The sequence below is a fragment of the Clostridium sp. HCP1S3_C6 genome (assembly GCF_052066735.1).
In the GTDB taxonomy this organism is placed as follows: domain Bacteria; phylum Bacillota; class Clostridia; order Clostridiales; family Clostridiaceae; genus Clostridium.
Genome location: NZ_JBQHRN010000011.1, coordinates 1 through 57,671 on the forward strand (window position 1 = coordinate 1; position 57,671 = coordinate 57,671).

The 57,671-nt window shown below is 27.7% G+C and carries 50 protein-coding genes, 3 pseudogenes and 1 other annotated feature (1 of these 54 running past the window's edge); of the genes and pseudogenes, 49 read left to right on the top strand and 4 right to left on the bottom strand.

The window, feature by feature from the left end:
* Window positions 1-507: 507 nt before the first annotated feature.
* A complete protein-coding gene (dapB, locus tag ACTNAO_RS05665) occupies window positions 508-1,263 on the bottom strand; it encodes a 4-hydroxy-tetrahydrodipicolinate reductase (RefSeq protein WP_441027257.1) in 756 nt (251 codons plus the stop codon).
* Window positions 1,264-1,276: 13 nt separating this feature from the next.
* Complete coding sequence (gene dapA / locus ACTNAO_RS05670) at window positions 1,277-2,164, bottom strand: 4-hydroxy-tetrahydrodipicolinate synthase (protein WP_441027259.1); 888 nt, start codon at window positions 2,162-2,164, stop codon at window positions 1,277-1,279.
* Between the two features lie 146 nt (window positions 2,165-2,310).
* Between dapA and ACTNAO_RS05675 the strand changes: the two genes are divergently transcribed.
* The 9 genes and pseudogenes from ACTNAO_RS05675 to ACTNAO_RS05715 all read left to right on the top strand — a co-directional run.
* On the top strand, window positions 2,311-2,526 hold the full coding sequence (locus ACTNAO_RS05675) for a small, acid-soluble spore protein, alpha/beta type (RefSeq protein ID WP_441027373.1): 216 nt from the start codon (window positions 2,311-2,313) through the stop codon (window positions 2,524-2,526).
* Window positions 2,527-2,589: 63 nt separating this feature from the next.
* The gene (locus ACTNAO_RS05680) at window positions 2,590-3,333 is read left to right on the top strand and encodes a class I SAM-dependent DNA methyltransferase (RefSeq protein WP_441027261.1); all 744 of its coding nucleotides are present in this window, start codon (window positions 2,590-2,592) and stop codon (window positions 3,331-3,333) included.
* Window positions 3,334-3,351: 18 nt separating this feature from the next.
* The gene (hslO, locus tag ACTNAO_RS05685; RefSeq protein WP_441027263.1) at window positions 3,352-4,248 is read left to right on the top strand and encodes an Hsp33 family molecular chaperone HslO; all 897 of its coding nucleotides are present in this window, start codon (window positions 3,352-3,354) and stop codon (window positions 4,246-4,248) included.
* A 361-nt stretch (window positions 4,249-4,609) separates the two neighbouring features.
* Window positions 4,610-5,500 carry a hypothetical protein gene (locus ACTNAO_RS05690; RefSeq protein ID WP_441027265.1) on the top strand — a complete coding sequence of 297 codons (891 nt, stop codon included), beginning with the start codon at window positions 4,610-4,612 and terminating at the stop codon, window positions 5,498-5,500.
* Between the two features lie 138 nt (window positions 5,501-5,638).
* Window positions 5,639-6,466 carry a hypothetical protein gene (locus tag ACTNAO_RS05695; protein WP_441027266.1) on the top strand — a complete coding sequence of 276 codons (828 nt, stop codon included), beginning with the start codon at window positions 5,639-5,641 and terminating at the stop codon, window positions 6,464-6,466.
* A gap of 14 nt (window positions 6,467-6,480) precedes the next feature.
* Window positions 6,481-7,053, top strand: a complete 573-nt coding sequence (locus tag ACTNAO_RS05700) for a hypothetical protein (protein ID WP_441027268.1) — start codon at window positions 6,481-6,483, stop codon at window positions 7,051-7,053.
* 11 nt (window positions 7,054-7,064) lie between these two features.
* Entirely contained in the window at window positions 7,065-9,674 is a 2,610-nt protein-coding gene (locus ACTNAO_RS05705) for a hypothetical protein (protein ID WP_441027270.1), read from the top strand.
* Window positions 9,675-9,763: 89 nt separating this feature from the next.
* Window positions 9,764-10,531, top strand: a complete 768-nt coding sequence (locus ACTNAO_RS05710) for a signal peptidase I (protein WP_441027272.1) — start codon at window positions 9,764-9,766, stop codon at window positions 10,529-10,531.
* 32 nt (window positions 10,532-10,563) lie between these two features.
* A pseudogene (locus tag ACTNAO_RS05715) lies at window positions 10,564-10,713 on the top strand (Rpn family recombination-promoting nuclease/putative transposase); the annotation flags it as partial.
* A gap of 386 nt (window positions 10,714-11,099) precedes the next feature.
* On the opposite strand, the gene ACTNAO_RS05720 reads toward ACTNAO_RS05715, so the two are convergent.
* Window positions 11,100-11,804, bottom strand: a complete 705-nt coding sequence (locus ACTNAO_RS05720) for a DUF6873 family GME fold protein (RefSeq protein ID WP_441027273.1) — start codon at window positions 11,802-11,804, stop codon at window positions 11,100-11,102.
* A 205-nt stretch (window positions 11,805-12,009) separates the two neighbouring features.
* Between ACTNAO_RS05720 and ytxC the strand changes: the two genes are divergently transcribed.
* The 20 genes and pseudogenes from ytxC to ACTNAO_RS05820 all read left to right on the top strand — a co-directional run bounded on the left by ytxC (window position 12,010) and on the right by ACTNAO_RS05820 (window position 37,681).
* Entirely contained in the window at window positions 12,010-12,864 is an 855-nt protein-coding gene (gene ytxC / locus ACTNAO_RS05725; protein WP_441027275.1) for a putative sporulation protein YtxC, read from the top strand.
* A gap of 255 nt (window positions 12,865-13,119) precedes the next feature.
* Window positions 13,120-13,641, top strand: a complete 522-nt coding sequence (infC, locus tag ACTNAO_RS05730; protein WP_441027277.1) for a translation initiation factor IF-3 — start codon at window positions 13,120-13,122, stop codon at window positions 13,639-13,641.
* Between the two features lie 21 nt (window positions 13,642-13,662).
* Window positions 13,663-13,860, top strand: coding sequence for a 50S ribosomal protein L35 (gene rpmI, locus ACTNAO_RS05735; protein ID WP_441027278.1), 198 nt, complete (start codon window positions 13,663-13,665; stop codon window positions 13,858-13,860).
* Between the two features lie 26 nt (window positions 13,861-13,886).
* Window positions 13,887-14,246: a 50S ribosomal protein L20 gene (gene rplT, locus ACTNAO_RS05740; protein ID WP_441027280.1), complete on the top strand. Its 360-nt coding sequence runs from the start codon at window positions 13,887-13,889 to the stop codon at window positions 14,244-14,246.
* Between the two features lie 157 nt (window positions 14,247-14,403).
* Window positions 14,404-15,765, top strand: coding sequence for a TrkH family potassium uptake protein (locus ACTNAO_RS05745; RefSeq protein WP_441027282.1), 1,362 nt, complete (start codon window positions 14,404-14,406; stop codon window positions 15,763-15,765).
* Between the two features lie 11 nt (window positions 15,766-15,776).
* Entirely contained in the window at window positions 15,777-16,448 is a 672-nt protein-coding gene (locus ACTNAO_RS05750; protein ID WP_441027284.1) for a potassium channel family protein, read from the top strand.
* 15 nt (window positions 16,449-16,463) lie between these two features.
* On the top strand, window positions 16,464-17,258 hold the full coding sequence (locus ACTNAO_RS05755; protein ID WP_441027286.1) for a TrmH family RNA methyltransferase: 795 nt from the start codon (window positions 16,464-16,466) through the stop codon (window positions 17,256-17,258).
* 535 nt (window positions 17,259-17,793) lie between these two features.
* Window positions 17,794-18,010 (top strand) — a binding site (T-box leader).
* 554 nt (window positions 18,011-18,564) lie between these two features.
* Window positions 18,565-19,584 carry a phenylalanine--tRNA ligase subunit alpha gene (gene pheS, locus ACTNAO_RS05760; RefSeq protein WP_441027288.1) on the top strand — a complete coding sequence of 340 codons (1,020 nt, stop codon included), beginning with the start codon at window positions 18,565-18,567 and terminating at the stop codon, window positions 19,582-19,584.
* Between the two features lie 28 nt (window positions 19,585-19,612).
* Window positions 19,613-21,988, top strand: coding sequence for a phenylalanine--tRNA ligase subunit beta (pheT, locus tag ACTNAO_RS05765; RefSeq protein ID WP_441027290.1), 2,376 nt, complete (start codon window positions 19,613-19,615; stop codon window positions 21,986-21,988).
* A 372-nt stretch (window positions 21,989-22,360) separates the two neighbouring features.
* Window positions 22,361-23,812 carry a cell division protein ZapA gene (gene zapA / locus ACTNAO_RS05770; RefSeq protein WP_441027292.1) on the top strand — a complete coding sequence of 484 codons (1,452 nt, stop codon included), beginning with the start codon at window positions 22,361-22,363 and terminating at the stop codon, window positions 23,810-23,812.
* 98 nt (window positions 23,813-23,910) lie between these two features.
* A complete protein-coding gene (locus tag ACTNAO_RS05775) occupies window positions 23,911-26,301 on the top strand; it encodes a DUF3656 domain-containing U32 family peptidase (protein ID WP_441027294.1) in 2,391 nt (796 codons plus the stop codon).
* A 27-nt stretch (window positions 26,302-26,328) separates the two neighbouring features.
* Window positions 26,329-28,686, top strand: coding sequence for an endonuclease MutS2 (locus ACTNAO_RS05780; protein ID WP_441027296.1), 2,358 nt, complete (start codon window positions 26,329-26,331; stop codon window positions 28,684-28,686).
* Between the two features lie 43 nt (window positions 28,687-28,729).
* Window positions 28,730-29,146 (top strand): annotated as a pseudogene (locus ACTNAO_RS05785) (DUF523 domain-containing protein); the annotation flags it as partial.
* Between the two features lie 132 nt (window positions 29,147-29,278).
* Entirely contained in the window at window positions 29,279-31,003 is a 1,725-nt protein-coding gene (locus ACTNAO_RS05790) for a phospho-sugar mutase (RefSeq protein WP_441027298.1), read from the top strand.
* Between the two features lie 155 nt (window positions 31,004-31,158).
* Window positions 31,159-32,253, top strand: a complete 1,095-nt coding sequence (locus ACTNAO_RS05795) for a tetratricopeptide repeat protein (RefSeq protein ID WP_441027300.1) — start codon at window positions 31,159-31,161, stop codon at window positions 32,251-32,253.
* Between the two features lie 40 nt (window positions 32,254-32,293).
* Window positions 32,294-33,007: a WecB/TagA/CpsF family glycosyltransferase gene (locus ACTNAO_RS05800; protein WP_441027302.1), complete on the top strand. Its 714-nt coding sequence runs from the start codon at window positions 32,294-32,296 to the stop codon at window positions 33,005-33,007.
* Window positions 33,008-33,033: 26 nt separating this feature from the next.
* Window positions 33,034-34,551: a murein biosynthesis integral membrane protein MurJ gene (gene murJ / locus ACTNAO_RS05805; protein ID WP_441027304.1), complete on the top strand. Its 1,518-nt coding sequence runs from the start codon at window positions 33,034-33,036 to the stop codon at window positions 34,549-34,551.
* 22 nt (window positions 34,552-34,573) lie between these two features.
* The gene (locus tag ACTNAO_RS05810) at window positions 34,574-35,848 is read left to right on the top strand and encodes a glycosyltransferase (RefSeq protein ID WP_441027306.1); all 1,275 of its coding nucleotides are present in this window, start codon (window positions 34,574-34,576) and stop codon (window positions 35,846-35,848) included.
* A gap of 5 nt (window positions 35,849-35,853) precedes the next feature.
* A complete protein-coding gene (locus tag ACTNAO_RS05815; RefSeq protein WP_441027308.1) occupies window positions 35,854-37,005 on the top strand; it encodes a glycosyltransferase in 1,152 nt (383 codons plus the stop codon).
* A gap of 19 nt (window positions 37,006-37,024) precedes the next feature.
* Entirely contained in the window at window positions 37,025-37,681 is a 657-nt protein-coding gene (locus tag ACTNAO_RS05820; protein ID WP_441027310.1) for a cyclodeaminase/cyclohydrolase family protein, read from the top strand.
* 34 nt (window positions 37,682-37,715) lie between these two features.
* Here ACTNAO_RS05820 and pdaA read toward each other — a convergent pair whose 3' ends face one another.
* Entirely contained in the window at window positions 37,716-38,486 is a 771-nt protein-coding gene (pdaA, locus tag ACTNAO_RS05825; RefSeq protein ID WP_441027312.1) for a delta-lactam-biosynthetic de-N-acetylase, read from the bottom strand.
* Between the two features lie 243 nt (window positions 38,487-38,729).
* Between pdaA and ychF the strand changes: the two genes are divergently transcribed.
* The 20 genes and pseudogenes from ychF to ACTNAO_RS05925 form a co-directional block, all read left to right on the top strand.
* A complete protein-coding gene (gene ychF / locus ACTNAO_RS05830) occupies window positions 38,730-39,827 on the top strand; it encodes a redox-regulated ATPase YchF (RefSeq protein ID WP_441027314.1) in 1,098 nt (365 codons plus the stop codon).
* 464 nt (window positions 39,828-40,291) lie between these two features.
* Window positions 40,292-40,651 (top strand): annotated as a pseudogene (mraZ, locus tag ACTNAO_RS05835) (division/cell wall cluster transcriptional repressor MraZ); the annotation flags it as partial.
* A gap of 11 nt (window positions 40,652-40,662) precedes the next feature.
* Window positions 40,663-41,598 carry a 16S rRNA (cytosine(1402)-N(4))-methyltransferase RsmH gene (gene rsmH, locus ACTNAO_RS05840; RefSeq protein WP_441027316.1) on the top strand — a complete coding sequence of 312 codons (936 nt, stop codon included), beginning with the start codon at window positions 40,663-40,665 and terminating at the stop codon, window positions 41,596-41,598.
* A gap of 28 nt (window positions 41,599-41,626) precedes the next feature.
* Window positions 41,627-42,133, top strand: coding sequence for a hypothetical protein (locus ACTNAO_RS05845; RefSeq protein ID WP_441027318.1), 507 nt, complete (start codon window positions 41,627-41,629; stop codon window positions 42,131-42,133).
* Between the two features lie 99 nt (window positions 42,134-42,232).
* A complete protein-coding gene (locus ACTNAO_RS05850) occupies window positions 42,233-44,452 on the top strand; it encodes a stage V sporulation protein D (protein ID WP_441027319.1) in 2,220 nt (739 codons plus the stop codon).
* Between the two features lie 39 nt (window positions 44,453-44,491).
* A complete protein-coding gene (locus ACTNAO_RS05855; RefSeq protein ID WP_441027321.1) occupies window positions 44,492-45,952 on the top strand; it encodes a UDP-N-acetylmuramoyl-L-alanyl-D-glutamate--2,6-diaminopimelate ligase in 1,461 nt (486 codons plus the stop codon).
* A gap of 15 nt (window positions 45,953-45,967) precedes the next feature.
* On the top strand, window positions 45,968-47,326 hold the full coding sequence (locus ACTNAO_RS05860; RefSeq protein WP_441027323.1) for a UDP-N-acetylmuramoyl-tripeptide--D-alanyl-D-alanine ligase: 1,359 nt from the start codon (window positions 45,968-45,970) through the stop codon (window positions 47,324-47,326).
* A gap of 20 nt (window positions 47,327-47,346) precedes the next feature.
* Complete coding sequence (mraY, locus tag ACTNAO_RS05865; RefSeq protein WP_441027325.1) at window positions 47,347-48,321, top strand: phospho-N-acetylmuramoyl-pentapeptide-transferase; 975 nt, start codon at window positions 47,347-47,349, stop codon at window positions 48,319-48,321.
* A 33-nt stretch (window positions 48,322-48,354) separates the two neighbouring features.
* Window positions 48,355-49,497, top strand: a complete 1,143-nt coding sequence (gene ftsW, locus ACTNAO_RS05870; RefSeq protein ID WP_441027327.1) for a putative lipid II flippase FtsW — start codon at window positions 48,355-48,357, stop codon at window positions 49,495-49,497.
* A gap of 821 nt (window positions 49,498-50,318) precedes the next feature.
* A complete protein-coding gene (locus ACTNAO_RS05875; RefSeq protein ID WP_441027329.1) occupies window positions 50,319-51,065 on the top strand; it encodes a cell division protein FtsQ/DivIB in 747 nt (248 codons plus the stop codon).
* A gap of 11 nt (window positions 51,066-51,076) precedes the next feature.
* Window positions 51,077-51,796, top strand: a complete 720-nt coding sequence (locus ACTNAO_RS05880) for a DUF881 domain-containing protein (protein WP_441027331.1) — start codon at window positions 51,077-51,079, stop codon at window positions 51,794-51,796.
* A 1-nt stretch (window position 51,797) separates the two neighbouring features.
* Window positions 51,798-52,184 carry a small basic family protein gene (locus ACTNAO_RS05885; protein ID WP_441027333.1) on the top strand — a complete coding sequence of 129 codons (387 nt, stop codon included), beginning with the start codon at window positions 51,798-51,800 and terminating at the stop codon, window positions 52,182-52,184.
* Entirely contained in the window at window positions 52,165-52,905 is a 741-nt protein-coding gene (locus ACTNAO_RS05890; RefSeq protein WP_441046089.1) for a DUF881 domain-containing protein, read from the top strand. Before ACTNAO_RS05885 ends, ACTNAO_RS05890 begins: the two co-directional genes overlap by 20 nt.
* 82 nt (window positions 52,906-52,987) lie before the next feature.
* The gene (locus tag ACTNAO_RS05895; RefSeq protein ID WP_441027335.1) at window positions 52,988-53,650 is read left to right on the top strand and encodes a YggS family pyridoxal phosphate-dependent enzyme; all 663 of its coding nucleotides are present in this window, start codon (window positions 52,988-52,990) and stop codon (window positions 53,648-53,650) included.
* An 18-nt stretch (window positions 53,651-53,668) separates the two neighbouring features.
* Complete coding sequence (locus tag ACTNAO_RS05900) at window positions 53,669-54,142, top strand: cell division protein SepF (RefSeq protein WP_441027336.1); 474 nt, start codon at window positions 53,669-53,671, stop codon at window positions 54,140-54,142.
* A gap of 8 nt (window positions 54,143-54,150) precedes the next feature.
* On the top strand, window positions 54,151-54,921 hold the full coding sequence (locus ACTNAO_RS05905; protein WP_441027337.1) for an RNA-binding protein: 771 nt from the start codon (window positions 54,151-54,153) through the stop codon (window positions 54,919-54,921).
* Window positions 54,922-54,932: 11 nt separating this feature from the next.
* A complete protein-coding gene (locus ACTNAO_RS05910) occupies window positions 54,933-55,667 on the top strand; it encodes a DivIVA domain-containing protein (RefSeq protein WP_441027338.1) in 735 nt (244 codons plus the stop codon).
* 118 nt (window positions 55,668-55,785) lie between these two features.
* Window positions 55,786-56,700: an RluA family pseudouridine synthase gene (locus ACTNAO_RS05915; RefSeq protein ID WP_441027339.1), complete on the top strand. Its 915-nt coding sequence runs from the start codon at window positions 55,786-55,788 to the stop codon at window positions 56,698-56,700.
* Window positions 56,701-56,709: 9 nt separating this feature from the next.
* Window positions 56,710-57,246, top strand: a complete 537-nt coding sequence (gene pyrR / locus ACTNAO_RS05920; RefSeq protein ID WP_441027340.1) for a bifunctional pyr operon transcriptional regulator/uracil phosphoribosyltransferase PyrR — start codon at window positions 56,710-56,712, stop codon at window positions 57,244-57,246.
* A 65-nt stretch (window positions 57,247-57,311) separates the two neighbouring features.
* A protein-coding gene (locus ACTNAO_RS05925) for a THUMP domain-containing class I SAM-dependent RNA methyltransferase (protein ID WP_441027341.1) crosses the window boundary here: on the top strand, window positions 57,312-57,671 show its start. Its footprint extends 810 nt past the window's final position; 360 of the gene's 1,170 nt are visible here — the first part of the coding sequence; the start codon lies at window positions 57,312-57,314; the stop codon falls past the right edge of the window.

A 57,671-nucleotide genomic window follows, 5' to 3' on the forward strand; every position in this document is an offset into this window, starting at 1 on the left:
CGCTTTGCTTAAAGCCAATCTCCATAGGAGATAATTAAGAATTATTGTATTTAGGCCTAAAGCATTAGCATAATTGTATTCTTGCATAAGTTTTGGTGTAAGCCTTGAAATTTTAATTAGGCTAAAAATTTAACTGTGAAATTAAGAATTAATAATTAAGTGGCTTTTGCGCTTTGCTTAAAGCCAATCTCCATAGGAGATAATTAAGAATTATTGTATTTAGGCCTAAAGCATTAGCATAATTGTATTCTTGTATAAGTTTTGGTGTAAGCCTTGAAATATGGAGCTTGTCCACACATATATATAATTAAAATTTTTACGACGAAGGAGTAAAAATATCCTCAATTCTTAATTCTTAATTATTAATTATTAATTATTAATTATTAATTATTAATTATTAATTATTAATTATTAATTAATCAAAGTTGTAAGTGATAAAGAATAGAAAGCTTAATGAAGCAAATATTTGAGACTAAATAAAAAAAGCTGCCAAGCAGCTTTTTTTATTTAAAAACCTAATACATTGTCCATGTTGTAAAGACCAGGATTTTTTACTGTAGCCATATATTCACATGCTTTTAAAGCACCCACTGCAAATACTTCTCTAGAAATTGCTTTATGAGTAAATTCAATAACTTCGCCAGTTCCTGCAAAGATTACATCGTGATCACCTACTATTGAACCACCTCTTACTGCATGAATTCCAATTTCATTTTGTTCTCTTTTTGAGCTTCCTTCTCTTCCAAATACATATTTTGTTTCATCCTTTAAAGAATCTTTAATAGTATCAGCAAGTAAAAGAGCAGTACCACTTGGAGCATCTACCTTTTGATTATGATGTTTTTCTACTATTTCTATATCGTAGTTTCCATAAAGCATTGGAGCTACTTTTTTTAGTAAGTTATTAATTAAGTTTATACCAAGAGACATATTTGCTGATTTAAATAGTGGAAGAGTTTTGCTCTTTTCATTTATTAAATCAAGTTGTTCTTTAGTATATCCAGTTGAACATAATACAAGAGGTTTTTTAGTTTTTTCAGTAAGAGCTAATAAATCATCTAAAGCATCTGCACGAGAAAAGTCTAATATTACATCATAATCAATATTTACATCATTTGTACATTTAAATACTTTAAATGAGTCAGTGCCTTCTGCAAATTTATCTATTCCAGCAATTATTTCAAGATCTTTAAATTGCTTAGAAGCATCCATAACCATGTGACCCATTTTTCCGCCACAACCATTTAAAATTACTTTTACCATTTTTTTATCTCCTTTATTCTTCATCTATTAAATTGTATTTTTGTAATGTCTTTATTAATTTATCTTTGTTTACTTTGTTCATACCATAAAGTGGTAATCTTAAATTTCCTACTTTCATTCCCATTAAATTCATTGCAGTTTTTATAGGAATAGGGCTTGTTTCCATAAATAAATCATTAGCAAGATTTAAATAATCAAGTTGCAAATTTAAAGCATTTTTTGTATCACCATCTAAATAACTTTTAACCATTTTGTGGGTTACATTTGGTACAATATTTGCAAGAACAGAAATAACTCCTTTTCCACCTAGTGATAAAAGTGGTACAATTTGATCATCATTTCCAGAATAGAAATCTAAACTATCACCACATAAGGCTTTCATTTTAGCAACTTGACTAATATTACCACTGGCTTCTTTAATAGCTTTAACATTAGAAAGCTTAGAAAGTTCTAGGAGAAGTTCAGGTTTTATATTATATCCTGTTCTACCTGGTACATTGTATACCATAATAGGAATATTAACAGCATTGTTTATTGCTTCAAAATGCTTGATTAAACCTTGATCGTTTGTTTTATTATAAAAAGGTGTAATAACAAGAAGAGCATCTACACCTACACTTTCGCAATATTTGCTCATTTCAATTGCAGCTGTTGTATTATTTGAACCAGAACCTGCAATTACAGGGATTCTTTTGTTTATTACATCAACAGTAAACTTTATTGTTTGTTTTTTTTCTTTATCTGTCATAGAAACTGCTTCGCCAGTAGTTCCGCATATAAGTATAGCATCTGTACCTTCCTTAACATGCCATTCAAGTAATTCTTTTAATTTGTCAAAATCCACGCCATTTTCCGTGAAAGGAGTAATTAAGGCTACGCCAGACCCTTCAAATATAGACATATTTTTCCTCCAATCTTAAATGTTTTATTAATAATATATAATTAATGATAGATAAAAGTAACATAAATATCAAGTAAAATAGAAAAATAATTCTAAATTAGTGAATATATATTTCTTTTTATGAAAAGCTATATATAATAATATGAATAAGGAATGTGATATATGTGAATAAATCAATTAAACAAAAAAGCAAAAAGAAGTTAACTAAAGAAGAATTAGAAAGGGAAAAAATGAAATTTGAAATTGCAGAGGAGCTAGGTCTTATGGATAAAGTTAAGGATTTAGGCTGGGGAGGGCTTACAGCATCAGAAACTGGCAGGATAGGTGGCATTATGAATAAAAGAAGAAAGAAAAAAGATTAATATACATCTAATAAAAAATACGCTATAATTAGAATGAATTTTTATTATGGAGGCATTTTTTAAATGGCATATGAAGAATTTTCTAGGATTTATGATAAATTAATAAAGGAAGATATAAATTATAAAGAAATAACAAAAAGGATTTTATCTATAGCATCAGATAATTCTATTAATATGGATGATTATCTTGATTTAGCTTGTGGTACAGGTAATGTTTCATGCCTTTTATCAGATAAATTTAAAAATACATACCTTGTAGATATGTCTTATGATATGCTTTCAGAGGCTAATAATAAATTTTTAGAAAAAGGCTTAAAGGCATCAGTTGTGTGCCAAGATATGACAGAACTTAACTTAATGCAAAAATTTGATCTTATTACATGTGTACTTGATTCTACAAATTATCTTTTGTATGATGATGAATTAGAAGATTATTTTAAAGGTATATATAATCATTTAAAGGATAATGGAATATTTATTTTTGACATTAATTCTTATTATAAAATTTCTAATATTTTAGGAAATAATATTTATATACACAATGAGGATGATATATTTTATTCCTGGGAAAATGAATTTGAAGATGATATAGTATCTATGTACTTAACCTTTTTTGTAAGAAATAATGAAACAGGTCTTTATGAAAAATTTGAAGAAGAACATGAAGAAAGAGGTTACAAGGAAAGTTTTATAGAACAAGTTCTTAATAAATGCAATTTAAAAGTTATTAATAAGTTTAATGGCTATACAAATGAAGCTGTTAATAATAAAAGTGAAAGAATATTATATGTAGTTAAAAAAATATAAAATAGTGAGGTAATGAAAATGAAGGATAAAATTGTTAGAGGTACAGCCAAAGGTGGCATGGTAAGAGTAATAGGTGGTATAACTACTAATCTTGTAAATGAAGGAACAAAACTTCATGAATGTTTACCTACAGCATCAGCTGCACTTGGAAGAATGCTTACAGCAGGAGCATTATGTGGTTCAATGTTAAAATCAAAAAGTGAAGTAGTAACATTAAAAATAAATGGTGGAGGACCTGTTAATGGCATTACAGTAACAGCTCATAGTGATTGTACAGTTAAGGGTTTTATAGGAAATCCTAATGTTAATCTTCCTCTTAATAGTAAGGGAAAGCTAGATGTAGGTGGAGCAGTGGGAACTAATGGGCTTCTTTACGTTATAAAGGATTTAGGTTTAAAAGAACCTTATGTAGGTCAGGTTCCAATACATTCAGGTGAAATTGCAGAAGATTTAACATATTATTTTACAATATCAGAACAAACACCATCTGCTGTTTCTCTTGGAGTTTTAGTGGACAAGGATTTATCAATAAAAGCAGCTGGTGGTTTTGTTATACAAATGATGCCAGATGCAGATCCTATGCTTGCAGATATATTAATGTATAGACTTCAAGAAATACCTTCTATTACAACAATGATAAGTAAGGAAGGAAAAACAATAGAAGAAATACTAGAATATATATTTGAAGATATGGACTTAAAATTATTAGATGAAATAGAACCAACATATAAATGTGACTGCTCAAGGGAAAGAATAGAAAAGGCATTAATAAGTATAGGTAAAAAGGACTTAACTGAAATATATAATGACGGAAAAGAAGAAGAAATAGTATGTCAGTTTTGCAATAAGAAATATAAATTTTCTAATGAAGATATAGGTAATATATTAAAGCAGGTTGATAATAAAGAAAAATAATTGTAAATTTTTTGTTAAAGAGGGTTTTCTAAAAATTGGAAAGCCTTTTTGAATTTTTATATTTAATTAATAAATATTATTTATAAATATTAATTTCTTAAGAAATCAGGTAATGTCAAAAAAGATTAAAAAATGATATTATTGCAAAAAAAGAAATAACTTGTTTTTAAGGCGACAAATTTTAATTAATAGTTAACAAATTCAGCATAGTATAATGTTGAAAAAAGTAATAAAAAATGTTAATATTTAGTCAGACAAAGGAAGATTATGTATACATAAATTAGGATATATGGGATAATTTTTGATCATATTTTTCATAAAAAATTTTTTATGAAATGAAAGGTTTAATGGGGTGATTAATATGAAGAAGAAAAACAGAATTTTAATAGCAGGGCTTATGGCAATAGCTGTTACAGGGGCAAGTACATTAGCTTATTTTACAAAATCAAGAGAGATTACTGCTAATACTGGGGACAAGAATCCACTAGAACTAAAAATTACAAATGGTAATGTTGAAGTTACAGGAGTAATTGGTGATGGTGGAGAAACACCTAACTGGAGCTATGATGTAGCAAGGGATAGTACTGAAGGCTATAAGGATAAGTTGGGGCAAGTAGGAAATATAGTTGCAGGAATAACTACTACTGCTAATAGGGCAACTGATATTACAAGTTATGAAAATAAACATAGATCTCCAGATATAGAAGGACTTGATGCTAGTGGGAAAGAAGACAATGTTAATAATTTATCAAGATGGAAAATAGGAACTAAAGTTACAGGAGCAATATCTAAAGCAAGACCAGGTGATGCTTTTGTGTTAGGACAAGCTGGAAAAGGAGGAACAGGTAAAGAGGGACTTGTCATTACTAATAGTTCTAATTTAACAGTAAAAATTAAGCTTGAAGTTAATGATGATGCTGTTACAAAAGATCCTGTAAATGGTGATTATGTAGAAGTAATTAAAAGTCTTCAAGATGCAGGATGGAAATTATATATAAATGATAGAGAAATAGAAGATGCGAAAAAAACAAATATAGAAACTGCATTAGGAGAAAGTAGTTTTGTACTAAGTCCAAATGAAAAAAACACAATTAAAATTAGGTTAGAATTTCCATTGACACAAGGCGATACTTATCAAAATGCTGTGACAGGAGGAGATTCTATAAGTAATTTTGACATAAGGAATTTATTCAAAATTAAAGCAACTCAAGAAAATAATCCTGGTTGGACAACAAAAGATGGAACAAACTAATATTTAGAAAACTATATAATTTCTCTTCCTTCTAAGTAAATTCAATTATTAAATTGAAGCAAATAAGGAGGAGGAGAAATTTTTTTAAATAAGAAGTAGTACAATAATTCTAGTTCTTAAAATTTAGGCGGTGACACTATGAAAAGATTTTTTAAGATAGTTTTTACTGCTTTATTTATAATTTTTATATTTACATATGGTGACAATAAAGTAGTTAATGCAGAAGATGAAAATTCAATATTTAGCTTTAATGTAGATGGTTATTGGAAGCCTTCAGATGAAAAGTCCCATGACTTTTATATAAAAAATAACTTTGGAAAAAAGTGCTATCTTGAAAGTCTTTCCTTTAACAATACTTTAATTGAAGATATTGAAACAAATAAAAAATATACATTAGAAGAAGCTAAAAAATGTGGAATAATAGAAGCTTATAATATAATTTTGTCATTAAATGATGATAAATATGGTAATACTGTATTATATAATGGTAAACTTAAGGATATGGATAAGTATACTGTAAGTTTTCCTCATGGACTTTATATGGATAAAGATTCTGAAATTAAATTTAATATTTTAATTACTATGGATAGTAAGGCAGGTAATGAATATCAAAATAAACATTATATATTTTCTATAGTTCCTAAATATTACGAGGTTAAGTATTCAGTAGATGGTGATACCGAAAATAAAGAACATACAAATGAAAGAAATGGTTATTATGATGAAGATGGAAATTATGTAATAAATGGTTATTATGATGAAGATGGACACTGGCATAATGGATATTATTATGATAAAGATGGTGTTAGACATGAAATGAATCCTTTTTCAGATGGTTTAAATAGAGTAAATAAATACTTTAAAACAGGACAAGGCATTATTTCTATTATGGGATATGAAATATTATTTATTACTTGTTGTTTTTTTGTAATGTATAGAATAAGACAAAGGCAGAATGTTTTATAAAGAGAGGTGATTATATGAAAAAGATTTTAAAGTATTTAAAAGTTGTTTTTTGTATAATCATTATTTCTTTTACAGCTGTTGGAACTTATTCTTATTTTACTTTTGGGGAACTTTATTATGGAAAATTTTTAGACGAGGTAGGTAAGGTTATTGAGGGTAGAGGAAGTGGCAAAATATTAACGGATGAATATATTTATTATAAAAATGAAAAAATTGATTCACAGGCTGTAAATTTGCCAGAACGAGAAATAAAAATAACAATAGAACATATTGATGGAAATGCTGAACCTAAAAGCAATTTTAAACCAACAAAAATTTTATACCAAATTAATAATAGTGGTTGGGATGATAATAATGTTATTGAGAATCCAATAATGAGTAATACTAGTTATATTTTTGTACTTAATGATTTTAAAGGTGGTAGTTTTCAATTTAAGATTGTTGCACAAAAAAGTGATGGTACAAATGTAATGACAAATGCCTTTAGACTTGAAGATAATGAGGCAACACTTTCATATTATGGAACTAACGATTATTTAGGTTGTGAAAATTTTAAACTTACAAATGTTTCTATAGTAGATAATTAAGGAGGTGTCGTATGTATAAATGTAGGCATGCAAAGAAAAAATTTTTTAGTAAAATTGGACATTATAGAAGGTTCTTTGTTGTAATTTTGTCAATGCTTGTATTATGTATAACAGTTGCTCCTACATATGCCTATTTTACAACATCTGTAAAGGATATTGAAACTGGCAGTGGATTAAGCACTTTGGACATTGAAAATGGAAAAGCTAATATACATGCAAATTTTGATGATGCAAATTGGACTGATTCAGATGGTAATATAATAAGTGAAAAAATTAATCCAGATGATAATACTGTAATTAAATATGGTCCTGTTTGGCTTGAAACTGGAGATACTAATATTACAACTAAAGTTGATTTACTTAGTGAATATGAACTTACAAATGAAATTGATAATGATTGGAATAACGGGAGTAACCCTTGTGAACCTTTTGAAGTTATTGTTGGTGATATTGACAATTTTGGTTGTGGTGTTTTGCCAGATGCATATGATGATAAAACAACTACAACAAATCATTCAATGGATATTTTTCCTGATAAGTATGATGCTAAAGGAACTGATAGACGTATGGTTGGAAGTAGATTTTATTATGAATATAAGGCAAACAGTGTGATAAAGGCTAATAAATGGTATAGTGATGATGGTGATGATGTGACTAATAAATGGAAATATAATCTTGCAGCATTTTATGGATATAAAAATTCTAATGTTAATTTGATATATGATGGTTACACTGATCGTGCTATTCGTGGAATGGATGGTGGAGGTGAAAACCCTACTAAGGATTGCATAATAGATGGAAAGAATTGGAGGTATCTTCAATCAGCGGAACCTATAACATTTAAATATAATAAGATACACAATGATGAAGAAATTGAAAATGTTACTTTTCAAGTTTTTACAGATGATATTCAAAGTAGTGTAGCTAGTAAAGGTGTAACGACTCCTTTTTCGAAAAAAACTGGAAATTTTAATGTATATTTAATAGGAAAAGATTCTAATGGATTTGAATTTAAGGAGGAAATAGATGATTTTGCAAAAGTAATAAATGATTATGCTCAAAGTGGTCCTATTGGTAATATGAGAACTTTAAAACTTCCAAGTAAGTATTTTAATAGAATAAAAGAAGCAAGTGGTCTTAATAATGGACTTAAGCTTTTAATAGATAATGAAGGAAGTAAGAAAAAAGAAGCAAGTGGTCTTAATAATGGACTTAAGCTTTTAATAGATAATGAAGAAGATGGAAGTAAGATAAAAGGAGATTCTTATGCTATTGATTTTGCGAAAATGACGGTAAATGCTGCAGCGTCAAGTACAAGTAAAATAACAATATATGGACAAATTAAAGATGATAATGATAATGATCATCATGGTATTGCTAATGCAATGGTATATGCAGAGGATGGCTCTAAAGCACAAGCAGATAATGATGGTAACTATAAATTGACAACAACTGCTGGTCTTATAAGATTAAAGGCAGTAGCTGATGGTTATGTAGATACTGTTAAAAATTTTGATGTTTTTTATTCGGATTCTGTTAACATTATTAACAAAGATATAGAAATGAGTTCGTTGTCAGGTAAAAATAAAGATAAATATAAAGTTACAATAAGTGTAAAGCAGTGTGACTTAGAGGGTAATGAATTATCTACCATTGGTTATGTGGAATCTAAAGATGTTAAGGGGAATGATTTTAAATTGTTGAAGGATGGTACTGTTATACAACAGCCAATAAAATTATCGCTTCAACCAAATTGTAAATATAAATTAGAATATGAACTTAAACTAAATAAAAAAGATAATATAGATAAAAATAATGATTTTACTGTGGGGTTTCATTTGAATAATATAAAAATAAAAGGAACTCAAGAAAACAATAATGGATGGTTCAGCAACGGAACGGGTTATGATTATGAAAATGGAATTACTTATAAAAACACAAATGATAGTAATAATAGTGGTAGCAATAGTAGTAATGCATCTAAAGCTACTGATACAAAAATTTATTTTGAAATGCCCCAAAATAATGATGGAAGTTTGTGGTGGCAACCAGTAACACCTAAAATTTCTTATACAAATGAAAATGATACTCCCAAAGTTATTAATACAAGTGATATATCAGACATATCAAGTGAAAAAAATGGTAAATGGTATTGCGGCATCACAAGTGACAAATTGGTAAATGCTAAAATTAGGGTTGATGAAGAAGAGAAAGAATTAGAAGAATATATAATTACTGTAAAAGTGCCGCAAAACTGGAAAGATAAAAATAATGGTAGTCTTAAGGTACATACTTGGATTGATGGTGGAGAAGTTATATCAAGTGGTTATAATAATGTTGGAGAAATCATAGGACGTGGAATATGCACTTGGAATGATGATAATTCATTTAATATGAAAATAGATCCTAAGTATAAAGATAAGAATATAAAAATTCTCATTTATATTGATGATGCTAATAAATTTACTAGTAATCTTAAATTTGAAAAGGGGGCTAAGAGTATAGATATATCAGATTATCCTAATTATGCTAAAAATGCAAATGGTGAACTTCCAGGAGCAATTACATCTGGTGATTTATATTGTTTTAACACTCGAAGAATATTTATTTGTACTAACTAAAATGCAAATGTGTTTATATTTACATAATGAATTGAAATTATTATAGATAAAAATTTAATTATAACTAAAAAGACAATGGAGGCGCATTAATGACAAAATCAGAGGTAAAAAAGGCTTTAAAAATTATAAAAAATGTTATAGGAACTATTTTACTTGTTATAGTAGTTTATGCTGTAATAGGTAATTTAGCAGCATTAAATAATACTTTATATAATGTAGTTCATTTTAGAAATTATGTAGTTTTAACAGGAAGTATGGAACCTAGTATTTCACCAGGTGATTATGTTACTATATTAAAGGTTAATAAGGACAAGCTAAAAGAAGGAGACGTAATTACATACACAAGAGAAAATGCAGCTGTAACTCATAAAATTGTATCAATAGATGGTGATACTGTTATAACACAAGGTACTGCTAATAATATTGCAGATGATCCTATAACTAAAGAAGATATTATTGGTAAATGTGTATTTAAGATTCCTAAGGTAGGATATATAATGAAATTTATGTCATCATTATCTGGACTTATTCTTATATTTGGATTTACTGGTATAGCAATATTCTGGGAATTGACAGATCCTGAAAGAGAAAAAAATAAAGAAAAAGTTTTAGCTAAGGAAAATGCCCAATTAGAAAATAGTATTAGAGAAAATACAAAAGAATATACAAAGGAAGATGCCTTAAGAGATATTATATTTGATAATTTAAAGGAATTTGGCAGACTTAGCAAAGAAGATGAAGATGTTATTTTAAATGAAAAAAGTATTGATACTTTAAAAAATTGGTGCAAGGTTTCAGGAACTGTAGATTCTATTGAATCATTTTTTGATAAAATAAGTGGTGTCTTAGAAAAATAAAATATAGAGATATTTTCTAAGTTAATTTAAATGATTTAAAACTTATAAATAAGTCTTTTGTTACTACTGATTATAAGGACACTGAATGTGATTTAATATATGAAGCTAAGATTAATTCTAATAAAATTGTATTTTACATTTTATTAGAATTTCAATCTACCATAGATTATAGAATGCCTTAAGATTATTATTTTATATGTGTGAAGTACTTAGAGAATATACTAAAAATAAACTGTTTGTAATGCACAGTTTATTTTTTTATAAAAAAGAAAAACAAAGTGGGGGAACCACCTTGCTTTTCTTTGAAAATAAAAAATGTTAAAAAAGGAGTTGAGAAGAAGTTTCTTCAAAGAGAAGAAACCTGAGAGTATATTAAATCCCTCACTTCATTATCGAATGACTTCGACAATACTTTATACTTTTTTTAAAAAAATAAAAAAAAATTATTTAGAAATAATCTTGTTAAATTATTTGTGAAAAAAATAAAATTTATTGAAAAAGTTTATCCTAATGTTGCTATATGAATAAGTAACAATTTAAGTATTTTGAGAATAATATATAGGGAAAATTAAACAACAAAAAGACTACCTCTATCTATAAGTTTGCCTGGTTTTAAGGATAAAACAGTAATATTATGCTTTTTTAAAAAATCCATAAGAATATTTCCATACTTATATTCATTAATATCGCCAAATGTACCTAAAGTATTTTCATTAAGCATTCCACCTATTCCACCTATAAATCCATAATTCATAGAAGGAAGGATTATATCACCATAGGGTATATAAAGAACATCTACATTATCTAGTTTTAAAAATGCATTATAAATACCTTTATCATTTGTTACAAATACATTTTCTTTTAATGGTAAGATGGAGCATTTTGTATATCCTTGCGAAACATTTACAATTTTTTTGTATTGTACATTTTTTAGCAAATTTTCATCAGTGTACTTGGTGTAATGAACAAAATATTCTTTTGTAATAAGTGCATTTAAAATTATATCCTTAGGATATGTATCATTTAAAGAATTTTTTGAAAGTACATATTTTATATTGTTTTTTTTTAATATATTTAAAAAATCTAAGGAAATATCTCTTTGTACAATAACTTTTCTTTCCACTTTGTTCAAAACATTAAATTGTATATCAACATGGCCATCTATAGCTTTATAAACTAAATTTGTTCTTGGCAATTTTATTGGTGATAATCCAAAATTCTTTAAAGTGTTTATTTCAATATCTGTAGTTCTGTAATCAACAAAACAGTTCATTAAAAAAACTTCCTTTCAAAATATGCTTAATAATTACTAATTTAATATTAGAATAAAAAAAATTTAGTAAAAGGTCAAATAAATTATAAAAAGTAGTATTTTTATTTTATTTTTTGGCAAAATAATCGTAGATAAAAAAGTAAAGCTTATAAAAGTTAAATCTTTTAAAAAAACAAAAAAGTAATGCTAAGAAGGGAGTAGAAAGATGTTGGTATTAAAAATGATATATTCAAAGGATATTGATTTATCAGTGGACTTACAAGAACTTAAGGCATTGCTAAAGCATAAAAATATAAATATAGGTTTTGTTGAAAGTGAAGATGGTAGTAATTGTTCCATAAAAATAATATATGATGAAAAATCAAATGATTATTTAGAAAAAGAAAATATAATTAAAATGTATATTAGTAATGTTTTGTATAAATTAGTATTAAAACAATATAAAGAAAAAGAATTATACCAAATCCTAAGTGAAGATTTTTTTTTCTTAAAGCAAGATGAAATACTAAAGGTAGAAGAAGCTGTTTTAAATACATTAAATTTACAAAAATTCATATGTGAAGATTTATTTGTCTTTTGTTCTAATAAGGTAAATGATATTTTAGAAAAAATAAGAGAATGTATAGATGAAAATAATGAAATAAATATAAATGGATTTTTAACTTTTCGTACTAAGCAATACAGGGAAGACATAGAAGATATAGTAGAAAAGGTAGTAGAAAAGTACATGGTAGACAAAGAATACAAAGAATTTATTAAGCTTCTTAAATACTTTGTAGATATACAGGAAAGCAAAATAGATAAAGTTTTTTTATATGTTCAACCTCAAGGTGGTTACATTTTAAAGGATGAATTGGGAAAAGACATGTTAAATGTTTTTCTAAATGAATTAAATGATTGTAAAATAGGTGTTGATGCTAATTTAGAAGATGTAATTATAAGTGGACTTATTACAAGTGTTCCTAAAAAAATAATGATTTATGGAAAGGAAGCTTGTAGTAACAAAGAATTTATTGAAACAATAATAAAAGTATTTGGCAATAGGGTTATTATATGTTAAGAATATATATTTATAAGTTCATATATTCATATAAATTTATAAATAAAAGTGTTGACAGTGATGTTTTATTGTGATAATATATGTTTTGTTAAGAAGAAACAGCCGTTTCTCACCATACAACGCATTTTCATGTAGTTAGTTTGGTTTTTTGATTAGTAAATTATGAGACGGCTTATGCCGTCTTTTTTTATGTATTAAATTTTGAGATTTTGCATTTATAAATGCATTATCATAAAGTTCCTTTTATTTTCGGAGGTGAAAATTATTAATAAAAATTATATAGTAAATGAGGATATAAGAGACAAAGAAGTAAGAGTAATTGCAAATGATGGTTCTCAGTTAGGAATTATGCCAACTAAAAAGGCACAAGGGATAGCAGACGATGCAGAATTAGACTTAGTTATGATATCCCCAGGAGCTAAACCACCAGTATGCAAGATTATGGATTTAGGTAAGTTCATATATGAGCAATCTAAAAAAGAAAAGGAAGCAAGGAAAAATCAAAAGGTTGTAAGCATAAAAGAAATTAGAGTAAGTCTTACAATTGAAGAACATGATATTTCAATTAAAGCTAAAAATGCAAGAAAGTTCTTATTAGACGGGGACAAAGTTAAAATTACTGTTAGATTTAGAGGAAGAGAAATGGAACTTGGCCACTTAGGTCAAAAGATTCTAGACAACTTTGCAAACAAGTTAGAGGATGTTTCAGTAATTGAAAAGCCTGCTAAACGTGAAGGTAGAAATATGACAGTCGTTTTAGGCCCTAAGAAAGCGTAATCTGAGAGGAGGATATTTATCATGCCAAAAATGAAAACTAATAGAAGTGCAGCAAAAAGATTTAGAAAAACAGGTAGTGGAAAGTTAAAGAGAGCTAAAGCTTTCAGAAAACACATTTTAACAAAGAAGAGCCAAAAGAGAAAGAGAAATCTTAGAAAGAATGGTTATGTTGCAACAAATCAAGAAAAGACTATGAAAAAATTATTAGCATGTCTATAATTTTGAGCAATTAGGAGGTTTATACAATGGCAAGAGTAAAGAGAGCTACTAACGCTCGTAAGAATCATAAAAAAGTTTTAAAACTTGCAAAAGGATATTACGGTGGAAAAAGTAAGTTATTTAAAACTGCTAATGAATCAGTTATCAGAGCATTAAGAAATGCTTATGTTGGAAGAAGATTAAAGAAAAGAGATTATAGAAGATTATGGATAGCTAGAATTAATGCAGCTACAAGAATGAACGATCTTTCTTATTCAAAATTCATGAATGGAATTAAGTTAGCTGGAATAGACATAAACAGAAAGATGTTATCTGAAATAGCTATTAATGATCCAAAAGCATTTACTGAATTAGTAGAAGTTGCTAAAAAGCAATTAAATGCATAATTAATAAAAAGTGGCCCTAGGTCACTTTTTTTATACATAAAATTAAATATAGTAATTATGTTAAGTTTAAGTTAAAAAAATGTGTGCTTATTTTTAATTATCATTTTATATGATATTATAAAAGTTAAGAATATTTAAGAATGCTTGGAGTGGTAATATGAACAATATAGTAACAAAGAAAAGAATGAGGCTTAGCAGTGTTCAAATCTTAACATTAGGTTTTTTAATAGTAATATTAATTGGAGGTATTTTATTATCATTACCTATTTCATCTGTAAAGGGTGAATTTACTAATCTGCTTGATTGTTTATTTACTGCAACATCAGCTGTTGGGGTAAATGGACTTGTAGTTATAGATACTGGAACACATTGGAGTTTTTTTGGTCAAATAATTATATTATTACTTATAGAAATTGGTGGCTTGGGATTTATGTCCTTTGCAACATTTATTGTAAGCTTTTTTGGAAAAAGAATTACACTAAGAGACAGACTTGTAATGCAGGAGTCAATGAATACTTTTGATATTCAGGGTATAGTTAAAATGGTAAGGTATGTAATAGGCTTTACATTTTTAATAGAAGGTCTTGGAGCAGCTGTTTTATCAGTAAGATTTATACCTATGTATGGATTAGGAAAAGGTATATATTATAGTATTTTTCATTCTATATCAGCTTTTTGTAATGCCGGTTTTGACTTATTTGGAGGTTATTCAAGTCTTACATCATTTTCTCATGATCCATTAGTTATAATTACAATTACAATGATTTTTATAATTGGTGGTATAGGTTTTACAGTATGGATAGAACTTTATAATTACAGCTATAATAAAAAGAAATATAGAAAATTATCTATTAATACAAAACTTGTAGTGTTAGTTACTATAATTTTATTAGTAATTGGTACATTATTCATATTAGTAGGTGAATATAATAATCCTAAAACTATTGGAGGTTATTCCTTATTTGATAAAATTACGAATGCATTTTTATCAAGTGCATCTCCAAGAACAGCAGGTTTTAACAGTGTATCTATTGATGATATGACAAATGGTAGTAAATTGTCAACTGTTCTATTAATGTACATAGGAGGGTCACCTGGATCCACAGCAGGGGGTATAAAGACTACAACTTTTGGTATAATAATTCTTACAGTAATTAGTGTTATAAAAGGTAGGGAAGATGTGGAGGTATTTGAAAGAAAAATACCTAAAGATCTTGTTTATAAGGCATTTTCATTATCAATTATTGGTTTAGCATTAGTATTTATAGTAAGCACAATATTATCTTATACACAACCTTCAGAAAAATATATTGATGTTCTTTATGAAGCAGCATCAGCTTTTGGAACTGTTGGATTAACAACTGGGGTGACACAAAGATTAGGGACAATAAGCAAAATTGTTATTATGATTACAATGTATTTAGGAAGAGTTGGACCAATTACAGTTGTTTTAGCCTTTATAAATAACAAAAAGAAGAGAGTATATAAATATCCTGAAACTAAAATACTTATTGGATAGGAGGAATTTTTATGACAGAAAAACAATTTGTAATAATAGGACTTGGAAGATTTGGTTCATCTATAGCAGAAACATTATTTTCTCTTGGAAATGATGTACTTGTTATAGATAAAAATGAAGAATGTGTTCAAGATATTTCAGATAAGGTAACTCATGCAGTTCAAATGGATGCTACTGATGAAAATGCATTAAAAAGCCTTGGCATAAGAAATTTTGATGTGGCAATAGTAACTATAGGTGATGATATACAATCTAGCATAATGGCTACACTTCTATTAAAAGAACTTGGTGTAAAATATATAGTTGCTAAAGCTAAAAATGACCTTCATGAAAAAGTGCTAAAAAAGATTGGTGCAGATAAAGTAATTTTACCTGAAAAAGAAATGGGTATTAGAATTGCCCATAATCTTGTATCTTCAAATATATTAGAATATATTGATTTATCACCGGACTACAGTATAATTGAAATTGAAGCAATTGATGAATGGTGTGATAAGTCATTAAAAGAATTAAATTTACGTTCAAAATATGGAATAAATATTATAGGATTAAAAGGCAATAATGGGATTAATATATCACCTGGGGCTGATGAAATAATAAATAAAGGTGACATAATGGTTGCTATAGGCTCTGCAGATGATTTGAAGAAAGTTGAAGAAGAAATAGTAAAATCTAACAGATAAAAGGTTGTGTAAAATTTGGTTTTTATTGAAAGTAAGAATAATGCACTCTTTAAAGAGACTAAAAAACTTAAGGATAGGAAAGGTAGAAACAAGGCTTCTAAGTATATAATTGAAGGATTTCGCTTAGTTGAAGAAGCTTTAAAAGCACGTGTAGATATAGAATATATTTTTATAGAATCTGATGAAATGGAAAAATTTAATAATTGTTTATTAAAATTTCATAGGGATTATGTAAATTCTATAAAAATATATGAAATTTCAAAAAATTTAAATAAAGAGTTATCGTCTACAGAAAATCCACAAGGGGTAACAGCTGTTATAAACATGAATACATCAAAATTTAATTATAATGGCAGTTTTTATATTTTATGTGATAAGGTTCAGGATCCAGGGAATCTTGGAACAATAATAAGAACAAGCCATGCAGCAGGTGTTGATGGCATAATATTAACTAAAGGCACAGTTGATGTGTATAATGATAAAACCTTACGTTCAACTATGGGATCAATTTTTTATATTCCTATAATTTATGATGATGATAATTTTTCTATAATTAAATCTTTTAAGGAAAAAAATTATGATATAGTTGCTACATCTTTGCAGGCAGAAAATGATTTTTTTAATGAAAATTTAAAAGGGAATACAATAATTGTAGTTGGCAATGAAGGTAATGGAGTAACTAGTGATATTTATAATTTAAGTAATAAAAAGGTTAAAATTCCAATGCCAGGAGGGGCAGAATCTCTTAATGTATCTGTTGCTACTTCAATAATAATCTATGAAAAATTAAGACAAAGCAGAGGGAATTAATAATTAAGTGGCTTTTTGCATTTTTGCCACGAAGGAGCAAAAATATCCTGAATTCTTAATTAAGCCGAGCGTATCGGCGAAGGCTGACTTAATTCTTAATTCCTTAATTAAATCACAAATGTAGCTACCAAATTAATAATTAATAATTAAGTGGCTTTTTGCGCTACGCTTAAAAGCCAATCTCCAAAGGAGAGAATTAATAATTATTAGTTAGGCCCAAAGCATTAGTATAACTAAGTTCTATATAGATTTTGTTGTAAGCCATGAAACTATAGCTTGTCCATCCATACACTATATAATTAAAATTTTTGCCACGAAGGAGCAAAAATATCCTGAATTCTTAATTCTTAATCCTTAATTATTAATTCTTAATTATTAATTCTTAATTATTAATTCTTAATTATTAATTCTTAATTATTAATTATTAATCCTTAATTAACCAAATAATTGAGGCCACATTAAATAGGTAATTTTAAGATTGCAGTTGAAAATGTGTAGCAAAATATGTATAATAAGAAGGTAATTAATTTAATAAATAAAAGCTTTGAATGAGAAAGTAAATTTATTGAAATATTAAGGGAGGAAAAGTCAAAGACTGTAAGCTTTTCTATAGGAAAATAAATTGAAGTTCCCTCAGGAGCTCTGAGCTTGAAATTAATAGTAGGGCTTGGCGTGTAAATCGTTATATTTTTAGAGATGAGATTATACTTTAATCTTGAATTAGGGTGGTACCGCGTATTTTCGTCCCTTCGTGCTTTTTGTGCGAAGGGCTTTTTAATTCCTAATTCCTTAATTAGGTTACAAATGCAGATGTGAAATTAATAATTATTGTGTTTAGGTCCAAAGCATTGTCATAATTGAGTTTTTGCATAAAATTAGGCGTGAACCATGAAATTGTAGCTTGTCCATCCATACAACATAATTAAAATTTTTACGACGAAGGAGTAAAAATATCCTCAATTCTTAATTCTTAATTATTAATTATTAATTATTAATTATTAATTAACTGAAGTTGTAAGTGATAAAGAATAGAAAGCTTAATGAAGCAAATATTTGAGGCCACATTAAAAAAGAAGGAGTAAAAATATCCTCAATTCTTAATCCTTAATTATTAATTCTTAATCCTTAATTATTAATTATTAATTATTAATTCTTAATCCTTAATTATTAATTATTAATTATTAATTATTAATTATTAATTATTAATTATTAATTATTAATTAACTAAAGTTGTAAGTGATAAGGAACAGAAAGTGAAATTAAGAAAATAATTTAGACCACATTAAAAAATAAAGGAGAGATATAAATGAATCAAAAAGTTTCAGAAATAAAAGAAAAAGCATTAAAACTTATTGAAGAAGCTAAAGACAAAAATGCATTAGAAGATGTAAGAGTAAAATTTCTTGGAAAGAAAGGGGAGCTTACTACAATTTTAAGAAGCATGGGTAATCTTTCAAAGGAAGAAAGACCAGCAATGGGTAAGCTTGTAAATGAAGCAAAGAAGGCAGTAGAAGAAAAATTAGATGAAGTTGTTGCTGATTTAAAACAAAAAGAAAAAGAAATGAAATTAAAAAATGAAGTTATTGATGTAACATTACCTGGAATTAAAAATGAAATAGGAAATAGACATCCTCTTGAAGTTACAATAGAAAGAATAAAAGATATATTTATATCAATGGGATTTACTGTAGAAGATGGTCCTGAAGTTGAACTTGATTATTATAACTTTGAAGCATTAAATATTCCTAAAAATCATCCGGCTAGAAGTGAACAAGATACATTTTATATAAATGATGATGTTGTTTTAAGAACTCAAACATCAGGGGTTCAAGTTAGAACAATGGAAAAACAAAAACCACCAATAAAAATGATATCACCAGGAAAAGTTTATAGAGCAGATTCAGTAGATGCTACACATTCACCAATATTCTATCAAATGGAAGGGCTTGTTGTAGCTAAAGGAGTAACATTTGCAGATTTAAAGGGAACATTAAATTTGTTTATGAGAAAAATGTTTGGTGATAAGGTAAAAACTAAATTTAGACCTCACCATTTCCCATTTACAGAACCATCAGCAGAAATGGATGCTACATGTTATGTATGTGGAGGAAAAGGCTGTAAAGTATGTAAAGGATCAGGATGGATTGAAATGTTAGGATGTGGAATGGTACACCCTAATGTATTAAGAAATGCAGGTATTGATCCAGAAGAATATTCAGGTTTTGCCTTTGGATTTGGTATAGATAGAATGGTTATGCTTAGTTATGAGCTTGATGATATTAGATTATTATACGAAAGTGATATGAGATTTTTAAATCAATTCTAAGAAGTTATTAAAGAGAGGAGTATAAAAAATGAAGGTACCATATAATTGGATAAAAGATTATGTAGATGTAAATGTCACACCAAAAGAATTAGGTGATATGCTAACTTTAACAGGATCTCAGCTTGAAGAAGTAATTATTCAAGGAGATAACATAAAAAATGTAGTTGTGTGTCAAATTAACAAAATAGAAAAGCATCCTGATGCAGATAGATTAAGTGTATGCCAAGTAGACATTGGTGAAACTGATGAAATTCAAATAGTTACAGCTGCTACTAATATGAAGGAAGGGGATAAAGTTCCTGTAGCTCTTCATAAGGCAATACTTGCAGATGGAACAGAAATTAAAAAAGGAAAAATGAGAGGTCAAGTATCAAATGGTATGTTTTGTTCTGAAGAAGAACTTGGTATAGCTGGAGATAAGGAAATAGTAGGACTTATGATTTTAGATAAGGATGCTCCAGTAGGAAAAGACATTAAAGAATATTTAGGTCTTAATAAGGCTGTTTTAGATTTTGATATAACATCTAATAGACCTGATTGTTTAAGTATGGTAGGTATGGCAAGAGAAGCAGCTGCTGCTTTAAGAACTACTTATAAAATGCCAAATTTATCATATGAAGTAAAAAATGATGGTAATGTAGAAAGTGAATTATCAGTAGAAATAAAAACAGACCTTTGCAAGAGATATATGGCAAGAAAAATTAAAAATGTTAAAATTCAAAAATCACCAGCATGGATGGAAGAAAGACTTATGGAAGCTGGCGTAAGACCAATTAATAACATTGTTGATATAACAAACTTTGTTATGCTTGAAATTGGTGAACCAATGCATGCATATGATGCAAGAGAAATTTCTACAAACAAAATAGTTGTGCAAAATGCAGAAGATGGTGAAAAGTTTACAACTCTTGATGAAATAGAAAGAACATTAACAAAGGATTATGTATGCATAAAGGATACAGATAAAACAATAGGCCTTGCAGGAATAATGGGTGGTCTTGATTCAGAAATAAAAGAAGATACTACAGAAGTTATATTTGAATGTGCAAATTTTGATGGAACAAATATAAGAGTTAATTCTAAAGCGTTAAATTTAAGAACTGAAGCATCAGGAAGATTTGAAAAAGACATAGATCCAAACTTAGCTCAAATAGCAATAGATAGAGCATGTGCACTTGTTTGTGAACTTGGATGTGGTGAAGTTGAAAATGGAACAATTGATATATATCCACAAGTAAAGGAAGAAGGTCAAGTTGTTGTTTCGTATAAATGGATTAATGAATTCCTTGGAACTGAAATTTCAAAAGAAGAAATGAAAAAGTGCCTTGATCTAGTTGACTTAGATACTGTAATAGATGGAGATAACTTAATTGTTAAGGCTCCTACATTTAGAGTAGATATTGCTATAAAACAGGATATAGCAGAAGAAGTTGCAAGAATTTATGGATACGATAAGGTACCAAATACTATTTTTGAACCAATTCCTCAAAGAGAAAATAGACATAAAAATGAACTATTAAGGGAACTAGTATTAAAAACATTATTTGCATCAGGAGTTAATCAATCAATTTCATATTCATTTGTATCTCCAAAGGTATTAGATAAAATAAATGTACCTGAAGATTCACCTCTTCGTGATATGATAAAAATAAAAAATCCATTAGGTGAAGATTTTTCATGTATGAGAACTTCTGCACTTCCTTCAATGATGGAATCACTTGCTAGAAATTATGCTAGAAATAACGAATATGCTAAACTTTTTGAAGCAGGTAAGATTTATATAAAGAAAGAAGGAGAAAAATTACCAGAGGAAAGAAATATTTTAACTATAGGTATGTATGGTGATTGTGACTTTTTCCACTTAAAAGGAATTGTTGAAAATATAGTAGATGCTCTTGGAATTAAAAAGGCTAAATATGTTCGTGAATCTGAAAATCCAACTTTCCATCCAGGAAAAACAGCAGCTTTAGTAATAAGAGGCAAAAAAGTTGGTGTATTTGGTGAAGTTCATCCAGATGTAGCTGAAAATTACAGTATAGATGTTCCTTGTATGCTTGCAGAACTTGATTTAGATAAATTATATGAAGCATCAAATACTACAAAGAAATATTCTCCAATAGCTAAATTCCCTGCTGCTACAAGAGATATATCAGTAGTTGTAAATGATAATATTTTAGCTGGTGATATATATGATATTATAAAGAAAGCCGGTGGAGCATTAATTGAAAAAATTAGCCTTTTTGATATATATAAAGGAGAACAAATCGAAAAAGGTAAAAAAAGTATGGCTTATGCAATAATATACAGAAATAACAAGAAATCTTTAACAGATGAAGAAGTTAACAAGGTTCATGATAGAATATTAAAGAGTCTTGAAAAAGAAGTAGATGCAGAATTAAGATAGTAACTTAATTAAGATAGTAACTTAATAGAAAAATAATTATTATATTAAAAAATGTAAAATATTAAAAAAATATTAAAAAATTATTAAAAGGGTATTGTAAAGTGTTACATTGATACATTATAATATACCTATGAAGTTTCTATAAAATACTACCACGCTTTTGTAGGAATATCATGCCTTAATTTTTCCACAACATATATGTTATGTTGTGGGATTTTTTTTATATAAATATTAAAATTTTTTAATAACAATAGAAAAGTAATTGTTTTATATTAAAAATTAACCTATAATTTAATTATATAATTTTTTGAGTATAATACATGTGTAGAGAATTTTTTATTATAATTTGGTAAAATTGTGAGGTGCTTAATTTTGATTAAGGTAACTGTTAATATAAATGGTAAAGACTATAATTTAAAAGGAAATGATGATGAACAATATCTTCAAGACGTAGCTCAGTATGTAGATTCTAAAATTAAGGAGATAAAAGCTAAAAATCCAATTCTTAGTTCAACTGATATTGGTGTTTTATCAGCTATAAATATTGCTGATGATTTATATAACACAGATTTAAGGGCTAGTAATTTATCTAAAAAGAATAAAGCTTTAGAAGAAAAAAATAATATTTTAGATTCTTCTTTAAATAAAACAAGAGAAGAACTTGATACATTAAAATCTGAAAGAGAAAATGTAGAGGAAATAGTTAAAGCAAAATATGAAAAGATAATATCAACTTTAAAAGAGAAGAATGCTCAGTTAAATGAAAAATTAGAAAGTACTGCTACAGATCTTGCACAAAAATATGAAAAACAGAAAAATGACTTTATAGAAAAATATAAAAGTGAAAAGAATCAGGTAATTGAAAATCTTAGATTAGAAAAGCAAAATTTAATAGAAGAATCTAAAAAGCAGCAAAAGGAATTAGAAGAAAAATACAATAGAGATACTCAAAATATAATTGACGAAAATATAAAACAAAATGAAGTTAAATTATTATCTTATAAAAATGAGAAAGAGCTTTTAATTAAAAATAACAAGGAGAAACTTCAAGAACTTCAAGAAAAAGTGAAAGACATTACAGTTAAATATGAAAGTCTTTTAAGTGAAAATGAAAAAAACAGAGAAGAAAATATAGCTATTAAAACTTTAAATAATAAGCTTAAAAGTGATTTAGAAGAAACTAAAAATTTAAGTGATATGCTTAATAAAGAAATAGTTAAAATGAAAGAAACAAATCAAAAATTAAAAGATGAAGTAAGAAATAAGGAATTTGAACAAGCTAATTTAAATAATAAAATTCAAAGCATGAACAAAGAAAAAGAATTGATTTTAAAGGAAAAAGAACAGCTTATAAGTGAAATTGAAGAAACTAAAATAAATGAAGAATCATTTAACAAGGAAATAGATTCATTAAAAGATAAGTTAAACAAATTTGAAGATGAAGCAAATAGAGATAAATCCTTAAAATACTCTTTAAATAAAGAACTTAATGAATTAAAAGTCAAAATTGAAAAATCTGAAAGTGAAATATTAAAGATTCAAGAAGAAAATTCTAAGATAAAAGAAGAAAATAATTCATTAAAAACTAAAAATGATGATATAAGAGATAAATATGATTTGGTTTTAGATGAAAATCAAAAATTAAAAGATAATTTATTAGTTCTTAAAGAAAATGTAAGACAAAAAATTGGTGAAGGCGACAGTTCTTCTAAAAAAGAATTAATATCTGCTAAATATAAAATTATGGACTTAGAGAAAAAACTTGTAGATGTTCAAATTGAACTGGCAAAAATGAAAAAGGAAAAAAACCCCTTAGCTAAATAGAAATTTTAATAAATAAAAAGGCTGCTAATACTTTTAAGCAGTCTATTTTATTGCTAAAATATTAATGAGTATTTTACTTAAGTATAGGAGAAAAAATTATGGATAAAAAAATTGATCATAATATAGAATTGTTAGCCCCAGCAGGAAGTATGGAAAGTCTTTATGCTGCAGTTAATAACGGCTGTAATGCAGTGTATCTTGGAGGAAGTAAATTTTCTGCTAGAGCATATGCATCTAATTTTGATAATGAAAATATGAAAAAGGCCGTAGATTACTGTCATTCATATAATGTAAAGGTATATGTAACAATGAATACACTACTTAAAGAGCATGAAATGAATGAAGCAATAAAATATGTAGGATATCTTTATGAAATTGGTGTAGATGCATTAATTGTGCAAGATTTAGGCTTGGTAAAACTTATACAAAAATTTTATAAAGATTTTGAAATTCATGCATCAACTCAGCTTACAATACATAATGGATTAGGTGCAGTTTATTTTAAGGAAAAGGGCTTTACAAGAATAGTATTATCAAGAGAATTATCCTTTAAAGAAATAGAATATATATCAAAAGAATTAAACATAGAAACTGAAATATTTATTCATGGAGCCCTTTGTGTATGTTATTCAGGAAAATGTCTTATGAGTTCCTTAATTGGAGGCAGAAGCGGTAATCGTGGCAGATGCGCACAACCATGTAGAATGGAATATAAATTAAAGGGAAATAATCATTTAGAAAAAAAAGGCTATCTTTTAAGTCCTAAAGACATGTGTACAATTGATGATGTTGAAGAAATAATTAAATCAAAGGCTTCTTCCTTAAAAATTGAAGGAAGAATGAAAAGACCAGAATATGTAGCTGGTGTTGTTTCCAATTATAGAAGAGCATTAGATAAGGAACTTTATAATAAGGAATATGATGTATCATCAGGTAAAAAGGTGCTTCTTCAATTATTTAATAGGGAAGGTTTTTCAGAAGCTTATTTAAGAAAAAACACAGGAAGAGATATGATGAGTTATTCGTTCCCTAAAAATACAGGTGTACCTATAGGAAAGGTTTTACCAGATTCTACTGTTTTCCTTGAAAGTGATGTTTCTGTAGGCGATGGTATAAGGGTGGCAGATAAGGGTTTTACTATAAGTAAAATTGTATCAGATGAAGGGGAAGTATCAGAAGCTTCTGCAAATAAGAAAGTAAAAATATACCCTAAGGATTATAAAAAAGGTGATATTTTATATAGAACTTCAAGTAAAAAGCTTTTTGCATCATTAGAAGATTCTATAAAACCTTATATTAAAAAGATTCCCTTAAAAACTTCTATAGAGTTTAAAATAGATAATGCTATATGTATTAAAACAAATTATAATGGAAAATCTTATGAGGTTTATGGAGACAAATTAGAAAAAGCTTTAAAAAAACCCCTTGAAAGGGAAAAAGTAATAGAAAATTTAAAAAAATCAGGTGAATATCCATTTAAAATAGAAGAAATTGAATTTATTAAATTTGATGAAGGATTTTTAAGAATATCTTCTATAAATAATTTGAGAAGAGAACTATTCGAAAAAATAATAAAAGACATTACTTCTTTGCAAAGAAGAAAAAGAGAAAAATTTGATAATAATTTGTATAAGGAATATATAAATAGCAATGAAAATTACTTAAAAGAAAGCTTGAGTATTGATTATTTATTTACTTGTACAAAAGCTTCTCAGGTAAAGGTTCTTATAAATAAAGGATATAAGAATATAGCACTTGATTTATTTGCAAGGGTTAATGACAAAATAGAAGATTCTATTATAGATAAATGTAATGATGTTAATTTTTATATATCAGTTCCTGAAATAATAAAAGGTGAATATGAAAGTATAGTATCATTAATAAAAAAGAATAAAGATAAAATTGCAGGCATAGTAACATCAAATGCAGCTATAATAGAAGAATTTAAAGATAAATTAAATATAATAGGTGATTATAAATTAAATGTATTTAATAGTAAAGCCTTTGAATTCTATAAAAAAGATATAAATAATATAACATTAAGTTTAGAATTAAATAAACAGGAAATAAAAGAGCTTATGAAGGATTTACCTAAAGATAATAATGGATCAGTTATGTATGTATATGGAAAGCCAGAACTTATGGTAAGTGAATATTGTCCTATAGGAAGTACTTTTGGAGGAAAAACTTCAAAAAAACCTTGCTCAGGGGCTTGCATGAAAGATGAATTTACCTTAGTAGATAGAATGAATGAAAATTTTAAAATAATTACAGATGAATTTTGTAGAAGCCATATTTTAAATAATGTTCCTATTAATCTTTTAGATGAAAGAGATGTTATTAAACATTTAGGAATAAATACCTTTAGAATTGATTTTAAGGATGAAAATGAAAAAGAAGTTATAAGGGTTATTAATATGATAGAAAATAAGTTAGAAGTAGAAGGAAAATTATATACAAAGGGCCATTTTAAGCGTGGAGTACTGTAATTATTGAAATTGAGGTGTTAATAAAAAATGAATAAAAAATCATTAAAAACATTGGAATTTGATAAAATTAAAAATAAAGTAGTAAAATATGCTGTAACATCTGGTGGAAAGGAGATGGCATCAAAGCTTGCACCTTATGAATCTGCTTATGAGGTTCGTGAAGCATTAAAGGAAACTAAAGAAGCTTATGATATTTTAGTAAAGAAAGGCAATCCTCCTTTTGAAGGACTTCATGATGTTACAGAAAGCTTAGTAAGAGCTGAAAAGGGTGGTACATTATCTCCAGGTCAACTTTTATACATAGGTAATATGTTAAGATGTACAGATAGGCTTAAGCAGTATTTAAAGGGAGAAGAGGAAGGTGAAAGCTATCCAAAGCTTGAAGATTTGTCCTATATATTAACTCCTATAAAAAATCTTCAATTAGATATAGAAAAAGCAATAGTATCAGAAGAAGAGGTAAGCGATAAGGCTTCTAATACACTTTTTAATTTAAGAAAAAGCATAAAAGAAAATAATTCTAAAATTAGAGATAAGGTAAATTCACTTGTTAGAAGTAATGCAAGTTATCTTCAAGATGCAATTTATACTATGAGGGGAGATAGATATGTTCTTCCAGTAAAGTCTGAGTATAAATCTCAAGTGCCAGGGCTTGTACACGATTCAAGTGCTACAGGTGCTACCCTTTACATTGAGCCTATGAGCCTTGTTAATTTAAATAACGAAATAAGAGAACTAAAATTAAAGGAGCAAGCTGAAATTGAAAGAATACTTTTTGAATTAACAAGAAAAGTAAAAGATAACAAAGATATTTGTAAAAGTAACATGAATGTAATAATAAAAATTGATTTTATTTTTGCTAAGGCTAAATTTTCATCAAAAATTAATGGAATAATGCCGGAGGTAAGAGAAAATGGTTCTTTTGATTTAATTCTTGCAAGGCATCCATTAATAGATCCTGAAAAAGTTGTTCCATCTGATATTTACCTTGGTGAAAATTTTAAGGCATTAATGATAACAGGTCCTAATACAGGTGGTAAAACAGTAACATTAAAAACAGTAGGTCTTATACATTTAATGGCTCTTAGTGGACTTTTGATTACAGCTAAGGATGGATCTTCTGTAAGCTTTTATAGAGAAGTTTTTGCAGATATTGGTGATGAACAAAGTATAGAGCAAAACCTTTCAACATTTTCATCTCATATGACAAATATAGTTAATATTATGGCAAATGCAGATAATGAATCTCTTGTTTTATTTGATGAACTTGGTGCAGGTACTGATCCTACAGAAGGAGCAGCTCTTGCAATAGCAATAATAGATACATTAAAAGAAAGAAATACTAAGGTTATTGCTACAACTCACTATAGTGAACTTAAAGGCTATGCACTAAAAACAAAAGAAGTAGAAAATGCATCAGTTGAATTTGATGTAAAAACTCTAAAACCTACTTATAGGCTTCTTATAGGTATACCAGGTAAATCTAATGCTTTTGAAATAAGCAAAAGAATAGGGTTAGATTCTTATATAATTGACAGAGCTAAGAACAACATAGAAAGTGACAATCTTAAATTTGAAGATTTAATACGAGATTTACAAGAAAAGAGTATTATTGCAAATAATAATGCAAGAGAAGCAGAAAAATTAAAAACAGAAGCTGAAAAAATAAAAACAGAATATGAAGAAAAAATGAAAAAATTAGATATAGTACGTGACAAGGCATATAGTGAGGCAAGAGAAAAGGCAAAATCAATATTAGAGGCTGCAAAGGAAGAAGCTGATGAAATATTAAAGGCTATGAGAGCTTTAGAAAAGATGGGAATAGAAGGGGGCGGAAGAAAAAGACTAGAAGAGGAACGTAAAAAATTAAAAGATGCCCTAGAAGAAAAAGAAAAGGAACAGCTTAAGGAAAGAGAGAATAAAGGTAAAACTATAACTAAAGTAAAAGTGGGAATGGAAGCATATCTTCCATCATTAAATCAAAGAGTAATTATAGTTTCCATGCCAGATAATAAAGGTGATGTTCAAGCTCAAGCTGGAATAATGAAAATAACAGTAAATATTAAGGATTTACGAGAAGTTGAAGGTCAATCAAAACCTAAGACAAAGAAAAAGAGAGAAGTTAAGCTTAATTTAAAATCAGTGGAAAGTAGACTTGATTTAAGAGGACTAGATGCAGAGGAAGCTATTTATAGAACAGATAAATACTTAGATGAAGCATGTATGTCAAATCTTGGAGAAGTAACAATAGTTCATGGTAAAGGAACAGGAGTTTTAAGAAAAGCAATTAGTAATATGTTAAAAAAACATCCACATGTTAAAAGCTATAGACTTGGAGTATATGGTGAAGGTGGCGATGGAGTAACAATAGTTGAAATAAAATAAATTAAGAATTAATAATTAAGATTTTTGCGAGGCAGGAATAAAAATGGAAAAATATTTAGTAAGTGCATGTCTTTGTGGTGTAAATTGCAAATATAATGGAAAGAACAATTTAAATGAGAAATGCTTAAAATTGGCAAAGGAAGGTAAAGCAATACTTATATGTCCTGAACAGCTTGGGGGACTTACTACCCCAAGAAAACCTTCAGAAATTAATAAAGATAAAGTTATTAATGAAATTGGAGAAGATGTTACATTAAATTTTGAAAAAGGTGCTAAAGAAGTATTGAAAATAGCAAAAATTTACAATGTAAATAAGGCTATTTTAAAAGAGGGGAGTCCTTCTTGTGGAGTAAATAAAATTTATGATGGGACTTTTAGTGGAAATAAAATTAATGGTATGGGGATTTGTGCAAGTCTTTTAAAGGAAAATAACATTAAGGTTATATCATCTGAAGATTTAATTTAGATTTAAAAAGAATAGAAAATAATAAAATTATGTCATAAAATTAGATAAATCTAATTAAAATATTTGTAAATCTTTAAAGTTGTTGTATAATAAGATTAGTATTTTAGTACTTAGGAGGGTTTTAGATTGTATAAAGAAAAATATCAGGCATGGTTAGATTCACCTATAATTAGTGAAGATATTAAAAATGAGTTAAGAAACATCAAAGACGAAAAAGAAATTGAAGACAGATTTTATAAAGATCTAGAATTTGGAACAGGTGGTCTTAGAGGTGTAATGGGCGCTGGTTCAAACAGAATGAATATTTACACAGTTTCAAAGGCTACTCAAGGATTTGCAGATTACTTAAATCAAAATTTTGATAATCCTTCAGTTGCAATTGCATATGACTCAAGAAATATGTCAGATGAATTTGCAAAGGCAGCTGCGCTTACATTATGTGCAAATGGCGTAAAGGTTAATTTATTTGAAAGCTTAAGACCAACACCAGTATTATCATTTACTGTTAGATATTTAAATTGTCAAGGTGGTATAGTTGTAACTGCTTCACATAATCCAAAGATATACAATGGATATAAAGTTTATGATGAATTTGGTGGACAGGTTACTGATAACAAGGCTGGAAAGGTAATTGATTGTGTTAATGCAGTATCAGACTTTAGCATGATAAAGACTATGGACGAAAAAGAAGCTTTAGAAAAAGGACTTTTAAAATATATAGGCGAAGATGTAGATAAGGCTTATATTGAAAAAGTTAAATCTTTAACTATAAGAGAAGATTTAGTAAAGGAAAAAGCTAAAGATTTAAATATTATATATACTCCAATACATGGTAGTGGAAATGTTCCAGTAAGAAGAGTATTAAAAGAATTAGGATATGAAAATGTTAATGTAGTTAAGGAACAAGAATTACCAAATGGTGATTTCCCAACAGCTCCATATCCAAATCCAGAAAAAGCTGAAGTTTTTGAATTAGCTCTTAAGATGGCTGAAACAGTAAAACCAGATATAATATTTGGTACAGATCCTGATTCAGATAGAATTGGTGTTGTAGTAAATATAGGTGGCGGTGAATACAAAGTTCTTACAGGAAACCAAACAGGTTTATTATTAACTGATTATGTTTTAGGTTCTATGAAAGAAACTGGTAAGCTTCCATCAAATGGTGTTGTTATTAAAACCATAGTAACAACAGAAGGTGCAAGAGCTATAGCTAGTAGTTATGGTGTTGAATTAATGGATGTATTAACTGGATTTAAATATATAGGTGAAAAAATTCATGAATTTGAAGTAAATAAAGATAAGACTTATTTATTTGGATTTGAAGAAAGTTATGGATATTTAGCTGGAGATTTTGTAAGAGATAAAGATGCTGTTATAGCTTCAATGCTTATAGCAGAAATGACTCTTTATTATAAATCAAAAGGAATGAGTCTTTATGAAGCATTACTTAACATTTATAAGAAACATGGATTCTATAAAGAAGAATTAATTTCAATAGAACTAGAAGGTAAAGAAGGTCAAGAAAAAATTGCTTCATGTATAGATGGATTAAGAAATGAAAAAATTTCAGAAGTAGAAGGAATTAAAGTAGCAACTAGATATGACTATAAATTAAGTGAAGAAGAAGATTTAGTTAATGGAAAACAATTGGAAATCAAACTTCCAAAATCTAATGTATTAAAATATATATTAGAAAATGGTTCATCATTTGTTGTTAGACCTTCAGGAACAGAACCAAAAATGAAAATTTATTTAGCAGTTAAGGGAACTAGCCTAGAAGATGCTGAAAAGCAAAATGCTTCTTTCAAAAAAGCTGTTATGGATTTAATAAATGAAAAGTTAAAATAATAATTATCTATGTACTAAATAAAAGATCTTATTATGCAAATAGTAAGGTCTTTTATTATTTTTTTATTTAAATTAAAAACTTTCTCTTTTCATTTTAATATTGTATAATGGAACGAGATAAAAAGAACAGGATTTAGAAAAAGGTGCGTGTAACAATGAACTATAAAGCAGTTTTTAAAGAAAAATTAAGCAATTTATTATTTTTAGAGGTGAATTTTGAAGGATTAAAAAAAAGCATTGGAATTTCTTCAAATGTAAAGCTTAAGACAGATGATTTATATTTACCAATTAGTTCGAAATATATTACAAGCAATGCGCAAAATACCCTTAAAATAAATAATCTTCCAATATATTATTTTATAGAAGGAATGTTTATGGCTCTTGGGGCAGATAAAAATCTTAAATATACTGAAGATTACATTATTTTAATTAATAATATAAAGGATAGTGAGGTTTGTGGTAGAAGCCTTGTAGCAGATAGAATAAAAAAGGACAATTTAATTGAAGCATACCTTATATTGAAAGGTCTTGTAATATCTACAGGTAATGAAGAATATTACAAAAAGTTATTATTAGTAGGGGAAAGCATAAGAGAAAAAGATAGTGCATTTAAGGATAATCTTCTTTCAGATATTGATGAAGGGGAAGAGGAATTTGAAAATCTACCAGAAAGGGATCTTTATAAAGCAATAATATATAAAGATGATAATGATTATGCAAAAGCAAGAGTTTATATGAATGAGTTTATAAACAAAGGCGGCAAGGTAACAAAGGAAATTAAAGTTATTATGAATGACATAGAAAATATAGCCAATTACGAAAAGGCAGTACAATTATTAGATACTAAACCAGAAAAGGCTATTGGAATTTTTTTAAGTCTTTTAGAAAACTTTGATAAAAATCCTCTTATATATTATTATTTAGGAGTTGGCTTTAGAAAAATAGGCAGATATGAAGAAGCTATAGGATATTTACATGAATGTATAAAGCTTGAATCTGGGCTTTTAGAGGCTGTAACAGAACTTGGACTTAACTATGCATGTTTGAAAGATTTTGAAACTGCAATAAAATATTTTAGAAAGGCTTTTGAAGCATCAAAAGATGTTGAAATATGTACTAATTTAGTTATGTGCTATTTAAATATTGGTGATAATGAAAATGCTAAACTTCATTATAAAATAGCTAAGGATATAGATAGTGAAGATGAAATAGTAAAGAAGCTTGAAAGTACTATTAGAAATCTTAAATAGTATTTTTACTTTATTATTGCTATACGAAAAGGGGATTTATATGTATACAAATATATTAGGATACAAAGTTTTTAATAAGAGTTTTGATGACTTATTAAGAGAAGTAGATAAAAGAGATAAGGTAAACATAATTTCTGGAAATCCAGAAGTCCTATATAATGGATTAAATAATGACATACTAAATAAAAATTTTAATGAAGATTATTCAATTATAATTCCAGATGGAGTAGGAACAGTTTTAGCATCTAAAATGTTAAAAAATCCAGTGAAAGAAAAAATAGCAGGAATTGAAGTTATGAGGGCACTTTTAGAAAAATGTGCAAAAGAAAAAAAAGGTGTCTATCTATTAGGGGCAAAGGAAGAAGTTTTAAAAGGATGTATCTTAAAACTTTTAGGTGAAATAGAAGGATTAAATATAGTAGGAAGCCATAATGGGTATTTTGATATAAATAATTGCCAAGATATTATAGCAGATATTAAAAATTCTAATGCTTATGCTATATTTGTGGCTATGGGTTCTCCAAGACAGGAAAAATTTATAGAGGAACATAATAATGAACTTCCATGTAAAATATTTATGGGAGTAGGAGGAAGTTTTGACGTTTTTGCAGGAAATGTTAAAAGAGCTCCTAAGTGGATGATAAATATGGGTCTTGAATGGCTTTACAGAGTTTCTAAGGAGCCATGGAGAATAAAAAGGTTAACATCAATTCCTAAGTTTTTATGGATGGTTTTTAGAAATAAAAATAAATAATATATTTTTTAAAGATAGGTGAAAAAATGAAAAAAGGAAGCTTAATTAAATCTACCTTAATTGTAATGATAGTTGCTGTGTTAACTAAATTTATGGGAGCTTTTAGAGATATTCTAATAAGTAATAAATTTGGTGCAAATGCATATACAGATGCCTACAAGCTTTCTGCATCTATACCAGATACTATATTTATGATTATAGGTCTTGCTATATCAACAACATTTTTGCCAATGTTAAGCAAGGTAAAAGTAAAAAATGGCACAAAGGAAATGCATAAATTTGCCAATAATATAATTAATATATTATTTATAGTGTCTATCATATTATTTATAATTGCTAGTATATTTCCAGAAGTTATTGTAAATATAATTGCAAAAGAAGCAAGTGAAGAAACAATTAGCATAACAATTTCTCTTACAAGAATTATTCTTGTGAATTTGATTTTTTTATCGGTAAATGCGTGCTTTACAGCCATTCTTCAGGTACATGAGGACTTTGTTATACCATCTATATTAGGACTTTTTTTTAATCTTCCAATGATAATATATCTTTTATTTTTTAAAGATTTTAATATTTATGGACTTACAATAGCAAATGTAATTGGAAATTTATTTAGGGTTTTGGTTCAAATACCTTCCCTTATAAAACATGGATATAAATATGAATTTTTTATTGATCTGAAAGATGAAAGAGTAAAAAGAATACTTGTTTTAATTATTCCAGTTGTAATAGGTGCTGGTGCAAGTTCTATAAATCTTATAGTAGACCAAAGGATAGCTTCAGGTCTTGGAGAGTCTGTTATAACAAATTTAAATTATGCACAACTTTTAACAACATTCATATCTTCAATGGTGAATACAGCTATAACAAATGTTATTTATCCTGTACTTGCAAATAGGATAAGCGAAGGGAAAAATAAAGAGTTTTTAGAAGTACTTACAAAGACAATAATATTTTTAGCAATACTTTTAATACCAATAACCTTTGGAATAATTCTTTATAGTTTTGATGCAGTAAAAATAGTTTTTGTTCGTGGTGAGTATACAATAGAATCAGCTAAAATTGCTTCATCAGCCCTTATAGGCTATGGAGTTGGAATATTTTTTACTGGAATACGTGACATATTAAATTCTACACTGTTTTCTATGGGAAGAACAAAAATTACAGCTAAGAATGGCTGTATAGGCGTAGTTATTAATATTATATTAAGCATTGGTTTGTCTAAGGTAATTGGAATAAAAGGTGTATCCCTTGCATCTTCAATTGCAATGATAGTAACATCAATACTTCTTTTATATAATATTGTTAAGCTAATAGGAAAAATTAATATAAAAATGCTTTTTAACAGGATAATAAAAATAACTTTGTCAGCAGTTGTTATGACAATAATTTTACTTATTGTAAGTAATTTTACTAAAAATATAAATAGTTATGTAAATTTAATAGCTGGTATTTTAATAGGCAGTTTTGTGTATTTTGCATGTATGTATATGTTTAAAATTCCAGAATTAAAAGAATTAATTAATATAAGAAAGATAAAATAATAAATTAGAAAAGAGGTAAACAATGAAAATATTATTTATAGCTTGTTATTCACCAATTATAAATAATTCAGCAGCTATAGAAACACTGCAGTATTTAAATAAGCTTAGTGAAATAGAGGGTAACGAAGTTCATTTATTAACAGTAGATTTCCCAGAGGATTCTATATATTATGACAAGGAATTAAAAAAATTAATGGATAATAGAATAAAGGTTCATTTAATAAATGGCGGTAAGATTTTTAATAAGTTAGTACCAAGAGTAAAAAAAGATGAAAATTATGAAAATAAACCAGCTTCCTCTTCAAAAATAAAAATCATGAAGGTGTTAAGAAAGGTTAAAAATTCTATTGTTATACCAGATATGTATAAGGGGTTTTCTGAAAATGGTGCAAAATATGCATTAGAACTTCAAAAATCAGTTAATTTTGATGTTATATTTTCTATGCATGAACCACCATCATCACATTTGTGTGCATTAAAAATAAAAAAAGAATATCCAAGTATTCCATGGATTACATATTGGAGTGATCCGTGGCTTAAAGATTCTACTAGAGAAAATTCTTTTATTATAAAAAAGAAAATAGAAGCAGGTATGGAAAAAGAAATAGTAAAATATTCAGATAAATTTGTTTTTGTAACAGAAGCAAATAGGCAAGATTATATTAGTACATATAATATTCCTAAAGAAAAAACCTATATAATTACAAGAGGATATGACAAAAAGTTTTTTGACAAATTATATAAGGAAGATGTTCCAGAACTTATAAAATCTGATAAAATAAATATTATATATGCTGGAGAAATATTCTCAAAGCTTAGAAATATAAAGCCCTTTATTTATGCTGTTAAGGAAATAAAAAATGAAAATATTGAATTATATAACAAAATGAATATATTGTTTTTTGGAAATATTGATGATGCAGATGCTAAAAGAGAACTTGAAAATTTAGAAGTAGCTAAAGTGTCAAAAAGAATTCCATTTAATGAAGCTATAAAATATATGCTTCATTCTCAAATTCTTCTTCTTTTTGGAAATAAAAATTCAAAACAAATACCAGCTAAAATATATGAATATATGGGTGCACAGGGAATTATATTTACTATTTATGGTGATGAAAATGATCCAATAAAATCAATAGTTAATGATCATAAAAAGTGTATAAATTCTTTAAATAATAAAGATGAAATAAAAAAATCTTTAATAAAATTATTAAATATGAAGGATTTTAAAACATTACCTGATGAAAATTATGAATGGGATGAAATAACAAAAAGATTAAATAAAATATTGAGGTAAATAATATGCATGTTATGGTTGTACCATCTTGGTACTCATCAAAAGAAAATCCAGTTCACGGAAGTTTTTTTAAAGAACAGTTTAAAGCTTTGCAAGATTCTCAAGTTAAGGTTTCTGTTGCTTATAATGAAATTTGGCCTATTACGCAACTAAAAAAACATATTTTTGACACAAAGAAAATATCTTTTACTATAGAAGATGGGTTAAATACATATAGATATAAGAATTTTAATTTTTTACCTAAAAATAAAAATATGTTTAAGATATTTAATAAAAGAATGGAAAAACTTTATTTAGAAATTGTTAAAAAAGAAGGAAAAGTTGATATTATACATGCTCATTCAGCCTTTTTTGGTGGAATTTCAGCATGTTACGTAGCAAAAAAATACAATATTCCTTTTGTTTTAACAGAGCATTCCTCTTTAAAATATGCAAAGTACGTTAAAAAGTCTTATATAGAATATATAATTGATACTTATAATAAGGCAGATAAGCTTATTGCAGTAGGAAATGGTCTTAAGGAAGAAATGGAAAATTACACTAAGAATCCTATAGTTGTTATAAATAATATTATTGATTTTTCTGTTTTTAATGATAATTTTGTAAGTAGTACTTGGAAAAATGACACTATTAATCTTTTTTCTCTCTCATATTTGGTAGAAGAAAAAGGTATGGATAGACTTATAGAAGCCTTTAATGAAGCATTTAAGGGCAAAAATATAAGGCTTACTATTGGTGGTGATGGGCCTTTAAAACCAAAACTAGAAGAAATGACAAGAAAATATAATCTTGAAAATCAAGTGAAATTTTTAGGAGCTTTAAGTAGACAGGAAGTAGCTAGAGAAATGGGCAAATGTGATGGTTTTGTACTTGCTTCTGAACATGAAACTTTTGGTGTTGTATATGTAGAAGCATTATCAATGGGAAAACCAATTCTCGGCACAGAAAATGGTGGCGCTTCTGATATAATAAATAATAGAAATGGAATAATAGTTAAAAATAAGGACCACAATGCCTTAGTTAAGGGACTTAAGGATTTTACAAAATCTTTAAATACATTTGATAAAAAACTTATAAGAGAAGAGTGTTTAAAGAACTATTCAGCTGAAGTTATTGTAAATAAAATAAAAGAAATATATAAACAAATATGCAAATAAAATTAGGAGTGATTAGAAAGTGAAATTTAACCAATTAAACATTGAAGAATTTTTATGTGATTTATCATCAGAAAAACCATCTCCAGGAGGTGGGAGTGTTGCAGCTTTATTAGCAGCTCTTGCATCAAGTTTAAATTCAATGGTTTATTCTTTAACAATTAACAAGAAATCTTTTGAAAGTCTTGATAATGAAATACAAAAGACAGTTTTAGATTTTAAAGAAGCTTCAAATAAGTTTACAAAAATATCATTAGATTTTATGGAACAAGATAGAGAAGCTTTTACAAAACTTATGGATTGTTTTAAAATGCCAAAGGAAACAGATGAAGAAAAAGAAGCAAGAAGCAAAGCTATTTTAGAAAAAACAGTTAAAGCTTTAGAAGTTCCGTTAAATCTTGCTAGAAATTGTTATGAATTTTATGACAATATAGACACAGCATTAAAATATGGAAATAAGATGCTTGCATCAGATGCAAGTTGTGCAGCTATTTTACTTCATTCTGCTATTGAATCTGCAATAGTAAATGTTAAGGTTAATTTAAACAACTGCAGCAGTAAGAACTTCAAGGAAAAAATAGAAACAGAAATTGAAAATATAGAATTTAATTCTTTTTCAAGAAAAAATATTGTATGTAATATGGCAGAGGAAGTATTTTATCCTGAGTCAGCTTTATAGTAAAAAGGTGGGAATAAGTCCCACCTTTACATTTTTAATTTAAATCATTAAGGGATTTAAATTCATAACCTTCGTTTTGTAAATCTAATAAAACAGTCTTTAAAATTTCGGTATTTGTTTTTGAAACTGCATGAAGAAGTATAATAGCACCTGGATGAACTCCATTTTTAATTTTTTCAATAGCATATTCTTTTGATGGTTGATCTTCTGTTAACCAATCTTTATAGGCAAAACTCCAAAATATAGTTTTGTATCCCATATTTTTAGTTTTTTCTAAAGAAGCTTTAGAATATTTGCCCATGGGAGGTCTAAAAAACTTTGGCATTTCTTGTCCTGTTAATTCTTTAAAAGCATCTTCAACATCTGTTAATTCTTTTTTGAATTTTTCATTGTCTGTTATTGAAGCCATTGAAGGATGATGATTTGAATGATTGCAAACAAGGTGTCCTTCATTAGTCATTCTTTTTATTATATCAGGTTCTGAATCTATGTAAGGTTTAACTACAAAAAAAGCAGCAGGAATATTAAGCTCTTTTAATGTATCTAAAATATCATTTGTATAGCCTTTTTCATATCCTTCATCAAAAGTAAGATATAATGTTTTTTCATTATTATTATTTATATAATAGGCATCATAATCTTTTAAAAATGCTTCTGATTCTTTAGGACATTCAGGAATTTGATTTTTTTCTCTTTGGACATAGTACCAGTTTAGTTCAGTATCAGATGTGTTTGAAAAGCCATAGTAAGGCAAAAAGGTTATTAATAATATAATAGTTAATGTGAAACAAAAAAATTTTCGCATAAATTTTCCTCCTTAATTTTTTATGATATATTTTAGTCTTTCACAAATACAATCTGTATATTCTTTGAAATAGTTTCTGTAGTAGTTTAATAAAGATTTAAGTAACATTGACTTTTTTACTAGAAAATATATAATAAAAATATAATGAAATTTTGTGCTTTAGAAGCTTTGGCTTTTAAGCTTTTTTTTTGAAGCTATTAATAAAGTTTCTAATAATTTAAATAAGAGAGGATGTACATATAAATGAAATTAGGAATAGTTGGTTTACCAAATGTAGGTAAAAGTACTTTGTTTAATGCAATAACAAAAGCTGGAGCAGAATCAGCTAATTACCCATTCTGTACTATAGAACCAAATGTTGGAGTTGTATCAGTACCAGATAAAAGATTAGATGTTTTAGAAGAAATGTATAAGTCAAAGAAAAAGGTTTATACTGCAATAGAATTTTATGATATAGCAGGTCTTGTTAAAGGAGCATCAAAAGGTGAAGGACTTGGAAACAAATTCTTATCACATATAAGAGAAGTTTCTGCAATTGTACATGTTGTAAGATGTTTTAATGATGAAAATGTAGTTCATGTTGAAGGGTCAGTTGATCCTATTAGAGATATTGAAACTATTAATCTTGAACTTATTTTTTCAGACCTTGAAGTTCTAGAAAGAAGAATGGAAAAAACAGTTAAGCTTGCGCGTTCTGGAGATAAAACTGCAAAATTTGAATATGGAATTATGGAAAAAATCAAAGCTCAGCTAGAAAAAAATCTTCCTGTTAGAACACTTGAATTTTCTGATGAAGAAAAGGAATTTGTAAAAGGATTATTTATGATAACTTCAAAGCCAGTATTATATGCTTGTAATGTTTCCGAAGATGATATAATGAATGGAACTTCAGAAAATGATTATGTTAAACAAGTAAGAGAATATGCAAAAAAAGAAAATTCAGAAGTTATGGTAGTTTGTGCCAAATTAGAAGAAGATTTATCAGGACTTGAAGATGAAGAAAAAGCAGAAATGCTTAAGGAATATGGATTAGAAGAATCTGGTCTTGATAAGTTAATTCAAGCATCATATAAACTATTAGGACTTATGAGTTTCTTAACTGCAGGAGAACAGGAAGTAAGAGCTTGGACTATAAAGATGGGAACAAAAGCACCTAAAGCTGCTGGTAAGATTCACAGTGATATTGAAAGAGGATTTATAAGAGCTGAAATAGTAACTTTTGACGATTTAGTTGAATGTGGTTCAGAAGCTAAGGCAAAAGAAAAAGGTTTATACAGATTAGAAGGTAAAGATTATGTTATGCAAGATGGAGATGTGGTAAACTTTAGATTTAATGTATAAAATTATTAATCTCTAATTTAAATAGGCGTAGCTCTGAAATTAAGAATTAATAATTAAGTGGCTTTTGCGCTTTGCTTAAAAGCCAATCTCCATAGGAGATAATTAATAATTATTGTGTTTAGGTCCAAAGCATTGGTATTAATAGGCCTTGTGTAAAGTTTAGTGTAAGCCTTGAAATTGGAGTTTGTCCACATACATACAATATAAATTAAAATTTTTGCGAGGCAAGGAGCAAAAATCTCCTCAATTATTAATCATTAATTCTTAATTAATCAAGGCCGTAAGTGATAAAGAATAGAAAGTGAAATGAAGCAAATAATTGAGACCATAAAAGCATATAATTGATTCTGCATTTAAATAGCTGCAGATTTAGATTTTTTTATTTCTAAATTTGTAGCTTTTTTTTTATAAAAAAGAAGGAATATTAAATTTAACGGCGAATACTATGAAAGTAGTTGAAAGTGGAGAAAAGTGGTTTAAAGTTTGTTATAACTAAAGGCTTAGATGGATGTCTTTATGCTTATCCACTTGAAGAATGGAAAATATTTGAAGAGAAGTTAAAAAAATTACCTTTAACCAATAAAAATGCTAGAGCTTTTGTAAGATTCTTTTTTTCTGGTGCAACAGAAATTGAAATGGATAAACAAGGCAGAGGATTAATTCCTCAAAATTTAAAAGAATATGCTGGTATAGAAAAGGAAATAGTAAGTATAGGAGTACTAACAAGGGTTGAAATTTGGAGTAAGGAAAAATGGCAACAATACAATGATTCAAATATTGATTATGAATCTATCGCTGAAAATATGAATGACTTAGGAATTTAAAGGAGCAAAATATGGAATTTAAACATGTATCGGTACTATTAGAGGAATGTTTAGAGGGGCTTAATATTAAAGAAAATGGAGTGTATGTAGATTGCACATTAGGTGGTGCAGGACATTCAAGTGAAATTCTTAAAAGAATTTCTAAAGATCGTGGAATTTTGGTTGGTATTGACCAAGATTCTGATGCATTAAAGGCAGCAAGAGAAAGGCTTAAGGATTATAAAAATGTAAAATATGTACATAACAATTTCTATAATATAGATGATATATTAGAAAACTTAAATATTGATAAAGTTGACGGCATACTTATGGACCTTGGAGTTTCATCATATCAGCTTGACGAAGGTGCAAGGGGATTTAGTTATATGAAAGATGCAAAGCTTGATATGAGAATGAATAGGGACAATGATTTTTCTGCATATGATGTTGTTAATAATTATTCCCTTGAAGATTTACATAGAATTATAAAGGATTATGGAGAAGAACGGTTTGCAAAAAGGATTGCCAGTTTTATTGTTGAAAGAAGACAAGAAAAACCAATATTAACCACATTGGAACTTGCAGACATTATAAAATCTGCTATTCCAGCTAAGATGAGAAGAGAAGGACCTCATCCTGCAAAAAGGACTTTTCAAGCAATAAGAATTGAAGTAAATAGTGAACTTAAAATCCTTAATAAAACCATTGAAGATGGAGTAAATAGACTAAATAAAGGTGGAAGAATGGCAATAATTACATTTCATTCATTAGAAGATAGAATTGTAAAGCTTAAATTTAGAGAACTTGCAGATCCATGTACATGTCCAAAGGAATTTCCTGTTTGTATATGTGGAAAGAAACCTTTAGTAAAGCTTGTAAAAAGAAAGCCCATAGAACCTTCAAAAGAAGAAGTAGAAACAAATCCAAGAAGTAGAAGTGCGAAGTTAAGAATAATAGAAAGAATATGATGTATAAAGTATTTGGGGTGTGAATATAATGTTAGTAAAAGAAGTGGAATATTATAATAATGAAAATACACTTAATTATCCTAAAAAAAGGGCAAGGGAAGAAGAAAGAAAAAAATATGATGAGCTAAGAAGAGCTAAAAGAAATAGAGAAAAAAGAAAAAGAGCTCAGTCAAAATTAAAAAGAAAAATTGCTTTTGAAGTTATAAGTGTAGCTTTTATAGCAGGAATAATAACTTTGGCAATAGATAGTAGAGTATTTAATATGCAAAGTCAACTAACTGCAATTAATAAGCAAATTGAAACTGTAAAAGCTGATAATGAGGATTTGACAGTTAAACTTTTACAAACTGGCTCTTTAGATGATATTGAAATAAATGCTCAAAATAGATTAGGAATGGTTTCTACAACGAAGGAAAATATTATTACTGTTGATTTGTCAAAAAATTATTTTCAACAATTAGATGATGAAGATAATGCGGCTAAGGAAGAAAATCTTAGCATTTATCAAAAAATAAAATTAGCATTAGAAAAATAAAAAAACAAAGCATTAAAACTTGCAGGTTTTTAGTGCAGAATGCAGCATAGATCTGTATTCTGCATTTATTTTTATATTAATTATGGAGGAGAAGTTAAATTGAAAAAAAGGATAGTGAGAGATAGGGCACAAATAAACAATAGACTTTTTATAAGTTTTATCTGTATATTACTTGTATTTTTTGTTTTAATTATAAGATTGTCTTGGATTATGATAGGTAAACATAGTGAATATTCTGCTCTTGCTAATGAACAATGGACAAGTGAAGTTAAAATTGATGCTAGGCGTGGAAAAATATTAGATAGAAATGGTTCTGCATTAGCAGTATCAGCAGATGTATATAGAGTAGATCTTGACTTGAATTCAATTAGAAGCTACTTATCTGCTAATGAAGATAAAGAGCAATCTGAAAATTCTAAGAAAAAGCTTTATACAACAAATGAAGAGGTAGCTAAGGATCTTGCAGAAGCTACAGGAATGGAAGAATCAGAGGTACTTGAAAAATTAAATACAAAATTAAATAGTGGTCAGCCTGCAGGAAGTGCTATTTTAATAAGAAGAGTTGAAAAGGATATAGCTGAAAAAGTTAAGGCACTTAATATAAATGGTGTAATGGTATCTGCTGATACAAAAAGATATTATCCTGAAAATAATTTCTTAGCTCATGTACTTGGAAGTACAAATAGTGACGGTCAAGGACTTACAGGAGTAGAGCTTGAGTATAATGATTTACTATCAGGGGTACCTGGAAGAAAAATATCAGAAATAGATAGTAAGGGACAAGATTATCCATATACTATTTCTGAATATACTAAGCCAGTAGATGGTAGTGATCTTACATTAACAATTGACCAAAATATACAGCATTTTGCTGAAAAGGTAGCTCAGCAGTCATATACAGATAATAAAGCTAAGGCTGTTTCAGTTCTTGTTATGGATCCAAACACTGGTGAAATACTTGCAATGGTTAATAAACCAGATTTTAATCCTAATACTCCATATGATGGTGTGGATAATTTTGAAGGAGATTCATATTCTGATAAACTTCAAAAAATGTGGAGAAATAGACTTGTAAATGATACATTTGAACCTGGATCAATATTTAAGGTTATTACTGGAATAACTGCAATGGAGGAAAATGTTGTATCTGATAGTGATGCTTTTACATGTAATGGAAGTCTTAACGTAGCAGGAACTACTATTAGATGTTGGAGAACTCAAGGTCATGGAACTCAAGCATTTAATGAAATATTCCAAAATTCTTGCAACGTAGCATTTATGAATCTTGGAGAAAAAATCGGCAAGGAAACACTTTATGAATATATAAAGAAATTTGGATTTGGCGAACTTACAAATGTGGATCTTCCAGGTGAAGCAGCTGGTATTGTAAAAAAACCTGAAAACATTTCTGTAGTAGATCTTGCAACTATAGCATTTGGACAAACAAATACAGTAAATTCAGTTCAATATTTAACTGCCTTTAATGCAGTAGCTAATGGTGGTACATGGATTCAGCCTCATGTAATGAAGGAAGCAACTCATACAGATGAAAATAATGCAACAATTGTAGATAAAACTTTTGAACCTACAAAAAGAACAGTTGCAAGTGAAGAAAAATGTGCTACCCTTAGAACATATCTTGAAAAAGTTATAACTTCTGGTTCAGGTACAAAAGCTTATGTGGAAGGATATCACATAGCTGGTAAAACTGGTACAGCTCAAAAGGTTGTTAATGGGGTTTATGGAGATGGTAAATATATATCAACTTTTGTAGGTATGGCTCCAGTTGATAATCCTAAGGTTACAGTTATGATAACTGTAGATGAACCAAGTAATGGTGAATATTATGCAGGTTCTGTTGCTGCACCATATGCTCATACTTTATTTACTGATATATTTAATTATATGGATAGTAAATTTGAAGCTGACAGTATAGAAAAAGAAGTTATTATACCAGAAGTTAGAGGAATGAAGGTTTCAGAAGCTAAAAAAGCTTTAGAAGATTTAAAATTAACAGTAGAAGTATCTAGTGATGGAGATAAGGTTAAGTCTGTAAAACCATATCCAGGTTATGCTGTAAAAGAAGGATCTACAATAACACTTAATACAAGTGGTATAGAAGATACTAATGTTGTTATGCCTGATGTAACTGGATATTCATTAGATAAAGCAAAAGAGCAACTTGCAGCTATTGGAATATTAGTAAATGTAAATGGTGATAGTGGAGGCGAGGTAGTAAATCAAAGTATTACACCTGGAGAGTTGATTAAAAAGCAAACTACTGTTACACTAAGTTTAAGGTCAAATTATGAAGATTAATTTAAGTAATAAGACTTATAATTAAAATGAGGTGAATATATGGAACTTAAAAAAATACTAAATGAAATACAATATGATGTTCTAAAAGGAAATGATGAAGTTAACATTAATGAAATAAATTACGACAGTAGAAAAGTAAAGGCAAATGATGTTTTTGTATGTATTAAGGGATTTCAATCAGATGGTCACAAATTTGTATCATCTGCTATAGAAAAAGGTGCAAAGGTTATTGTATGTGAAGAACCTATAAAAAGTGATGAAAATATTACAATAATTAAAGTAGCTGATACAAGAAAAGCATTAGCAAAAATGGGTGCTAATTTTTATGATAATCCTAGCAAAAAAATGAAAATGATAGGCGTTACTGGAACTAATGGAAAAACAACTACAGCTTTTATGATTAAGACAATATTAGAAGAAGCAGGAATAAAGGCAGGACTTATAGGCACAATAGCTAATTTTATTGGAAGTGAAAAGCTTCATACAGAAAGAACTACACCAGAATCATTAGAGCTTCAAGAACTTTTTTATGAAATGGTTGAAAAAGGCTGCAAATATTGTGTTATGGAAGTATCATCTCATTCACTTGCTCTTGATAGAGTTTATGGAATAGAGTTTGAAGCGGGAATATTTACAAATTTAACAAGAGATCATTTAGATTTTCATAAAACCTTTGAAAATTATTATAAGGCTAAATATGAATTATTTAAAAGAAGTAAAATAAGTATAATAAATGCTGATGATTCTTATGGAATTCGTGCTATAGAAGATATTAAAAAAGATGGATTATCAAAGCTTATTACTTATTCAATAAAAGCTGCTAGCAATTATAAAGCTTCAAATGAAATATGTGAAAGTACTCATATTGATTACCTTCTTAAATATAATGATAAGGAAGAAAAAATAAAAGTAGGACTTCCTGGAGAATTTAATATATACAATTCATTAGGTGCAATAGCATGTATGGATTCTTTAAATATTCCTATGGAAGCAATAAAAAAAGGCATAGCAGAAGTTGTTGTTCTTGGAAGATGTGAAAAGACTGGTGTTAAATATAATCTTCCTTATACAATAATACTTGATTATGCTCATACTCCTGATGGACTTGAAAATATATTAGAAACAGCAAGAGGATTTACTAAAAATAGACTTATTTCTGTATTTGGATGTGGTGGTGACAGGGATAAAGTTAAAAGACCTCAAATGGGCAAAATTGGATGTCATTTAAGTGACATTGCAATAATTACTTCAGATAATCCAAGAACTGAAAATCCAACTGCAATAATTCAAGACATTGTAAAAGGAATAGATACAGAAAATTATGAAGTAATAGAAAATAGAAAAGAAGCCATTGAAAGAGCCATAGATATTGCAAAGGCAGGAGATGTTCTTGTTATTGCTGGAAAAGGACATGAAGATTATCAAATACTTAATACTGGTAAAATTCATTTTGATGAAAGAGAAGTAGTAGATGAAATATTATCTAGAAAGTTAAAATAGTTTGAGGTGAAAGAATTGGATTTAAATTTTGATGAACTAGTACTTGGTTTAGGTGGAGAAGTTTTAATAAAAGGTAGTAATACTAATTTTAATAATATTTGTACAGATACTAGGGAAATAGAAAAAAATAATGTGTTTTTAGCTTTAAAAGGTGAAAAATTTAATGGAAACTTATATGCAAAGGATGCTCTTTTAAAAGGAGCATCAATTGTTGTTGTTGATGAAAATATTGAAAATTTAAGTGAATGTGAGGCACTTGGTACTGTAATAAAAGTAAAAAACAGTTATGATAGTCTTTTATCACTTGCAAAATATTATAGGGAAAAATTAAATATAAAGGTAGTTGGAATAACAGGATCTACAGGAAAAACATCAACAAAAGATTTGACAGCAGCTTTTTTAAGTGGAAAATACAAAGTGTTTAAAACAAAAGGAAATTTTAATAATCATATAGGTCTTCCACTTATGATATTAGAACTTGATAAGACTTATGATGTAGCTGTTTTAGAACTTGGAATGAGTCATTTTAATGAAATTCATACATTAGCTAATACTGCAAGACCTAATGTGGCTATAATTACAAATATTGGACTTTCTCATATAGAAAATCTAAAGACACAAGAAAATATATTAAAGGCTAAAATGGAAATTACTGATTTCTTTACAAAAGATAATATACTTATTGTAAATGGTGAAGATAAATTTTTAAGAAATGTTACTAGTACTACTTATAAGGTAAGGAAAACTAGTTTATCAGAAAAGCTAGATATTAAAGCTGAAAATGTTCAATTATTTCAAGATAAGACTACCTTTGATATTGTATATGATAATAAAAAATATACATTTAATTTACCAATGGTAGGAGCTCATAATGTGCTTAATGCAATGCTTGCTATACAGGCATCAATAGAACTTGGAGTGACTTTTGAGGAAATGATAAATGGACTTTCTAATATGGAAGCAACATCTATGAGACTTCAATTTATTAAAAAAGATAATTTTACAATTATAAATGACTGCTATAATGCAAGTCCTGATTCTATGGAAGCTGCATTAAATGTTTTATCATCAGCAGAGGGAAAAAGAAAAGTTGCTATACTTGGGACTATGAATGAACTTGGAGAAGAGTCTGAAAATGCACATAAGGCAGTTGGAAAAATGGCAAAAGAAAAAGTAGACCTTTTAATTGTTACAGGAATTTATAAGGATCAATATAAAGATGGATTTGAAAAAGACAATATTAGAATATATAATACAAAAGAAGATATAATAAATGATTTAAAAAACATAGTAAATTCTGGCGATACTATACTTGTAAAAGCATCTAGAAGTATAAAATATGAAGATATAGTAAAAGCTTTAGAAAAAATGTAACAAAAGGAAGGTGAAATATAATGGGGGAAATTTTAAAAGATCCAATTGTGCTGATGCTTGTATCATTAGTACTTGGAGGAATTTTCGCATTATTACTTGGACCAATTATAATTCCAACACTTCACAAGCTGAAGTTTGGTCAAAATATTAGAAAGGAAGGGCCACAAAGTCATTTAAAAAAGGCAGGAACACCTACAATAGGAGGTTTAATATTTTTAATATCAATAGTACTTGTTATGATAATTATGAGATATAAATTAACAAGTGAAGCTATGATAGTACTTTATGGAACACTTGCATATGGAGTAATTGGATTTTTAGATGATATTTTAAAAATAATCCATAAAGAAAATGAAGGATTAAAGTCAGGTCAAAAACTTATTCTTCAACTAATATTTTCAGGAGCATTTGCATATTATGGCTATAGGTATTTAGGAACATATATTGATGTTCCCTTTGTAGATTGGTCATTAAATCTTGGAATATTTTATATACCATTTGTAATGTTTTATTTTGCAGCTGTTACTAATGGAGTTAATTTAACTGATGGTTTAGATGGACTTGCTACATCTGTAACTATTCTTGTGTTAACATTTTTTGCTCTAGTATCATATAGATTAGGACATGTAGAAGTAGCTGTATTTTGTTCAGGGCTAGTAGGAGCATTGTTTGGTTTCCTAAAATTTAATGCATATCCTGCAAAGGTATTTATGGGTGATACAGGATCTCTTGCACTAGGAGGAGCAATTGCTTCAATTATGCTTGTATTAAAATCACCATTATTGGTAATAATAGTAGGTGGTATATATGTTATAGAAGTTGTTTCTGTAATTTTGCAAGTTACTTATTTTAAAGCTACAGGTGGTAAAAGGTTATTTAAAATGGCTCCAATTCATCACCATTTTGAAAAATGTGGTTGGAAAGAAACAAAAGTTGTTGCAGTTTTTTCAATAATTACAATGATACTTTGTATTATAGGATTTTTCCTTATTTAATTATGTAATTAGAATTTATAGAAAGGAGGTTACATGGTGGCATTTAAAAGCAAGGAGAAAAAGAAAAGCAGAATGCAAAATATAGATTATATTTTATTTTATTCTATTATGATTTTACTTGCAGTAGGAATAGTTATGGTTTATTCAGCTAGTTCTTTTTATGCTAAATATAATACTAATTCTGGTGATACAACAGAATTCTTAAAAAAGCAAATATTTGCAAGTATTCTTGGACTTATTGCAATGTTTTTCTTTATGGGTTTTGATTATCATAAACTTAAAAAATTCACAGTGCCTGCAATACTTATTGCAGCACCAATTCAGCTTGCAGTTTTTGCATTTGACCCTGTTAAGGGTGCTAGAAGATGGATTAAGTTTGGAGCACTTAGTTTCCAACCATCAGAGCTTGCAAAATATGTAGTAGTGCTATTTTTAGCTATGAGTCTTGAAGCAAAAGCAAATGGGGTTAAGAAATTTTGGACTGGAGTTATGCCATATATAGGTGTTGGTCTTGTATATTCAGGTCTTGTGCTTATGCAAAGTAATTTAAGTGTTGCAATAATTATTATGGCAGTTACATTTATAATGATATTTTGTGCAGGAGGCAGAATAAAACATCTTTTTGGATATGTTGCACCAGTTCTTGTAGCATTAGCTGCATGCTTTGCAATTTTTGAACCTTACAGATTAAAAAGATTAATGAGTTTTACTGATCCATGGCAATATGCTTCTACAGATGGATATCAGCTTATTCAATCATTTTATGCACTAGGTGCAGGTGGCTTAACAGGACTTGGTCTTGGTCAGTCAAGGCAAAAAACTCTTTACATGCCAGAACCTCACAACGATTTTATATTTTCTATAATTGGTGAAGAATTAGGTCTTATTGGTTGTTTACTAATAATTACAGTATTCCTTGTTTTAATTTGGAGAGGAATTACAGTAGCTATGGAAGCTAAAGATACTTATGGTACATTAATAGCTGTAGGAATTACATCTGTTATAGCTATACAATGTGCAATAAATATTGCAGTTGTAACAGGATCTATGCCAGTAACAGGAGTTCCGCTTCCTTTTATAAGTTATGGTGGTACGTCACTTGCAATAACCATGGCAGCTATGGGAATACTTCTTAATGTATCAAGGCAGAAAAATAAATTAAAAGTAAAAAATTAAGGCTTTGGCAATTTTGTCAAAGTCTTTTTTAAAAATTAATAATTAAATTTTGTATAGATTTGGTGTAGGCGGTGAAATTTTAATTAGGTGGTAAATGTAGCTATGAAATTAAGAATTAATAATTAAGTGGCTTTTACACTACGCTTAAAGCCAATCTCCCAAGAAGATAATTAAGAATTATTGTATTTAGGCCTAAAGCATTAGCATAATTGTATTCTTGTATAAGTTTTGGTGTAAGCCTTGAAATTTTAATTAGGCTAAAAATTTAACTGTGAAATTAAGAATTAATAATTAAGTGGCTTTTGCGCTTTGCTTAAAGCCAATCTCCATAGGAGATAATTAAGAATTATTGTATTTAGGCCTAAAGCATTAGCATAATTGTATTCTTGCATAAGTTTTGGTGTAAGCCTTGAAATATGGAGCTTGTCCACCCATACAATATAATTAAAATTTTTGCGAGGTAAGGAGCAAAAATCTCCTCAATTCTTAATTCTTAATCCTTAATTATTAATTAACGGAAGTTGTAAGTGATAAAGAACAGAAAGTTAAATGAAGCAAACATTTGATACCACATTAAAAATGTTGATTGTCCACTCATACAATATAATATTAAGATTTTTACGACGTAGGAGTAAAAATATCCTCAATTATTAATTCTTAATCCTTAATTATTAATTAACGGAAGTTGTAAGTAATAAAGAACAGAAAGTGAAATGAAGCAAACATTTGAGGTCACATAAAAAAATGAAAAATTATAATGAAAAAAAGAAAATATAGTGTTATTATTATATAGATATAAAAAAATAAGATAGGGATGAGATATGGGAAAAACAGATAATATTTATATAAAGAAGGCTAGACGAAAGAAAAAGATAAAAAAAAGTATTTTTATTATTTGTGTATTAATAGCAATTATGGTGGGCATTATATATAAAACAAATGTTTTTGAAATTAGAAATGTTAAAGTTACAGGTGACATAGTAGTTTCTAATGAATATATGAGCGAAGCTTCAGAAAATTTTAAGGGAGATAATTTGTTCTTTTTAAGTGCCAATGATATAAAGAGAAAATTACAAAGAAATCCATACATAAAAAATGTAATTGTGCATAAGAAATTTCCAAGTACACTAGAATTGGAAATTTTTGAGGCTACAGGACTTTATTATATTTATGATGGGGACGATAATAATATTGTAAGTAATGATTGTATTATTCTTGAAAAAACTGAAGAGATAAAAAATAAAAATTTAATCCAATTAATAGGTATAGATATAAATGGCAAAAATCTTGGGGATTTAGCAATAGACGATACAAGAATAAAAGGGCTTTTGACAGAATTATATAAAGAACAGCAAGTTATAAAAGAAAATAAAGAAGGTTTTTCAATTACAGGAATAGATATTTCTGATATGTCATCAATAAAGATTTATATGGGTGGTATTTATATTTTAATTGGAAATGATGATAATGTTAGAAAAAAAATGAGTGATGCCATAAATATATACAAAACAGGTTTAGTAACTGAATATATAAATGTAAGTTTTGAAGGTACGCCTGATTTTAAATAGTGGAGGTAAAAATGAAAAAAATCTTGTCACAGGTTACTATTGGAATAATTTGTGTTATATTGGGTTTTTTATTATCGTATCAGATAAAATATATTATAAATACATATAAATCTGATGATAAAAATTTATCTGGAGATGAGGCTATTGAAAAATTAAATGAACTTCAGATAGAAAATGAAAAATTAAAAGAAAACAATAAATCATTAACAGATCAAATTAAATCTTATGAAACAAATTCATCAGGAACAGTTGCAGATGATGAAGCTAAGAAACAGATTGTTTTAGATAAAGCTATTTTAGGAACTGAAGAGGTATCTGGAAGTGGAATTGTTATTACAATTCAAAAAAAAAATGCAACATATGATAATAATTTAAGTAAGATTGGTGAAATGACTCTTTCATATATTGTAAATAATTTAAAATTTGCAGGGGCGGAGGCTATTTCAATTAATGACATTAGGATAACAGCTCAAACTGGAATAAGAACTTCAGGAAGCTTTATTAGGGTAGGAAATACTGATAGAATAAACCCAGATGAGGCAATTATAATTAAAGTTATAGGAGATAGTACAAAACTAAAAACAGAAATGGAATTTCAAGGATTTCTTGAAAATTTGATTGGAAATAATTATAATGCATCAATTGAAACTGCTGATTCTATAGAAATTGAAAAAACTACGGATAAAATAACTAATGATTTTTTAAGTGTTGAAAGTGAGAAAGGAGAGTAAAATGGTAGTAGTATTAGGGTTAATAGTAGGAATACTTTTAGGAATAGTTTTTGATTTTAATATACCAGATGCTTTATCTCCTTATATGTCAGTTGCAATACTTGCTTGCCTTGATTCTGTGTTTGGTGCAATTAGGGCTAATCTTTCTCATAGCTTTAAGGCCGATATATTTATTTCGGGATTTTTTGGAAATGCATTACTTGCAGCAGGTATGGCATATTTAGGTGATAAGATAGGAATTCCAATGTATATAGCAGCTGTAATTGTATTTGGTGGAAGAATTTTTGATAATTTTGCTATAATAAGGCGTAATATTTTAGAAAAAATGAAATCAAGAAAAACTTATAAAGATTATAAAGGTAAATTAGATGAAGAAAATGCAAGTTAAAAAAATAGGTAGTAGTAAGATAATGCTTTATTTAAGTGCTATTATAATTGGACTTCTTATATCAACTAATTTTAAGTTTAACGGTATAAGTAAATTTATGGATTTAAATACAAGAGAATACAAAAACGTTTTAGAAGAAAGAAATAAACTTACAAGAGAAATTAATGCTCTTGAAAAGGATAATAAGGAGTTAAATAATAAAATTTTAAGTTATTCAACTACTGACAACAAAAGTGAAAAAATAATAAAAGATATGAAAGATCAAATTGAATATTATGGAATGCTTAGTGGTAATAATGAGGTTAAAGGCACTGGAATTAAAATAACAATAAATGACGGAATTATTAATGAAAATGATACTGATTTTGAAAAAACAAATAAAATTTTGCATGATAAAGATATGAGAAATTTGTTAAATAGTGTTAAGCTTGCAGGAGCACAAGCAATTACTGTAAATAATCATAGAATTACTCTTCATAGTGCTGTACAATGTAATGGATCATTTTTACTATTTGATGATGGATCAGTAGAAAAAGCACCCTTTAGCATTTTTGCTATTGGAGATCCTGAAAGTTTAAAAACTAATTTAAATAAAGAAGGTGGCTATTTAAAAAAATTAAAGGCAAGAGGATTAAATATTAATCTTGAAAGTATTGGTGAAATAGCAATGCCAGTAGCAGATATAAGAGAAATATCTTTTGCATCAGAATATATAAAATAAGTAATACACAAAAAGAGGAAAATTGCAATTAATGAAGAATACATAAATAGATAAGGTATATATTTTTTGGAGGAGAGGTAAAGTGAGCATAGCTGAAAACATAAAAAAAATTGAAAAAGAAATACCAAAAGACGTTAAATTACTTGCTGTTTCAAAAACTAAACCTTTAGAAGATTTAGAGCAAGCTTACCAAACAGGAATAAGAGATTTTGGTGAAAATAAAGTACAGGAGTTAATGGAAAAAATAGAAAATTTCCATGATGATGTAAGATGGCATCTAATTGGAAAATTGCAAACTAACAAAGTAAAATACATTGTTGGAAAAGTTTATTTAATACACTCATTATCAAGTGTTAAACTTTTAAATGAAATAGAAAAGCAATATGGTAAAAAGAACTTAACAGCCAATGTACTTATACAAATAAATATAGGAAGAGAAGAAAGTAAAAGTGGTTTTGAAGTAGAAGAATTGCAAGAAGCAATTGATGAAATTGAAAAATGTAATTTTGTTAAGGTAAAGGGAATTATGGTAATAATACCAAAAGGTGACTCTGATGCAAACAGGGAATACTTTAAAAAGACACATGAGATTTTTATTAAGCTTAAAGAAAAAAGCTATAAAAATATAAATATGGAAGTGCTATCCATGGGTATGACTCACGATTATAAAGAAGCTATAGAAGAAGGATCTAATTTAATTAGAATTGGATCTGGTATTTTTGGCGCTAGAGATTATAAAATTTAGATTTTAGGAGGAAATGTAATGAGTAATGTATTAACAAAGGTGAAAACACTATTTGGATTTGGAGATTATGATGATGATTTTGAGGATGATTTCGAAGATGATTTCGATGAAGAAACAAGTGAAAATAATTCACATGAAGATTTAGAACCAATGATTCAAAATAAAAAAATAGAAAAAAATAATAAAGTGGTAAATATTCATACTACTGCATCTGCAAAGGTTACAGTAACTAAACCTCTTGCATATGAAGAAGCAACTGAAATTTGTGATGCTTTAAAAAATAGAAGAATTGTTGTAATAAACACTTCTGGACTTGAAAATAAAATAGCTCAAAGATTATTAGATTTTGTAAGTGGAGCATGTTATGCTTTAACAGGTGAACTTCAAAAAATTGAAAAGGATGTTTATTTATTAACACCTTCAAATGTTGAAGTATCTAATGAATTTAAAAGTGAATTAGGATCAAAGGCATTATTTAGCTGGTCAAAATAATTTGTTATATGATTAGTAAAGATGAAGTGTTAAGTCATTTTTTAAAGGATGACAAGCCTTTTGCAGTTAACCTTTATGAAAAATATAAATTAGCTTATGAAAAGGATATTCCTGTATTTGGAAATGATTTTTATCCACCTAATGTGTGGAGTTATTTTCAAAGTAATATGAGTTCAAAGGAATTTTTAGTACAAACTTTTGGATTATTTGATGATGCAGAAAGAAGAATGATTTCATTTAATAATAAATATAATGAGGAATCAGAAATAAGTTGCATTAAAATATCAAATAAATCTAAATTTAGGAAAGTAAACCATAGAGATTATCTTGGATCAATTTTGTCTCTTGGAATAAAAAGAAATAAAATTGGAGATTTAATAGTAGATAATGATAAATGTTATGTTGCTGTTTCCATTGAAATTAGAGATTATATTATTAATAATCTTGAAATGGTGGCAAATTGTCCTTGCAAAGTTGAAATTGTAGATGATATATCTAGTTTGCCTAAAGTAGAATTTTTAGAAGAAGTTATTCTTGTTCCTAAACTTAGGTTAGATGCAATTGTATCAAAAATATCAAAGATATCTAGAGCAAAGGCAAGTGAGATAATAGATAAGGGTTTAGTTTTATTAGATTATTCAAAAGTATGTGATAAATCAAAAGAAGTTAAGAAAAATCAGAGAATAACAATAAGAGGCACAGGTAAATTTATTTTAGGTGATATTGTAGGTAACAGTAAAAGTGGTAAATATAAAGTGATAATAAAAAAATACACATAGAGGTGAAAGTAATGAAGCTTACTCCAATGGACATAAATAATAAGGAGTTCAAGAGAGGACTTAGAGGATACAATCCAGAAGAAGTTGATGAATTTTTAGATGAAGTTATAGAAAATTATGAACAACTTTATAAAGACAATTCAAAATTAAAAGAAAAAGTAACATTAGCAAATGAGCAAATAGAACATTATAAGAAAATAGAGAGCACAATTCAAAATACACTTTTGCTTGCACAAAATGCAGCAGATCAAGCAAAGATTTCTGCTGAAAAAGAAGCAGATATGGTAATTAAAAATGCAAATGAAACTGCTCAAAGAATATTAGATAAAGCTCATAATGATGTTCTTGAATTAAATGATGAATATGAAAAAATGAAACAAGAGTTTATAAAATTTAGAGCAAAATTTAGAAATTTCATGAATACTCAACTTCAAACTTTTGATGACTTAGAAAAAGATGTACTTAAAAATTATAATGTTCTATCTTCAGAAGAACAAATTAAGAATGAAGAAATTCAAAAAGAAGAAGATATAAATAATGAAGTAAGAATAGAACTTGAAAAAGCTGAAGTTGTAAAAGAACAAGAGGAAGAAGAAAAAGAAGAAACAATAAAAGAAAAAGAAGTTAATTTAGATGATACTATTGACTTTGGAATAAATTCTATTGGAAAACATGATGTAAAAGATCAAAAAGATGAAATTGATGAAATAAAGAGTTTTTTTGCAAGTGATGATGATGATAAATAAATATTGCATTAGAATGAATAACTTAAAAAGCTACATTTTGTAGCTTTTTTTTATTTACTAATTTTAATTTTATAAAAGAACTGTTATAATAAAATAAGTATGTAAGGCAGGTGTGTATATGGAAGAATTAGTGTTTAATGTTGTTAAAGAAAATAGTGGAGAAAGAATTGACAAATTTATTTGTCATGAAATGCAAGATAAATCACGTTCTTATATACAAGGTCTTATTGAAAATGAAGAAGTACTTGTAAATGGGAAAAATATAAAAAGTAATTATAAAGTAAAAGAAAATGATATTATTACATTAAATATTCATAAGCCAAAGGAATTAAATATTATTCCTCAAAACATACCAATTGATATATTATATGAAGATAGCGATGTGGTTGTAATTAATAAACCTAAAGGTATGGTAGTTCATCCGGCACCAGGAAATTATGAAAATACTTTAGTAAATGCACTTTTATATCATTGCACTGATTTATCTTCCATTAATGGTATTATAAGACCTGGAATAGTTCATAGAATTGATAAGGATACTACAGGTATATTAGTTGTGGCAAAAAATGATGAATCACATAATTTTTTATCTAAACAACTTAAAGATCATTCTATGACAAGAGAGTATTATGCTCTTGTTGAAGGAAGAATAAAAGATGAAGAGGGAATTATAGATAAACCTATTGGAAGAAACAAAAAAGATAGATTGAAAATGGGTATAGTACCTGATGGAAAGAGAGCTGTTACACATTATAAGGTATTAGAAGTTTATAAAAGTTCTACCCTTATAAAATGTGTTTTGGAAACAGGTAGAACACATCAAATAAGGGTACATATGGCATCTATTGGTCACCCTCTTGTAGGCGATACAGTATATGGATTTAAAAAGCAAAAATACAAAGTTCAAGGTCAAATGCTTCATGCAAGAACACTTGGTTTTATTCATCCTAGAACAAAAAAATATATGGAATTTTCAAAGGAGCTTCCAGAAGAATTTAAAAATCTTTTAAATAAAATTAGAAGTGAAGGGTAGGATATTTTTATGAAATTAAAAGCTAATTTGCTTGATGAAAAGGCTATAAAGAGAAGCCTTGTTAGAATATCACATGAAATAATTGAAAGAAATAAGGGAGTAGAGAATGTAGTTTTAGTAGGTGTTGAAAGAAGAGGGGTACCTCTTGCAAATAGAATTGCAAAGGAAATATTTAAAATAGAAGGTATAAATGTTCCAGTTGGTAATGTTGATATATCATGCTATAGAGATGATATAACAGATAGAGAGGAACTTGCAAAGGTAAATAATTTAAATATAGGTGTAGATGTTCATGATAAAAAAGTAATAATTGTAGATGATGTACTTTATACATGTAGAACTGTAAGAGCTGCTATTGATGCAATAATTGATGTAGGTAGACCTAAAGCAATTCAGCTTGCTGTACTTATAGATAGAGGACATAAGGAGCTACCAATAAGGGCAGATTATGTAGGCAAAAACATTCCTACATCTAAGAGTGAAAAAATTGAAGTTTTCATAAAAGATGTAGATAATGAAGAAGCTGTAAACATTTATGAAGATTAAAGTTACTAAATTATATTAAAAATTTAATGAACATTAAGTTCATTGAGTTTGTAAAGGAGAAGAAAGTGGATTATAAATTAATTGCAACTACTACCTTTGGTCTTGAGGGAATTACTGCAAAGGAATTAAGAACCTTAGGTTATGAAAATATAAAAACAGAAACAAGTAAGGTACAATTTGAAGGAGACGAAATGGATATTGCTATATGTAATATTCATTTAAGAACTGCTGATAGAATACTTATAAAAATGGCCGAATTTGAAGCAAGAACCTTTGAAGAATTATTCCAAGGTACTAAGAAAGTTAACTGGAGTAAAATAATACCTATAAATGGTGTTATGCATGTTACAGGAAAGTCAATAAAATCAACACTTCATAGTGTACCAGATTGTCAGTCAATAGTAAAAAAAGCTATAGTTACAAGT

What these genes read in the sequence shown, in the direction of transcription:
- dapB (WP_441027257.1), bottom strand. Translation starts at nt 1,263, where the DNA reads ATGGTAAAAGTAATTTTAAATGGTTGTGGCGGAAAAATGGGTCACATG.
- dapA (WP_441027259.1), bottom strand. Translation starts at nt 2,164, where the DNA reads ATGTCTATATTTGAAGGGTCTGGCGTAGCCTTAATTACTCCTTTCACG.
- ACTNAO_RS05680 (WP_441027261.1), top strand. Translation starts at nt 2,590, where the DNA reads ATGGCATATGAAGAATTTTCTAGGATTTATGATAAATTAATAAAGGAA.
- hslO (WP_441027263.1), top strand. Translation starts at nt 3,352, where the DNA reads ATGAAGGATAAAATTGTTAGAGGTACAGCCAAAGGTGGCATGGTAAGA.
- ACTNAO_RS05690 (WP_441027265.1), top strand. Translation starts at nt 4,610, where the DNA reads ATGAAGAAGAAAAACAGAATTTTAATAGCAGGGCTTATGGCAATAGCT.
- ACTNAO_RS05695 (WP_441027266.1), top strand. Translation starts at nt 5,639, where the DNA reads ATGAAAAGATTTTTTAAGATAGTTTTTACTGCTTTATTTATAATTTTT.
- ACTNAO_RS05700 (WP_441027268.1), top strand. Translation starts at nt 6,481, where the DNA reads ATGAAAAAGATTTTAAAGTATTTAAAAGTTGTTTTTTGTATAATCATT.
- ACTNAO_RS05705 (WP_441027270.1), top strand. Translation starts at nt 7,065, where the DNA reads ATGTATAAATGTAGGCATGCAAAGAAAAAATTTTTTAGTAAAATTGGA.
- ACTNAO_RS05710 (WP_441027272.1), top strand. Translation starts at nt 9,764, where the DNA reads ATGACAAAATCAGAGGTAAAAAAGGCTTTAAAAATTATAAAAAATGTT.
- ACTNAO_RS05720 (WP_441027273.1), bottom strand. Translation starts at nt 11,804, where the DNA reads ATGAACTGTTTTGTTGATTACAGAACTACAGATATTGAAATAAACACT.
- ytxC (WP_441027275.1), top strand. Translation starts at nt 12,010, where the DNA reads ATGTTGGTATTAAAAATGATATATTCAAAGGATATTGATTTATCAGTG.
- rpmI (WP_441027278.1), top strand. Translation starts at nt 13,663, where the DNA reads ATGCCAAAAATGAAAACTAATAGAAGTGCAGCAAAAAGATTTAGAAAA.
- rplT (WP_441027280.1), top strand. Translation starts at nt 13,887, where the DNA reads ATGGCAAGAGTAAAGAGAGCTACTAACGCTCGTAAGAATCATAAAAAA.
- ACTNAO_RS05745 (WP_441027282.1), top strand. Translation starts at nt 14,404, where the DNA reads ATGAACAATATAGTAACAAAGAAAAGAATGAGGCTTAGCAGTGTTCAA.
- ACTNAO_RS05750 (WP_441027284.1), top strand. Translation starts at nt 15,777, where the DNA reads ATGACAGAAAAACAATTTGTAATAATAGGACTTGGAAGATTTGGTTCA.
- pheS (WP_441027288.1), top strand. Translation starts at nt 18,565, where the DNA reads ATGAATCAAAAAGTTTCAGAAATAAAAGAAAAAGCATTAAAACTTATT.
- pheT (WP_441027290.1), top strand. Translation starts at nt 19,613, where the DNA reads ATGAAGGTACCATATAATTGGATAAAAGATTATGTAGATGTAAATGTC.
- ACTNAO_RS05775 (WP_441027294.1), top strand. Translation starts at nt 23,911, where the DNA reads ATGGATAAAAAAATTGATCATAATATAGAATTGTTAGCCCCAGCAGGA.
- ACTNAO_RS05780 (WP_441027296.1), top strand. Translation starts at nt 26,329, where the DNA reads ATGAATAAAAAATCATTAAAAACATTGGAATTTGATAAAATTAAAAAT.
- ACTNAO_RS05795 (WP_441027300.1), top strand. Translation starts at nt 31,159, where the DNA reads ATGAACTATAAAGCAGTTTTTAAAGAAAAATTAAGCAATTTATTATTT.
- ACTNAO_RS05800 (WP_441027302.1), top strand. Translation starts at nt 32,294, where the DNA reads ATGTATACAAATATATTAGGATACAAAGTTTTTAATAAGAGTTTTGAT.
- murJ (WP_441027304.1), top strand. Translation starts at nt 33,034, where the DNA reads ATGAAAAAAGGAAGCTTAATTAAATCTACCTTAATTGTAATGATAGTT.
- ACTNAO_RS05810 (WP_441027306.1), top strand. Translation starts at nt 34,574, where the DNA reads ATGAAAATATTATTTATAGCTTGTTATTCACCAATTATAAATAATTCA.
- ACTNAO_RS05815 (WP_441027308.1), top strand. Translation starts at nt 35,854, where the DNA reads ATGCATGTTATGGTTGTACCATCTTGGTACTCATCAAAAGAAAATCCA.
- pdaA (WP_441027312.1), bottom strand. Translation starts at nt 38,486, where the DNA reads ATGCGAAAATTTTTTTGTTTCACATTAACTATTATATTATTAATAACC.
- ychF (WP_441027314.1), top strand. Translation starts at nt 38,730, where the DNA reads ATGAAATTAGGAATAGTTGGTTTACCAAATGTAGGTAAAAGTACTTTG.
- rsmH (WP_441027316.1), top strand. Translation starts at nt 40,663, where the DNA reads ATGGAATTTAAACATGTATCGGTACTATTAGAGGAATGTTTAGAGGGG.
- ACTNAO_RS05845 (WP_441027318.1), top strand. Translation starts at nt 41,627, where the DNA reads ATGTTAGTAAAAGAAGTGGAATATTATAATAATGAAAATACACTTAAT.
- ACTNAO_RS05855 (WP_441027321.1), top strand. Translation starts at nt 44,492, where the DNA reads ATGGAACTTAAAAAAATACTAAATGAAATACAATATGATGTTCTAAAA.
- mraY (WP_441027325.1), top strand. Translation starts at nt 47,347, where the DNA reads ATGGGGGAAATTTTAAAAGATCCAATTGTGCTGATGCTTGTATCATTA.
- ftsW (WP_441027327.1), top strand. Translation starts at nt 48,355, where the DNA reads ATGGTGGCATTTAAAAGCAAGGAGAAAAAGAAAAGCAGAATGCAAAAT.
- ACTNAO_RS05875 (WP_441027329.1), top strand. Translation starts at nt 50,319, where the DNA reads ATGGGAAAAACAGATAATATTTATATAAAGAAGGCTAGACGAAAGAAA.
- ACTNAO_RS05880 (WP_441027331.1), top strand. Translation starts at nt 51,077, where the DNA reads ATGAAAAAAATCTTGTCACAGGTTACTATTGGAATAATTTGTGTTATA.
- ACTNAO_RS05885 (WP_441027333.1), top strand. Translation starts at nt 51,798, where the DNA reads ATGGTAGTAGTATTAGGGTTAATAGTAGGAATACTTTTAGGAATAGTT.
- ACTNAO_RS05890 (WP_441046089.1), top strand. Translation starts at nt 52,165, where the DNA reads ATGAAGAAAATGCAAGTTAAAAAAATAGGTAGTAGTAAGATAATGCTT.
- ACTNAO_RS05900 (WP_441027336.1), top strand. Translation starts at nt 53,669, where the DNA reads ATGAGTAATGTATTAACAAAGGTGAAAACACTATTTGGATTTGGAGAT.
- ACTNAO_RS05905 (WP_441027337.1), top strand. Translation starts at nt 54,151, where the DNA reads ATGATTAGTAAAGATGAAGTGTTAAGTCATTTTTTAAAGGATGACAAG.
- ACTNAO_RS05910 (WP_441027338.1), top strand. Translation starts at nt 54,933, where the DNA reads ATGAAGCTTACTCCAATGGACATAAATAATAAGGAGTTCAAGAGAGGA.
- ACTNAO_RS05915 (WP_441027339.1), top strand. Translation starts at nt 55,786, where the DNA reads ATGGAAGAATTAGTGTTTAATGTTGTTAAAGAAAATAGTGGAGAAAGA.
- pyrR (WP_441027340.1), top strand. Translation starts at nt 56,710, where the DNA reads ATGAAATTAAAAGCTAATTTGCTTGATGAAAAGGCTATAAAGAGAAGC.